Origin of the sequence: Streptomyces sp. NPDC097107, from assembly GCF_044762405.1 — a bacterium.
Classification (GTDB): domain Bacteria; phylum Actinomycetota; class Actinomycetes; order Streptomycetales; family Streptomycetaceae; genus Streptomyces; species Streptomyces thinghirensis.
In genome coordinates, this window is sequence record NZ_JBIWEF010000015.1 from 55,836 (window position 1) to 112,709 (window position 56,874).

The 56,874-nt window shown below is 71.2% G+C and carries 49 protein-coding genes and 1 pseudogene (2 of these 50 running past the window's edge); 12 read left to right on the forward strand and 38 right to left on the reverse strand.

Annotated features, from left to right (window positions below; all coding sequences use genetic code 11):
• Positions 1-73, reverse strand: partial view of an urease subunit gamma gene (gene ureA / locus ACIQ1J_RS30235; RefSeq protein WP_403561770.1) — the 5' portion only. The gene continues 611 nt to the left of window position 1, outside the view; only the first 73 of its 684 coding nucleotides appear in the window; its start codon is at positions 71-73; the stop codon falls past the left edge of the window.
• A gap of 147 nt (positions 74-220) precedes the next feature.
• Between ureA and ACIQ1J_RS30240 the strand changes: the two genes are divergently transcribed.
• A complete protein-coding gene (locus tag ACIQ1J_RS30240) occupies positions 221-1,675 on the forward strand; it encodes a cytosine permease (RefSeq protein WP_403561772.1) in 1,455 nt (484 codons plus the stop codon).
• A gap of 92 nt (positions 1,676-1,767) precedes the next feature.
• Here ACIQ1J_RS30240 and ACIQ1J_RS30245 read toward each other — a convergent pair whose 3' ends face one another.
• The 5 genes from ACIQ1J_RS30245 to ACIQ1J_RS30265 form a co-directional block, all read right to left on the reverse strand.
• Complete coding sequence (locus tag ACIQ1J_RS30245) at positions 1,768-2,856, reverse strand: branched-chain amino acid aminotransferase (RefSeq protein WP_403561774.1); 1,089 nt, start codon at positions 2,854-2,856, stop codon at positions 1,768-1,770.
• Positions 2,857-3,118: 262 nt separating this feature from the next.
• A complete protein-coding gene (locus ACIQ1J_RS30250) occupies positions 3,119-4,162 on the reverse strand; it encodes a 3-isopropylmalate dehydrogenase (protein WP_403561775.1) in 1,044 nt (347 codons plus the stop codon).
• Between the two features lie 73 nt (positions 4,163-4,235).
• Positions 4,236-4,367 carry a hypothetical protein gene (locus tag ACIQ1J_RS30255; RefSeq protein ID WP_007444772.1) on the reverse strand — a complete coding sequence of 44 codons (132 nt, stop codon included), beginning with the start codon at positions 4,365-4,367 and terminating at the stop codon, positions 4,236-4,238.
• Positions 4,368-4,673: 306 nt separating this feature from the next.
• Positions 4,674-6,314 (reverse strand): L-glutamate gamma-semialdehyde dehydrogenase, encoded by a 1,641-nt coding sequence (gene pruA, locus ACIQ1J_RS30260; RefSeq protein ID WP_403561776.1) that lies wholly within the window; start codon positions 6,312-6,314, stop codon positions 4,674-4,676.
• Between the two features lie 47 nt (positions 6,315-6,361).
• Positions 6,362-7,288, reverse strand: a complete 927-nt coding sequence (locus tag ACIQ1J_RS30265) for a proline dehydrogenase family protein (RefSeq protein ID WP_403561777.1) — start codon at positions 7,286-7,288, stop codon at positions 6,362-6,364.
• 164 nt (positions 7,289-7,452) lie between these two features.
• On the opposite strand from ACIQ1J_RS30265, the gene ACIQ1J_RS30270 reads away from it, so the two are divergent.
• On the forward strand, positions 7,453-8,658 hold the full coding sequence (locus tag ACIQ1J_RS30270; RefSeq protein ID WP_403561779.1) for a PucR family transcriptional regulator: 1,206 nt from the start codon (positions 7,453-7,455) through the stop codon (positions 8,656-8,658).
• A gap of 173 nt (positions 8,659-8,831) precedes the next feature.
• Here the strand turns inward: ACIQ1J_RS30270 and serA are convergent, their stop codons facing one another.
• The 6 genes from serA to ACIQ1J_RS30300 form a co-directional block, all read right to left on the reverse strand.
• On the reverse strand, positions 8,832-10,421 hold the full coding sequence (gene serA / locus ACIQ1J_RS30275; protein WP_403561780.1) for a phosphoglycerate dehydrogenase: 1,590 nt from the start codon (positions 10,419-10,421) through the stop codon (positions 8,832-8,834).
• A gap of 266 nt (positions 10,422-10,687) precedes the next feature.
• The gene (ilvC, locus tag ACIQ1J_RS30280) at positions 10,688-11,686 is read right to left on the reverse strand and encodes a ketol-acid reductoisomerase (RefSeq protein WP_403561782.1); all 999 of its coding nucleotides are present in this window, start codon (positions 11,684-11,686) and stop codon (positions 10,688-10,690) included.
• A gap of 118 nt (positions 11,687-11,804) precedes the next feature.
• Positions 11,805-12,329 (reverse strand): acetolactate synthase small subunit, encoded by a 525-nt coding sequence (gene ilvN / locus ACIQ1J_RS30285; RefSeq protein WP_210960244.1) that lies wholly within the window; start codon positions 12,327-12,329, stop codon positions 11,805-11,807.
• 20 nt (positions 12,330-12,349) lie between these two features.
• Entirely contained in the window at positions 12,350-14,200 is a 1,851-nt protein-coding gene (locus ACIQ1J_RS30290) for an acetolactate synthase large subunit (protein ID WP_403561783.1), read from the reverse strand.
• Positions 14,201-14,535: 335 nt separating this feature from the next.
• Positions 14,536-17,574 carry a putative bifunctional diguanylate cyclase/phosphodiesterase gene (locus tag ACIQ1J_RS30295; RefSeq protein ID WP_403561785.1) on the reverse strand — a complete coding sequence of 1,013 codons (3,039 nt, stop codon included), beginning with the start codon at positions 17,572-17,574 and terminating at the stop codon, positions 14,536-14,538.
• Between the two features lie 408 nt (positions 17,575-17,982).
• A complete protein-coding gene (locus ACIQ1J_RS30300) occupies positions 17,983-18,924 on the reverse strand; it encodes a 2-hydroxyacid dehydrogenase (protein WP_403561787.1) in 942 nt (313 codons plus the stop codon).
• A 75-nt stretch (positions 18,925-18,999) separates the two neighbouring features.
• On the opposite strand from ACIQ1J_RS30300, the gene ACIQ1J_RS30305 reads away from it, so the two are divergent.
• On the forward strand, positions 19,000-19,998 hold the full coding sequence (locus ACIQ1J_RS30305; protein WP_403561789.1) for an aldo/keto reductase: 999 nt from the start codon (positions 19,000-19,002) through the stop codon (positions 19,996-19,998).
• 62 nt (positions 19,999-20,060) lie between these two features.
• Complete coding sequence (locus ACIQ1J_RS30310) at positions 20,061-21,263, forward strand: PQQ-dependent sugar dehydrogenase (protein WP_403561791.1); 1,203 nt, start codon at positions 20,061-20,063, stop codon at positions 21,261-21,263.
• A gap of 9 nt (positions 21,264-21,272) precedes the next feature.
• Here ACIQ1J_RS30310 and ACIQ1J_RS30315 read toward each other — a convergent pair whose 3' ends face one another.
• The 10 genes from ACIQ1J_RS30315 to gatC all read right to left on the reverse strand — a co-directional run bounded on the left by ACIQ1J_RS30315 (position 21,273) and on the right by gatC (position 32,387).
• Positions 21,273-21,455 (reverse strand): DUF6191 domain-containing protein, encoded by a 183-nt coding sequence (locus ACIQ1J_RS30315; RefSeq protein WP_403561793.1) that lies wholly within the window; start codon positions 21,453-21,455, stop codon positions 21,273-21,275.
• 38 nt (positions 21,456-21,493) lie between these two features.
• Positions 21,494-24,589: an AAA family ATPase gene (locus ACIQ1J_RS30320; protein WP_403561931.1), complete on the reverse strand. Its 3,096-nt coding sequence runs from the start codon at positions 24,587-24,589 to the stop codon at positions 21,494-21,496.
• 113 nt (positions 24,590-24,702) lie between these two features.
• The gene (locus ACIQ1J_RS30325) at positions 24,703-24,888 is read right to left on the reverse strand and encodes a hypothetical protein (protein WP_210960237.1); all 186 of its coding nucleotides are present in this window, start codon (positions 24,886-24,888) and stop codon (positions 24,703-24,705) included.
• Between the two features lie 216 nt (positions 24,889-25,104).
• Positions 25,105-25,716: a hypothetical protein gene (locus ACIQ1J_RS30330; protein ID WP_403561795.1), complete on the reverse strand. Its 612-nt coding sequence runs from the start codon at positions 25,714-25,716 to the stop codon at positions 25,105-25,107.
• 35 nt (positions 25,717-25,751) lie between these two features.
• A complete protein-coding gene (locus ACIQ1J_RS30335; protein WP_210960235.1) occupies positions 25,752-26,327 on the reverse strand; it encodes a GNAT family N-acetyltransferase in 576 nt (191 codons plus the stop codon).
• A complete protein-coding gene (locus tag ACIQ1J_RS30340) occupies positions 26,305-28,551 on the reverse strand; it encodes an MMPL family transporter (RefSeq protein WP_403561797.1) in 2,247 nt (748 codons plus the stop codon). Before ACIQ1J_RS30340 ends, ACIQ1J_RS30335 begins: the two co-directional genes overlap by 23 nt.
• Positions 28,552-28,825: 274 nt before the next feature.
• Positions 28,826-30,340, reverse strand: coding sequence for an Asp-tRNA(Asn)/Glu-tRNA(Gln) amidotransferase subunit GatB (gene gatB, locus ACIQ1J_RS30345; RefSeq protein WP_403561799.1), 1,515 nt, complete (start codon positions 30,338-30,340; stop codon positions 28,826-28,828).
• 15 nt (positions 30,341-30,355) lie between these two features.
• Positions 30,356-30,595 (reverse strand): hypothetical protein, encoded by a 240-nt coding sequence (locus ACIQ1J_RS30350; protein ID WP_210960232.1) that lies wholly within the window; start codon positions 30,593-30,595, stop codon positions 30,356-30,358.
• The gene (gene gatA, locus ACIQ1J_RS30355; RefSeq protein WP_403561802.1) at positions 30,592-32,085 is read right to left on the reverse strand and encodes an Asp-tRNA(Asn)/Glu-tRNA(Gln) amidotransferase subunit GatA; all 1,494 of its coding nucleotides are present in this window, start codon (positions 32,083-32,085) and stop codon (positions 30,592-30,594) included. Before gatA ends, ACIQ1J_RS30350 begins: the two co-directional genes overlap by 4 nt.
• A 5-nt stretch (positions 32,086-32,090) precedes the next feature.
• Positions 32,091-32,387, reverse strand: a complete 297-nt coding sequence (gene gatC, locus ACIQ1J_RS30360) for an Asp-tRNA(Asn)/Glu-tRNA(Gln) amidotransferase subunit GatC (protein ID WP_003973500.1) — start codon at positions 32,385-32,387, stop codon at positions 32,091-32,093.
• Positions 32,388-32,596: 209 nt separating this feature from the next.
• Here gatC and ACIQ1J_RS30365 point away from each other — a divergent pair, with 209 nt between their 5' ends.
• Positions 32,597-33,133, forward strand: a complete 537-nt coding sequence (locus ACIQ1J_RS30365; RefSeq protein ID WP_403561804.1) for a TetR/AcrR family transcriptional regulator — start codon at positions 32,597-32,599, stop codon at positions 33,131-33,133.
• Positions 33,134-33,168: 35 nt separating this feature from the next.
• Here ACIQ1J_RS30365 and ACIQ1J_RS30370 read toward each other — a convergent pair whose 3' ends face one another.
• The 3 genes from ACIQ1J_RS30370 to ACIQ1J_RS30380 form a co-directional block, all read right to left on the reverse strand.
• Complete coding sequence (locus ACIQ1J_RS30370; protein ID WP_403561806.1) at positions 33,169-35,397, reverse strand: putative bifunctional diguanylate cyclase/phosphodiesterase; 2,229 nt, start codon at positions 35,395-35,397, stop codon at positions 33,169-33,171.
• 259 nt (positions 35,398-35,656) lie between these two features.
• Positions 35,657-37,852: an NAD-dependent DNA ligase LigA gene (gene ligA / locus ACIQ1J_RS30375; protein WP_403561808.1), complete on the reverse strand. Its 2,196-nt coding sequence runs from the start codon at positions 37,850-37,852 to the stop codon at positions 35,657-35,659.
• 15 nt (positions 37,853-37,867) lie between these two features.
• Complete coding sequence (locus tag ACIQ1J_RS30380) at positions 37,868-38,869, reverse strand: methionine synthase (RefSeq protein ID WP_403561810.1); 1,002 nt, start codon at positions 38,867-38,869, stop codon at positions 37,868-37,870.
• A 5-nt stretch (positions 38,870-38,874) separates the two neighbouring features.
• On the opposite strand from ACIQ1J_RS30380, the pseudogene ACIQ1J_RS30385 reads away from it, so the two are divergent.
• Positions 38,875-39,034: pseudogene (locus ACIQ1J_RS30385) on the forward strand (cobyrinic acid a,c-diamide synthase); the annotation flags it as partial.
• Between the two features lie 31 nt (positions 39,035-39,065).
• Here the strand turns inward: ACIQ1J_RS30385 and ACIQ1J_RS30390 are convergent.
• Both ACIQ1J_RS30390 and ACIQ1J_RS30395 read right to left on the reverse strand, forming a co-directional pair.
• Positions 39,066-39,764 (reverse strand): SDR family oxidoreductase, encoded by a 699-nt coding sequence (locus ACIQ1J_RS30390; RefSeq protein WP_210960227.1) that lies wholly within the window; start codon positions 39,762-39,764, stop codon positions 39,066-39,068.
• Between the two features lie 18 nt (positions 39,765-39,782).
• Entirely contained in the window at positions 39,783-40,322 is a 540-nt protein-coding gene (locus tag ACIQ1J_RS30395; protein WP_210960226.1) for a TIGR00730 family Rossman fold protein, read from the reverse strand.
• A gap of 102 nt (positions 40,323-40,424) precedes the next feature.
• Between ACIQ1J_RS30395 and ACIQ1J_RS30400 the strand changes: the two genes are divergently transcribed.
• Both ACIQ1J_RS30400 and ACIQ1J_RS30405 read left to right on the forward strand, forming a co-directional pair.
• Positions 40,425-40,757, forward strand: coding sequence for a DUF427 domain-containing protein (locus ACIQ1J_RS30400; RefSeq protein WP_403561813.1), 333 nt, complete (start codon positions 40,425-40,427; stop codon positions 40,755-40,757).
• A 67-nt stretch (positions 40,758-40,824) separates the two neighbouring features.
• On the forward strand, positions 40,825-41,604 hold the full coding sequence (locus ACIQ1J_RS30405; protein ID WP_403561815.1) for an alpha/beta fold hydrolase: 780 nt from the start codon (positions 40,825-40,827) through the stop codon (positions 41,602-41,604).
• An 85-nt stretch (positions 41,605-41,689) separates the two neighbouring features.
• Here the strand turns inward: ACIQ1J_RS30405 and ACIQ1J_RS30410 are convergent, their stop codons facing one another.
• The 3 genes from ACIQ1J_RS30410 to ACIQ1J_RS30420 all read right to left on the reverse strand — a co-directional run bounded on the left by ACIQ1J_RS30410 (position 41,690) and on the right by ACIQ1J_RS30420 (position 46,825).
• The gene (locus ACIQ1J_RS30410) at positions 41,690-42,442 is read right to left on the reverse strand and encodes a M48 family metallopeptidase (RefSeq protein ID WP_403561817.1); all 753 of its coding nucleotides are present in this window, start codon (positions 42,440-42,442) and stop codon (positions 41,690-41,692) included.
• 62 nt (positions 42,443-42,504) lie between these two features.
• Positions 42,505-46,161, reverse strand: coding sequence for a type I restriction endonuclease subunit R (locus ACIQ1J_RS30415; protein WP_403561819.1), 3,657 nt, complete (start codon positions 46,159-46,161; stop codon positions 42,505-42,507).
• A 106-nt stretch (positions 46,162-46,267) separates the two neighbouring features.
• On the reverse strand, positions 46,268-46,825 hold the full coding sequence (locus tag ACIQ1J_RS30420) for an ATP-binding protein (protein WP_403561821.1): 558 nt from the start codon (positions 46,823-46,825) through the stop codon (positions 46,268-46,270).
• Positions 46,826-47,095: 270 nt separating this feature from the next.
• Here ACIQ1J_RS30420 and ACIQ1J_RS30425 point away from each other — a divergent pair, with 270 nt between their 5' ends.
• Both ACIQ1J_RS30425 and ACIQ1J_RS30430 read left to right on the forward strand, forming a co-directional pair.
• Positions 47,096-47,947 (forward strand): helix-turn-helix domain-containing protein, encoded by an 852-nt coding sequence (locus ACIQ1J_RS30425; protein WP_403561823.1) that lies wholly within the window; start codon positions 47,096-47,098, stop codon positions 47,945-47,947.
• Positions 47,948-47,959: 12 nt separating this feature from the next.
• Positions 47,960-48,154, forward strand: coding sequence for a DUF397 domain-containing protein (locus ACIQ1J_RS30430; protein WP_403561825.1), 195 nt, complete (start codon positions 47,960-47,962; stop codon positions 48,152-48,154).
• Here the strand turns inward: ACIQ1J_RS30430 and ACIQ1J_RS30435 are convergent.
• From ACIQ1J_RS30435 to mnmA, 5 genes are all read right to left on the reverse strand, one after another.
• Positions 48,123-49,334, reverse strand: coding sequence for a hypothetical protein (locus ACIQ1J_RS30435; protein WP_403561827.1), 1,212 nt, complete (start codon positions 49,332-49,334; stop codon positions 48,123-48,125). The genes ACIQ1J_RS30430 and ACIQ1J_RS30435 overlap by 32 nt on opposite strands.
• Entirely contained in the window at positions 49,324-50,355 is a 1,032-nt protein-coding gene (locus ACIQ1J_RS30440) for a hypothetical protein (protein ID WP_403561829.1), read from the reverse strand. Before ACIQ1J_RS30440 ends, ACIQ1J_RS30435 begins: the two co-directional genes overlap by 11 nt.
• Positions 50,316-51,083 carry an RloB family protein gene (locus ACIQ1J_RS30445; RefSeq protein ID WP_403561831.1) on the reverse strand — a complete coding sequence of 256 codons (768 nt, stop codon included), beginning with the start codon at positions 51,081-51,083 and terminating at the stop codon, positions 50,316-50,318. The genes ACIQ1J_RS30440 and ACIQ1J_RS30445 overlap by 40 nt, the downstream gene beginning before the upstream one ends.
• A 22-nt stretch (positions 51,084-51,105) precedes the next feature.
• Positions 51,106-52,401, reverse strand: a complete 1,296-nt coding sequence (locus ACIQ1J_RS30450) for an ATP/GTP-binding protein (RefSeq protein WP_403561833.1) — start codon at positions 52,399-52,401, stop codon at positions 51,106-51,108.
• 120 nt (positions 52,402-52,521) lie between these two features.
• Positions 52,522-53,652, reverse strand: coding sequence for a tRNA 2-thiouridine(34) synthase MnmA (mnmA, locus tag ACIQ1J_RS30455; protein WP_403561835.1), 1,131 nt, complete (start codon positions 53,650-53,652; stop codon positions 52,522-52,524).
• Positions 53,653-53,712: 60 nt separating this feature from the next.
• Here mnmA and ACIQ1J_RS30460 point away from each other — a divergent pair, with 60 nt between their 5' ends.
• Positions 53,713-54,462, forward strand: a complete 750-nt coding sequence (locus ACIQ1J_RS30460) for an N-acetylmuramoyl-L-alanine amidase (RefSeq protein WP_403561837.1) — start codon at positions 53,713-53,715, stop codon at positions 54,460-54,462.
• Positions 54,463-54,465: 3 nt separating this feature from the next.
• Here the strand turns inward: ACIQ1J_RS30460 and ACIQ1J_RS30465 are convergent, their stop codons facing one another.
• The 3 genes from ACIQ1J_RS30465 to ACIQ1J_RS30475 all read right to left on the reverse strand — a co-directional run bounded on the left by ACIQ1J_RS30465 (position 54,466) and on the right by ACIQ1J_RS30475 (position 56,328).
• Positions 54,466-55,635 carry a cysteine desulfurase family protein gene (locus tag ACIQ1J_RS30465; RefSeq protein WP_403561839.1) on the reverse strand — a complete coding sequence of 390 codons (1,170 nt, stop codon included), beginning with the start codon at positions 55,633-55,635 and terminating at the stop codon, positions 54,466-54,468.
• Positions 55,636-55,834: 199 nt separating this feature from the next.
• Entirely contained in the window at positions 55,835-56,104 is a 270-nt protein-coding gene (locus ACIQ1J_RS30470) for a DUF4190 domain-containing protein (RefSeq protein WP_403561841.1), read from the reverse strand.
• A 59-nt stretch (positions 56,105-56,163) separates the two neighbouring features.
• A complete protein-coding gene (locus ACIQ1J_RS30475; protein WP_403561843.1) occupies positions 56,164-56,328 on the reverse strand; it encodes a hypothetical protein in 165 nt (54 codons plus the stop codon).
• A 115-nt stretch (positions 56,329-56,443) separates the two neighbouring features.
• Here ACIQ1J_RS30475 and ACIQ1J_RS30480 point away from each other — a divergent pair, with 115 nt between their 5' ends.
• On the forward strand, positions 56,444-56,874 hold the 5' portion of the coding sequence (locus tag ACIQ1J_RS30480) for a TetR family transcriptional regulator (protein ID WP_403561844.1). It continues 259 nt past the right edge of the window; 431 of the gene's 690 nt are visible here — the first part of the coding sequence; it begins with the start codon at positions 56,444-56,446; its stop codon lies beyond the right edge, outside the window.

Here is a 56,874-nt window from a genome sequence, read left to right on the forward strand (position 1 = left end):
CGCGGCGGGCGCGGGCCAGCTCGGCCGCCCCGAAGAGCAGCAGCCGGTCACGTTCCGTGGGAGTCAGTCTCACGACGCGGTACCTCCTTGCCGACATGACATTAGAGCGTCACTCTAAACCTGCGATTCATGCGACGGAAGGATTGACGGACCAACAGGACGGAGGTCACATTGAACGCCGCTCTAAAACTCATCAGGCGGCCGTCGAAGGAGACCAGCCATGCCGATAGAACAGCGCGGAGTCGACACCATCCCCGAAGAGGAACGCACCAGCGGGCCACGGGACCTGGTCTCGATCCTGCTGGGGTCCAACCTCTGCCTGGGAGTGATCGTCTTCGGCTGGCTGCCCCCGTCCTTCGGCCTCGGCTGGTGGGCGTCGGTCGGCTCGGTGGTGGCGGGTACGGTCGCCGGTACCGTCTTCACGGCCCCACTGGCGCTGGTCTCCCTGCGCACCGGCACCAACCTGTCCACGTCGTCCGGCGCCCAGTTCGGCGTGCGCGGACGGCTGGTCGGCTCGGTGGTCGGCCTGCTCCTCGCCCTCGGCTACACCGCGCTGACCGTGTGGATCGGCGGCGACGTGATGATGGGCGTGCTCGGCCGGCTCTTCGGTCTGCCGCAGGGCGGGGCCTCGTACGCCGCGGTCTACGGGCTGCTCGCCGCGGCGACCGTCGCGGGCGCGGTCCACGGCTACCGGGTGCTGCTCGCCATGTCCCGGGTGCTGGCCTTCGGCATGACCGCCCTGCTGGTCCTGGGCGTGATCGCCTACGCCCCCGACTTCACGACCGCCGCGCTGCCGGAGGCGGGCGGGTATCTGCTGGGCGGGTTCTGGCCGACGTGGCTGCTCGCGGCCGTGGCCGCCGGGCTGTCCGGGCCGGTCGCGTTCATCACGCTGCTCGGCGACTACACCCGGTACATCTCCCCGGCCCGCGTCTCCTCACGCCGGGTGCTGCACGCGACGTGGCTGGGTCTGATGCTGGGCCTGCTGGTGCCGCAGCTCTTCGGCACCTTCACGTCGTACGCCGCCCGCGCCGCCCTGGACTACGCCGGGCCGCTGGTCGACGCCGCCCCCAACTGGTACCTGGTCCCGCTGCTGCTCGCCGCCTCCGCCGGCTCGGTCGGCAACGCGGGGCTGATGCTCTACTCCATGGGCCTGGACCTGGACGCCATCCTGCCGCGCGCCTCCCGGGCCCGGGCCACCTGCGCCGTCGCCGTCGTCGCCACGGCCTGTGTCTTCGCCGGGCACTACGCCTGGGACGCGCAGTCGGCGATGACGTCGTTCGTGCTGCTGCTGACGGCGATCGGCACGCCGTGGGCGGTCATCACGATGACCGGCTTCGTCCGCTGCGGCGGGGTGTACGACGCCGACGCGCTCCAGGTCTTCAACCGCCGGGCCCGCGGCGGCGCTTACTGGTACCGGGCCGGCTGGAACCTTCCGGCCACGGTGGCCTGGGCGGTGGGCGCGGCCGTCGGCCTGCTGGCGGTGTCCCTGCCGTCGTACGAGGGTCCCCTGCTGGCGTTCACCGGCGGGGTGGACTGCAGCTTCCTGCTGTCGGGGCTGGTGGGCGGGGTGGTGTACCTGCTGTGCACGCCGGGTGCCGCCGTGGCGACGGCACCCGGCAAGGCGCTGGTCGAGCCCGCCTCCTGCCCGGCCGAGTCGAGGGGCGGGCGGGCATAGGCCGGGGGTCCGGGGGCGGGCGGGCATAGGCCAGGGGTCCGGGGCGGAGCCCGAGGAGCCCCCGGCAACGCTGGACCCGGCGCCGGGCTGCCTCACACCAGCCGGTGCATCCACCCGTGCTTGTCCTCGGCGGTACCGCGCTGGATGTCCAGCAGAGCGCCCCGCAGACGCTGCGTCACCTCGCCCGGCTCGCCCCCGCTCTGCTGCCACTGGGCACCGGCCCGCTTCACCGTGCCGACCGGGGTGATCACGGCCGCGGTACCGCAGGCGAAGACCTCGGTCAGGGTGCCGTTCTCCGAGTCGCGCTGCCACTGCTCGACCGAGACGCGGCCCTCCTCGGCCTCGTAGCCGAGGTCGCGGGCGACGGTGAGGAGGGAGTCGCGGGTGACGCCCTCCAGGATCGAGCCGGTGAGGGCCGGGGTGACGATCCTGTCACCGTAGACGAAGTACAGGTTCATGCCGCCGAGTTCCTCGACCCACCGGTGCTCGACCGCGTCGAGGTAGCAGACCTGGTCGCACCCCTTGGCCGCCGCCTCGGCCTGCGCGAGCAGGGAGGCCGCGTAGTTGCCGCCGGTCTTGGCGTCGCCCATGCCGCCGGGGACGGCGCGGACGCGGTCCTCGGAGACCCAGATGGAGACCGGCTTGACGCCGCCGGGGAAGTAGGCGCCGGCCGGGGAGGCGATGACGATGAAGAGGTACTCGTTGGCCGGCTTCACGCCCAGGCCGACCTCAGTCGCGATCATGAACGGGCGCAGGTAGAGGGACTCCTCGCCGCCGTGCGCCGGGACCCAGTTCTGGTCCTGCCGCACCAGCGCGTCGCACGCCTCGATGAACGTCTCCACCGGCAGCTCCGGCATCCCGAGCCGGCGCGAGGAGGCCTGGAAGCGCTGCGCGTTCTTCTCCGGACGGAAGGTGGCGACGGATCCGTCGGGGCGCCGGTAGGCCTTCAGCCCCTCGAAGATCTCCTGCGCGTAGTGCAGGACCATGGTGGCCGGGTCGAGGGAGAGCGGGGCGTACGGAACGAGCTGGCCGTCGTGCCAGCCACGGCCCTCGGTCCACTTGACCGTCACCATGTGATCGGTGAAGTGGCGGCCGAACCCGGGGTTGGCCAGGATCGCCTGGCGCTCCGTGTCGGAGAGCGGGTTGGCGGAGGGCTTGAGCTCGATCGTGGGCGTCGTCATGGATTGATGTCCTTCACCGGTTGTCGTGACGGGCCGCGGTCACGCCCGTACGGCCGGTGGCCGGTGCTAGGACGTCCGAGCATTCCCTCATGTCGCGGCTTCGCGTTCGATTATCGCGCGCGGGTGGCGACGGCTGAAAACGGGGTGAATGCGGCCCAGGGTTCGATGGTCGCACCTGGCGGACGCAGGAGAAAGCCGCCGGGTGCCTTGTTTTGGGACCCGGCGGCTTCGAAACGGATTCGATCGAGTGGCGCGGCGGGTGTCAGCCGGCTACTCGTACGGCGAGTGCGTCGCCGATCTCGGACGTGCTCCGGGCGGGCAGGTCGCCGCGCTCGCCGAGGTCGGCGGAGACGGCGTCCTCGATCCGGCTGGCCTCGGCCTCGTGACCGAGGTGGCGCAGCAGCAGGGCGACGGACAGCACCGTGGCGGTGGGGTCGGCCTTGCCCTGGCCGGCGATGTCGGGCGCGGATCCGTGCACCGGCTCGAACATGGAGGGGAAGTCGCCGGTGGGGTTGATGTTCCCGCTCGCGGCGACGCCGATGCCGCCGGAGACGGCCGCGGCGAGGTCGGTGATGATGTCGCCGAAGAGGTTGTCGGTGACGATCACGTCGAAGCGCTCGGGCTGGGTGACGAGGTAGATCGTCGCCGCGTCGACGTGCATGTACTCGGTGGTGACCTCGGGGAACTCCTCGGCCACCTTGTTGAAGACGTTCGTCCACAGGTGACCGGCGAAGGTCAGCACGTTGTTCTTGTGGATCAGCGCGAGCTTCTTGCGCGGGCGGGCCTGCGCGCGGGCGAAGGCGTCGCGGACGACGCGCTCGACACCGTAGGCCGTGTTGACGGAGACCTCGGTGGCGACCTCGTGCTCGGTGCCCTTGCGGATGGTGCCGCCGTTGCCGGTGTACGGGCCCTCGGTGCCCTCGCGGACGACGACGAAGTCGATCTCCGGCTGCCCGGCGAGCGGGGTGGCGACACCCGGCAGCAGCTTGGACGGCCGCAGGTTGACGTGGTGGTCGAAGGCGAAGCGGAGCTTGAGCAGGAAGCCGCGCTCCAGGACACCGGACGGCACCGACGGGTCACCGATCGCGCCGAGCAGGATGGCGTCGTGCGACTTGAGGGCGTCGAGGTCGGCGTCGGTGAGGGTCTCACCGGTGGCGTGGTAGCGCCGGGCGCCGAAGTCGAACTCCTTGGTCTCCAGCTTCACATCCTGCGGAAGGACGGCGGAGAGGACCTTGAGACCTTCGGCCACGACCTCCTGGCCGATGCCGTCACCGGGAATCACTGCGAGATTGAGGCTGCGAGACATGACGGCACCCTACCCCTCGTCCCACGGGATGACATGCGGCGTCCGGCATGCGGACGCCGCAGTCACCTCCGGCTCAGTGGCCGGTGGCGCCGCCGTTGTCCCGGCGGTCGAGGGCGCGCTGGAGGGCGGCCGCGGCGTTCTTGCGGTCGGAGTCACTGGTGCGGGAGAGGTGGCGGACTCGGCGGCGGACGGTCGTCTCGGCCATGGGAATCGACTCCTTCGGCACGCGGGCAGCGCGGAAAGCGAGTGGAAGGGGAGACGCCGGAAGGGGCGGGAAGCACGGTGCCGCAGGGGTTGCCTGCACGGGGCCCGGCTCACGACCGCCATTCGCTCGATCGAGCGGGACGTTCGGCTCCTACAAAGCTAAGGGAGCGCGGAGCATCTGTCTCCACAATTACTCGGACTTCCTACTATCTGAGACGGTGCACTCGGTCACACTGCCCCGGCCTGCGAAAACGCCCGGCGGGCCAGGTCGTGTGACCTGGCCCGCCGGGCGTCGCGCCACGGGGCGTCAGCCCATGTGCGGGTACGTGTAGTCGGTCGGCGCGACCAGCGTCTCCTTGATGGCGCGGGTCAGCGTCCAGCGCATCAGGTTCTGCGGGGCGCCGGCCTTGTCGTTGGTGCCGGAGGCACGGCCGCCGCCGAAGGGCTGCTGGCCGACCACGGCGCCGGTCGACTTGTCGTTGATGTAGAAGTTGCCCGCCGCGTAGCGCAGCTTCTCCATCGTGTACGCCGCCGCCGCGCGGTCGCCCGAGATGACCGAGCCGGTGAGGGCGTAGTCGGAGACGGACTCCATCTGGGTCAGCATCTCGTCGTACGCGTCGGCCTTGCTGTCGTCGTAGACGTGCACGGCGAGGAACGGGCCGAAGTACTCGGTGCGGAACACCTCGTTCTCCGGGTCGGAGCACTCGACGACGGTCGGGCGGACGAAGTAGCCGACCGAGTCGTCGTAGGAGCCGCCCGCGACGATCGTGCAGGTGTCGTCCGCCTTGGCGCGGTCGATGGCGGCCTTGTTCTTGGCGAAGGAGCGCTCGTCGATGACGGCGCCCATGAAGTTCGACAGGTCGGTGACGTCACCCATGGTGAGGTAGTCGACCTCGGCGGCGAACTCCTCCTTGAAGCCGTCGTTCCAGATGGACGCCGGGATGTACGCGCGGGAGGTGGCGCTGCACTTCTGGCCCTGGTACTCGAAGGCACCGCGGGTCAGGGCGGTCTTCAGCACGGCGCGGTCGGCGCTCGGGTGAGCGACCAGGAAGTCCTTGCCGCCGGTCTCGCCGACCAGGCGCGGGTACGTGCGGTACTTCGCGATGTTGTTGCCGACCGTCTTCCACAGGTGCTGGAAGGTCGGGGTCGAACCGGTGAAGTGGATGCCCGCGAGGTCGCGGTGCTCAAGGGCGACCTCGGAGACCGCGATGCCGTCGCCGGTGACCAGGTTGATGACGCCCTTGGGCAGCCCGGCCTCCTCCAGCAGCTGCATCAGCAGCACGGCGGCGTGGGTCTGGGTCGGGGACGGCTTCCAGACCACCACGTTGCCCATCAGGGCCGGGGCGGTGGGCAGGTTGGCCGCGATCGCGCTGAAGTTGAACGGCGTGATCGCGTAGACGAAGCCCTCCAGCGGGCGGTGGTCCATGCGGTTCCACACGCCCGGGGAGTTGGCCGGGGGCTGCTCGGCCAGGATGTTGCGGGCGTAGTGGACGTTGAAGCGCCAGAAGTCGATCAGCTCGCAGGGGCTGTCGATCTCGGCCTGCTGGGCCGTCTTGGACTGGCCGAGCATGGTGGAGGCGGCGATGGTCTCGCGCCACGGGCCGGACAGCAGCTCGGCGGCGCGCAGGATGATCGCCGCGCGGTCGTCGAAGGACATCGCGCGCCACGCGGGGGCGGCGGCCAGGGCGGCGTCGATCGCGTCCTGGGCGTCCTGCTGGGTGGCGTTCGCGTACGTGCCCAGGCGGGACTTGTGGTTGTGCGGCTGCACGACGTCGAAGCGCTCGCCGCCGCCCATCCGCTTGACGCCACCGATGGTGCAGGGCAGGTCTGCCGGGTTGTCGGCCAGCTCCTTGAGCTTGGCCTCCAGACGGGCACGCTCGGGCGAACCGGGAGCGTAGCCGTGCACCGGCTCGTTGACGGGGGTGGGGACCTGGGTCACAGCGTCCATGGGTTCCGTAACTCCTTACTGAGCGGGTCTTGCGAGCGGGTGCGGGCTCAGCCCTTGCTGACCATCGAGCGGGCGAAGAACCGGAGGTTCGCCGGCTTCTCCGCCAGACGGCGCATGAAGTAGCCGTACCAGTCGGTGCCGTAGGCGGTGTAGACGCGCATGCGGTGGCCCTCGGCGGCCAGCCGCAGGTGCTCGTCGCCGCGGATGCCGTACAGCATCTGGAACTCGTACTCGTCGAGCTTGCGCCCGGCGGACCGGGCCAGCTCCTGTGCGATGGAGATCAGACGCGGGTCGTGGGACCCGATCATCGGGTAGCCCTCGCCCTCCATCAGCGTCCGCAGGATGCGCACGTACGCCTTGTCGATCTCGTGGCGCTGCTGGTACGCGACCTCGGCGGGCTCCTTGTAGGCGCCCTTCACCAACCGTACGCGACTGCCGTTCTCGGCGAGCCGGCGTGCGTCGGCCTCGGTGCGGAAGAGGTAGGCCTGGATGACGCAGCCGGTCTGCGGGACGTCCTTCCGCAGCTCCTCGTGGATGGCGAACATCGAGTCGAGGGTGGTGTGGTCCTCTGCGTCGAGGGTGACCGTGGTGCCGATCTCGGCGGCGGCCTCGACGACCGGGCGGACGTTCTTCAGGGCCAGCTCGTGGCCGCCGTCCAGTGCCTGGCCGAACATGGACAGCTTCACCGACATCTCGGCGCGGGCGCCGAGGCCGAGCGGCTTGAGCCGGTCGACCAGCTCCAGGTAGGCGTCGCGGGCGGCCTCGGCCTGCGCGGGGTTGGTGATGTCCTCGCCGACGACGTCCATCGTCAGCTCCAGGCCCTGGTCGGTGAGGTCCTGGATGATCGGCAGCACCTCGTCGACCGTCTCGCCGGGGATGAACCGGTCGACGACCGGCCTGGTCACGGGCGCGGCCGAGACCAGCCGGCGCATCCGGTCGCTGCGCGACGCGGCGAGAATCACGGGACCCAGCACGGGGCACCTCCACTTACCAACCAACACGAGGCCGTAGCCCGACGAACGGGGGACGGCACGGAGAACCACCGTGAAATCTAAGGATCCACCCGATCGTCGGCCATCGACAGCTGTCACGCATCCGTGCCGCAGATCTCAGACAGATGTATGAAGGGCGCGCGTAAATGCGGCAGAATGCCCGGGTGATGTCGGATTCCAAGGATGACTACCAGGAGCTGGTCGACGAGATCTCCGAGCTGCTGGGCGCGCCCGCGACCCTGGAGAACCGCGACTTCGAGCTGATCGCCTTCGGCGCCTACGACAGCGAGGGCGACCTCGATCCGTCCGCCCTCGACCCGGTGCGCACCCGCTCGATCCTGACCCGGCGCTCCACCGCCGCCGTCCGGGCCTGGTTCGAGGGCTTCGGCATCACCCGCGCGACCGGCCCGGTCCGCATCCCGCCGACCCCGGACGCGGGGGTGTACCGGGGCCGCACGTGCCTGCCGGTACGCCACCGGGGTGTCGTCCTCGGCTACGTGTGGCTGCTGGACACCGACCCCGGCCCGACCGATCGGCAGCTGGCTGCGGCCATGGAGGTCACCGCCCGGATCGGCGCGCTGCTCGCGGACGAGGCGCAGCACGGCGCCGACCTGAGCCGGGAGCTGCGGGCCGTGCTGACCGCCGAGCGCGACTGGCAGCGGGACATGGCCGTGGCGGAACTGCGCACCGCCCTCGGCGCCCGCGCGGACACCCCGCACGCGGTGGTCTGCGTCGCCCCCTGGCCGTCGGCCGGTCCCGACGACGCCCCCTCGGTCCGTACGGTGCCGGGGGCGACGGCGCTGTGCACGGTGCCGTGGGGGCCGGCGGGCCAGTCACTGGCGTTGCTGGTCCGGCTGCGCTCGGCGGACGTACTGACCCCGGCGACGTCGGCGGCGGGCCGGCTGCTCGAGCGGGTGCGGGGCGCGAGCGGGGCCGCGGGCACCCCGGCGGCCGGGCTCTCCGCGCCGCGCACCGGGTTGGCGGAGCTGGGGGCGGCCTGGTGGGAGGCGTCGGCGGCGGCCCGGGCGGCGCGTGCCGAGACCCGGTTCGGGCCGGTCGCCGAGTGGACGTCCATCGGGCCGTTCCGCCTGCTGACCGCGCTGCCCCCGCAGTCCGCCCACGACCCCGCCGTACGGGTGCTGCTCTCCCCCGCCCACCGGGAACTTGCCCGCACCGCCGAGGTCTACCTCGACTGCGCGGGCCAGGCCGGCCGCGTCGCCGCCGAGCTGGGCATCCACCGCCAGACGCTGTACTACCGCCTCTCCCGCGTCGAACAGCTCACGGGCCTGGACCTGGACGACGGCGAGGACCGGCTGCTGCTCCACATGGCACTCAAGGCGTACCGCCTGTAGCGGCCTCCACCACCTGACGCAGGCCGTCCGTGAGCTGGGGCACCTCAGGGTGCGCCCGGAGACGCCCACGGAAAACGCCGAACAGGCTGATCGAGTCAGCCCGTCCGGCGTTTGCGGACGAGCCCGTTCAGGGCGAACGGGGGTCGGGGGCGACAGCCCCCGGGCACGGCACGTCAGACGAGGTTCACCGACCGGGCCGACGTGGCCCCGATCTCCGCCGCGACCTCCGCCAGCACCCCGGAGGGCACCGTGTCGTCGACGGTCAGCACGGCCAGCGCCTCGCCGCCCACCGTCGCGCGGGCGACCTGCATGCCGGCGATGTTGACGCCGGCCTCGCCGATGACGCGGCCGACGGTGCCGACGACGCCGGGACGGTCCTCGTAGCGCAGGACGACCATGTGGTCGGCGAGGGCGAGGTCCACGTCGTACTCGCCGACGGCGACGATCTTCTGGAGGTGCTTCGGGCCGGCCAGCGTGCCGGAGACCGACACCTCCTCGCCGTCCGAGAGGGTGCCGCGCACGGTGACGACGTTGCGGTGCTCCGGGGACTCCGAGCTGGTGGTCAGCCGGACCTCGACGCCGCGCTCCTGGGCGAACAGCGGGGCGTTGACGTAGGACACGGTCTCGTCGACGACGTCCTCGAAGACGCCCTTGAGCGCGGAGAGCTCCAGCACCTTCACGTCGTGCTGGGTGATCTCGCCGTACACCTCGACGTCGAGGCGGACGGCGACCTCGCCGGCCAGCGCGGTGAAGATGCGGCCGAGGCGCTCGGCGAGCGGCAGGCCCGGCTTGACGTCCTCGGCGATGACACCGCCCTGGACGTTGACCGCGTCGGGGACCAGTTCACCGGCGAGGGCGAGGCGGACGGACTTGGCGACGGCGATGCCGGCCTTCTCCTGGGCCTCGTCGGTGGAGGCGCCGAGGTGCGGGGTGCAGACCACCTGGTCGAACTCGAACAGCGGCGAGTCGGTGCAGGGCTCCTTGGCGTACACGTCCAGACCGGCGCCCGCGACGCGGCCCTCCTTCAGCGCCGAGTACAGCGCCTCCTCGTCGACGATGCCGCCGCGCGCGGCATTGACGATGCGGACGCTCGGCTTGACCTTGCGCAGCGCCTCGTCGCCGATCAGACCGAGGGTCTCGGGGGTCTTCGGCAGGTGGACGGTGATGAAGTCGGAGACCTCGAGCAGCTCGTCCAGCGACAGGACCTTGACGCCCATCTGTGCGGCCCGCGCGGGCTGTACGTAGGGGTCGTAGGCGACGACCTTCATGCCGAAGGCCGACATGCGCTGTGCGACGAGGGCGCCGATGCGGCCGAGGCCCACGACGCCGAGGGTCTTCTCGGCCAGCTCGACGCCGGTGTACTTGCTGCGCTTCCACTCGCCGTTCTTGAGCGCGGCGTTGGCCTGCGGGATGTTGCGGGCGGTGGCGACGATCAGGCCGCAGGCCAGCTCGGCGGCGGTCACGATGTTGGAGGTCGGGGCGTTGACCACCATCACGCCTGCCTTGGTGGCGGCGGAGACGTCCACGTTGTCCAGGCCGACACCGGCACGGGCGACGACCTTGAGCTTCTTCGCGGCGGCGATGGCCTCGGCGTCGACCTTGGTCGCGGAGCGGACCAGGATCGCGTCCACGTCGGCGATGGCGGGGAGCAGTTCGGCCCGGTCCGCGCCGTTGCACTGGCGGATCTCGAAGTCGGGGCCAAGCGCGTCCACGGTCGCGGGCGACAGCTCTTCAGCGATGAGTACGACAGGTTTCGAGCTCACGTGAGTCCTCACAAGTCCAATGCGGACGGCCGTCCCGACGGCCGCAGGCGGTGGAGGGTTGGTGGCCGCGTGGAAGACGCACGACGCTGTGGGCCTGACGCGTATGTTGTGCAGCAGTCTAGTGGCGCGGCGGCGGGCGTCCTGCGCCTCTGCGGAAGGATCACCCGTCCGTGGCTGGACGGGTTGGACAACGCCGCACACACGACGTTACCCGCGGTTCGCCGAGAGGCCGGAGCGGCTTCGCCCCGGCCCCTCGGGCGTGAGGCCTACGCCTCCTCGTCGACCCAGCTCATGAGCTTGCGCAGCTCCTTGCCGGTGGTCTCCAGCAGGTGCTCGGAGTCCTGCTGCTTGTACTCGTTGTACTTCTTCAGACCGCCGTGGTACTCGTCCATCCAGTTCTTGGCGAACGTGCCGTCCTGGATCTCGGCGAGGACCTTCTTCATCTCGGCCTTGGTGGCGTCGGTGATGATCCGCGGGCCGGTGACGTAGTCGCCCCACTCGGCGGTCTCGGAGATCGACCAGCGCATCTTCTCCAGGCCGCCCTCGTACATGAGGTCCACGATCAGCTTCAGCTCGTGCAGGCACTCGAAGTAGGCGATCTCCGGCTGGTAACCGGCCTCGGTCAGGGTCTCGAAGCCCGCCTTGACCAGCGCGGCCGTGCCACCGCAGAGGACGGCCTGCTCGCCGAAGAGGTCGGTCTCGGTCTCCTCGGTGAAGGTCGTCTTGATGACGCCGGCACGGGTGCCGCCGATGCCCTTCGCGTACGACAGGGCGAGCTCGAAGCCGCTGCCCGTGGCGTCCTGCTCGACGGCCGCGATGCAGGGAACGCCGCGGCCCTCCTCGTACTGACGGCGCACCAGGTGGCCCGGGCCCTTCGGGGCGACCATGCAGACGTCCACGCCGGCCGGCGGCTTGATGAAGCCGTAGCGGATGTTCAGGCCGTGGCCGAAGAACAGGGCGTCGCCGTCCTTCAGGTTGTCCTTGATGTGCTCCTCGTAGACCTGGGCCTGGATCGGGTCCGGGACGAGGATCATGATGACGTCGGCCTCGGCGGCGGCCTCGGCCGGGCTCACCACGCGCAGGCCCTGCTCCTCGGCCTTGGCCTTGGACTTGGAGCCCTCGTGCAGACCGACGCGCACGTCGACACCCGAGTCACGGAGCGACAGCGCGTGGGCGTGGCCCTGGCTGCCGTACCCGATGACCGCGACCTTGCGGCCCTGGATGATGGACAGGTCGGCGTCGGCGTCGTAGAACAGCTCGGCCACTGGGTTCTCTCCTTGTGTGCAGGTGTTGCGTCCCACCGTATGCCGGTGAGGGGAAGGGAAGTCTCGGGGTCTCGGAATGCGGGCGGTCGGTGGTGTGCGCGACCGCCCGTTTCCGTCGTTATGCGGACCGGTCGAGTGCGCGAAGCGAGCGGTCCGTGATCGAACGGGCGCCGCGGCCGATGGCGATCGTGCCGGACTGGACGAGTTCCTTGATGCCGTACGGTTCCAGCATCTTGAGCATCGCGGACAGCTTGTCGCTGCTGCCGGTGGCCTCGATGGTGACGGCCTCCGGGGAGACGTCGACGGTCTTGGCGCGGAACAGCTGGACGATCTCGACGACCTGGGAGCGCGTCTCGTTGTCGGCGCGCACCTTCACCAGGACGAGTTCGCGCTGGACTGCCTGGGTGGGCTCCAGCTCGACGATCTTGAGCACGTTGACCAGCTTGTTGAGCTGCTTGGTGACCTGCTCCAGCGGGAACTCCTCGACGCTCACCACGATGGTGATGCGGGAGATGTCGGGGTGCTCGGTGACGCCGACGGCGAGCGAGTCGATGTTGAAGCCGCGGCGGGAGAACAGGGCGGCGATCCGGGCGAGGATGCCGGGCGTGTTCTCCACCAGGACGGAGAGCGTGTGCTTGGACATGATCTCTGGGTCTCTCTCGCTCAGTCGTCTTCGTTGTCGCCGAAGTCGGGGCGGACGTCCCGGGCGGCCATGATCTCGTCGTTGGAGGTGCCGGCGGCGACCATCGGCCAGACCATCGCGTCCTCGTGGACGATGAAGTCGACGACGACGGGGCGGTCGTTGATCGAGTTCGCCTCTTCGATGACCTTGTCGAGGTCGGCGGGGTCCTCGCAGCGGATGGCGTAGCAGCCCATGGCCTCCGACAGCTTCACGAAGTCGGGGACCCGGGTGCCGCGGGCGTCCGGGTTGACGTCCTCGGGGCCGGAGTGCAGCACCGTGTTGGAGTAGCGCTGGTTGTAGAACAGGGTCTGCCACTGGCGGACCATCCCGAGGGCGCCGTTGTTGATGACGGCGACCTTGATCGGGATGTTGTTCAGGGCGCAGGTGGCGAGTTCCTGGTTGGTCATCTGGAAGCAGCCGTCGCCGTCGATCGCCCAGACGGTCTGCTCGGGCGCGCCGGCCTTGGCGCCCATGGCGGCCGGAACGGCGTACCCCATGGTTCCGGCGCCGCCGGAGTTCAGCCAGCTGGCGGGCCGCTCGTACTGGACGAAGTGCGCGGCCCACATCTGGTGCTGGCCGACGCCGGCCGCGAAGATCGTGCCCTCGGGCGCGAGCTGCCCGATGCGCTCGATGACCTGCTGCGGGGAGAGCGAACCGTCCTCGGGCTGGTCGTAGCCGAGGGGGTAGGTGTCGCGCCAGCGGTTCAGGTCCTTCCACCAGGCGCTGTAGTCGCCGGTGTTGCCCTCGCTGTGCTCCTTCTGGACGGCCTGCACGAGGTCGGCGATGACCTCCCGGGCGTCGCCGACGATCGGCACGTCGGCGGCGCGGTTCTTGCCGATCTCGGCCGGGTCGATGTCGGCGTGGACGATCTTGGCGAACGGGGCGAAGCTGTCCAGCTTGCCGGTGACGCGGTCGTCGAAGCGGGCTCCGAGGGCGACGATCAGGTCGGCCTTCTGCAGCGCGGTGACGGCGGTGACCGCACCGTGCATGCCCGGCATTCCCACGTGCAGCGGGTGGCTGTCGGGGAACGCGCCGAGCGCCATCAGGGTGGTGGTGACGGGCGCTCCGGTGAGTTCGGCGAGGACCTTCAGCTCGGCGGTGGCCCGCGCCTTGAGGACGCCGCCGCCGACGTAGAGCACGGGGCGCTTCGCGGCGGTGATGAGCTTGGCGGCCTCGCGGATCTGCTTGGCGTGCGGCTTGGTGACCGGGCGGTAGCCGGGCAGGTCCATGACCGGCGGCCAGGAGAAGGTGGTCTTCTTCTGGAGGGCGTCCTTGGCGATGTCGACCAGGACCGGGCCCGGGCGGCCGGTGGAGGCGATGTGGAACGCCTGCGCGATCACCCGGGGGATGTCCTCGGCCTTGGTGACGAGGAAGTTGTGCTTGGTGATCGGCATGCTGATGCCGACGATGTCGGCCTCCTGGAAGGCGTCCGTGCCGATCGCCTTGGAGGCGACCTGGCCGGTGATCGCGACCATCGGCACCGAGTCCATGTGCGCGTCGGCGAGCGGCGTGACCAGGTTGGTGGCGCCGGGTCCCGAGGTCGCCATGCAGACGCCCACCTTTCCGGTGGCCTGCGCGTAGCCCTCGGCCGCGTGGCCGGCGCCCTGCTCGTGGCGGACCAGGACGTGACGCACCTTGGCCGAGTCCATCAGCGGGTCGTACGCCGGAAGGATGCACCCGCCGGGAATGCCGAATACCGTGTCGGCGCCGACCTCCTCGAGAGAGCGGATGAGGGCCTGCGCACCCGTGACGTGCTCGGGGGCGGACTGTCCTCCGGATCGGGGCCGCGGCTGCGGGTGATGGGCCCCGGTGGCCTGCTCGGTCATCGGCATTCTCTTCTCGATGCTGAGGGTTTTGATGCTGAGGGTCTGATGCTTCGGTGCTTCGGTGCTTCGGTGCTTCGGTGCTTCGGTGCTTCGGTGCTTCGGTGCTTCGGTGCTTCGGTGCTGAGGTTTTGCGAGGTTTCGGGCGGTGTGTGACTGTTGCCCAGCGGCGCTGGTGCAACAAAAAACCCCTCGTGCCAAAAGGCAAGCGAGGGGAGCGCGTCGGGTGTGGGTCGCCGGGAGTCCGGGGCGGTCCGGACGTCACCAGCTCAGCCGACGCGCTTTCCAAGTACGAGAATTCGGGTGCGCATGGCACTGACCCTCTCCCCGGCACGCACCCACTGTCAAGTGGGTGGGACGGGAGTCTCATCATGTGAGCGCAGGGCCGTGCCACCTCCCAGGACGGCGGGCATTCCGGGAGTACCACCGCCCGCGCCGACGCCCTTGGAGTACACCCCCGCGCCGCCGCCCACGAAGGCCGGTTCGGCCGGTCCGTGCGGCACCGGGTAGTGGCCGGTTTCGAGCGCTCTGCGCAGCCGGTACTCGTCCAGCGGCCCGGAGAAGGCCATGCCCTGCCCATGCGTACAGCCCATCGCGCGCAGGGCGACGATCTGCTCGGGCAGGTCCACCCCGTCGGCCACGGACTTCAGCCCGAGGTCGGTGGCGATGCGCAGCAGACCACTGGTGATCTTGTGCAGCCGCGCCGACTCCACGACGCCCTCGATCAGGCCGCGGTCGAGCTTGAGGACATCGACGGGGAGGCGCCGGAGCGCGGTGATCGCCGCGTAGCCGCTTCCGAAGCCGTCCAGGGCGATGCGGACGCCGACCCTTCGCAGGGCGTTCAATCGGCGGTCGAGCTCGTCCAGGCCGACCCGTGGGTCGATGTCCGACAGTTCGATCACAAGGGAGCCGGGTGGCAGTCCGTGCCGGGTCAGCAGGGCCTCCACCGATCCCAGCGGCATGGAGCGGTCCAGCAGCCGACGGGCGCCGATGCGCATGGCGACGGCCGCCGACAGCCCGGCCGCCGCGCGTTCGGCGGCCTGCTCGACGGCCTCCTGGAGCATCCAGCGGTCCAGTTCGGCGGTCTTGTCGCCGTCCTCGGTAACGCGCAGGAACTCGGCGGGGGTGAACAGCACGCCCTGGGAGGAGCGCCAGCGCGGCTGGGCGCAGACCGACGTGATCCGGCCGTCCGTCAGGGAGACCACCGGCTGGTGCAGCAGCGCGAACTCGCCGTCGTGCAGCGCGGCCCGCAGGCGCGTGGCCAGCTCGGCCTTGCGCACGACGTCCTGCTGCATCTGAGGTCGGTACAGCTCGACGCGACCCTTGCCGCCCGCCTTGGCGCGGTACATCGCGAGGTCGGCGTTGCGCAGCAGTTCGCCCGCGCCGAGGCCCGGTTCGGCGAAGGCGACCCCGATGGAGGCGTTGACACGGACGTCGTTGCCGTCGATGAGGTAGGGCTGCGAGAGCGTCATCCTGAGACGGTCGGCGAGTTCCAGGATGTGACCCTCGCGGGCGGCCCGGTCCCGGGCGCCGTCCCCGACGATCAGGGCCGCGAACTCGTCGCCGCCCAGCCGGGAGGCGGTGTCCCCCTTGCGGACGGCCTCGTGGAGTCTGCGAGCGGCCTGTACGAGCAACTCGTCGCCGGCCTGGTGCCCGATGGTGTCGTTGACGGCCTTGAAGCCGTCGAGGTCGATGAAGAGCACCGCCGTACCGCGCAGGGCGGCGCCGCGGTCGGAGGCACGGCGGCCGGACAGGGCCTGCTGGACGCGCCGGGTGAACAGGGCGCGGTTGGGCAGGTCGGTCAGCGGGTCGTGTTCGGCGTTGTGCTGGAGCTGCGCCTGGAGGCGCACTCTCTCCGTCACGTCCCGGCTGTTGAAGATCAGGCCCCCGTGGTGGCGGTTGACGGTGGACTCGACGTTGAGCCAGCCGCCGTCCCCGGAGCGGAAACGGCACTCGATGCGTGTGGTGGGTTCCTCGACCGGGCTCGCGGCGAGGAACCGGCGTACCTCGTGCACCACGCAGCCGAGGTCCTCCGGGTGGATGAGACCGGCCAGTTCGCTGCCCACGAGCTCCTCGGCGGGACTTCCGTAGACCCCGGCGGCGGCCGGGGAGACGTAGCGGAGGATGCCGTTGGGCGCGGCGATCATGATGACGTCGCTGGAGCCCTGGACCAGGGAGCGGAAGTGGTTCTCCTTCTGGGCCAGTTCCTGGGTCAGGGTGATGTTGTCGAGCAGCATGATGCCCTGTCGCACGACCAGCGCGAGCACCACGGTGCCGCCGGTCAGCAGCACCACGCGGTCGACGCTGCGGCCGTTGAGCACGTTGTAGAGGATGCCGAGGGTGCAGACCGCGGCGGCGAGGTACGGCGTGAGCGCGGCCAGCGACCCGGCGATGGGCCGGGAGGCCGGAAAGCGGCCGCGCTCGCTCCCGGGCGCCGCCGCGGGTGCGGGCCGGTGACCGGTGCCGCGCTGCCCGGGCAGGTGTTCGCGCACCACGCGCGTGTGCCCGCCGGATCCTTCCTCGGCCGACGGCCGCCCGTGCCGGGACGCGGCCCAAGGGGCGTACGCGAGCAGCAGGGAACCGGCGAACCAGCCCGCGTCGAGCAACTGTCCGGAGCGGTAGCTGTTGTGCAGCAGCGGTGAGGTGAACAGGGCGTCGCAGACCACCGTCAGGGCGAGCGCGCCGACGGCGGTGTTGACCGCGGACCTGCAGACGGGCGACCGCCGGAAGTGCAGGGCGAGCACCATGCTGACGAGGGCGATGTCGAGCAGCGGGTAGGCCACCGAGAGCGCGGAGTGGGCCACGCTGGAACCGCCCTCGGCCTTCGCCGCCTGGGCGAGCGCCAGGCTCCACGCCAGGGTCAGCAGCGAACCGCCGATCAGCCAGGCGTCCAGGCCCAGGCAGATCCAGCCGGCCTTCGTCACCGGCCGCTTGGCCAGCACCAGCAGCCCCACGATGGCGGGCGGCGCGAAGCACAGGAAGAACAGGTCCGCGTAGCTGGGACTGGGCACCGGCTGCCGCAGGACGACCTCGTACCACCCCCAGACCAGGTTGCCCAGGGACGCCATCGCCGAGGAGAGGGCGAACAGCAGCCAGGCCGGCCGGAACCGGACCCGGGGCCCACGGGCGTAGAGGAGGCAGGAGACGGCGGCGGCGGCCGCGGCGGCGCTCAGCCCGAAGTCGCCCATGATCTTGGCGACGCGGTCCGAACCCCAGCCGAGCGCGGAACCGACGGCGTATGCCGCGCAGACCAGGGCCAGCACGAACTGACGGACGAAGGTCGGTCCGCCGGCGGCGGCCGACGGCCGGGGCAGCAGCGGTCGGGGCGGGGGCTGCGTCCGCAGCGCTCCGTCCAGAGTCGGCACGGGGGTCGGCGGACTCACCGGGGCCTCCCGGTCCGCGCCGCCCCCGTGTCCCGCGGGCCCCGGTGCGGCGGCTGGGTCTGCCTCATGCGGCAGCTCGGCCGGCGCCGGTGAGGGCCGCACCGGCCGGGGTGGCCGCCGGGCCGGGCGTACCGGCCCCGTCTGCGCGCGGTCGTGGTCGTGCGCCAGGGTCGCCGGCGGCGGCTTCGCCGCGTCGGGTTGTTCGTCCATAGGCCGTGCATCGCCCGTCGCCCCCCTCACAGGTCTGAGATGTCCATCCCCGGCGCCGAACCGTGCGCGGCGCATCCCCTGTCGGACGATACACCAGTCTCGTCACTCAGGGACATAGCTTCTCTACGCTCCGTGACGACCAGCGGATATGCGCGTACCCACCGCATCCGGGGAGTTGCGGAGGGTACCTGAAACGGATTACGCGCCCGTCGTCAGGATCACGTTGCGCAACGGCTCCTGGTTCACGAAACGGCTCAACTGGTCCACCATCAGCCGCTTGGCGCGTGGCAGGAACGCGGAGGTCGGCCCGCCCGCGTGCGGGCTGATGACTATGCCGGGAGCATGCCACAAGGGGTGGCCCGGCGGCAGCGGTTCGGGGTCGGTCACGTCGAGGGCGGCGGTGAGGCGCCCGCTCTCCAGTTCGGCCAGCAACGCCTTCGTGTGGACGACGGGGCCGCGCGCGACGTTGACGAGCAGGGCGCCGTCCTTCATCCGGGCGAGGAAGTCCGCGTTGACCAGGCCGCGGGTGGCCTCGGTGAGCGGCGTGGAGATGACGACGACGTCCGCCTCCGGGAGCAGGGCGGGGAGCTCGGTGAGCGGATGCACCGGACCGCGCTCCGTGGTGCGGGCGGAGCGCGCGACGCGCACGACCGGCGCGACCTCGAAGGGCACGAGCCGGTCCTCGATCGCGGCGCCGATCGAGCCGTACCCGACGATCAGCACCTTCCGGTCGGCGAGCGCCGGCCGGAACCCGCCGAGCCACTCGCCCCGGTCCTGCGCCCGGACGAAGTCGGGAACGCCGCGCAGCGAGGCCAGGATCAGGGCCAGGGTGAGTTCCGCGGTGCTCGCCTCGTGCACGCCGCGCGCGTTGCACAGCCGTACGCCCGCGGGCAGGTGCCTCAGCCCGGGCTCCACGTGGTCGATGCCGGCGGAGAGCGTCTGGACGACCTGGACGGAGCGCATCTGCGGCAGCGGGCGTATGCCGACCCCGCTGGGCTTCATGTAGGGGACGACGTAGAACGCGCAGTCGGCCGGGTCGGCGGGGAAGTCCTCCTCGCCGTTCCAGCAGCGGTAGGCGGGGCCCTCGGGGAGGCCCTCGATCTCGTCCGGCGGGATGGGCAGCCACACGTCAGGAGTCATGGTCAGGAGGCTATGTCAGGGGCCCGGAAGGGCAGAGGTTAGGTTGGGTGGCCTGACGAGGGAGGGTCACGACCGGTGGAGCGCAGGACGATCGGCGCGACGGCGCTCGCGGTGGGGGCCGTCGGACTGGGTTGCATGCCGATGAACTGGGCGTACAGCGCGTCGCGGCAGCGTGGGGAAGAGTCGGTCAGGGCGGTGCACCGGGCCCTCGACCTGGGTGTGTCGCTGCTGGACACGGCGGACATGTACGGCCCGTTCACCAACGAGCTGCTGCTGGGACGGGTGCTGAAGGAGCGGCGGTCCGACGCCTTCGTGTCGACCAAGGCCGGCCTGTTGGTGGGTGATCAGCACATCGTGGCCAACGGCCGCCCCGGCTATGTGAAACGTGCCTGCGACGCCTCACTGCGCCGGCTGCAGACGGACGTCATCGACCTCTACCAGCTGCACCGTGCCGATCCCGAGATACCCGTCGAGGAGACCTGGGGAGCGATGGCGGAGCTGGTCCGGGCCGGGAAGGTACGGGCCCTCGGGCTCTGCGCGGTGGGCGCGCGGTCGGCCCGGCGTCCGGGTGCCCGGCTGCACGACGCGACGATCAGGCAACTGGAGAGGGTGCAGCAGGTCTTCCCGGTGAGCGCCGTGGAGGCGGAGCTGTCGGTGTGGTCGCCGGAGGCGCTGCGGACGCTGCTGCCGTGGTGCGTGACGCGCGGTGTCGGATTCCTCGCCGCGATGCCGCTCGGCAACGGCTTCCTGACCGGCACGCTCACCCCCGGGCAGGGCTTCGAGCCGGAGGACCTGCGCGCCCGGCACCCCCGCTTCACCGCCGAGATGATGGCGGCCAACCAGCCGATCGTGGCCGGCCTGCGCCGGATCGCGGCCCGGCACGGCGACGAGGTCACACCGGCGCAGGTGGCGCTGGCCTGGGTGCTGGCGCAGGGCAGGCACGTGGTGCCGGTGCCGGGGACCAAGCAGGAACGCTGGGTGGCCGAGAACGCGGGGGCGGCACGGCTGCGGCTGACCGAGCGGGATCTGGCCGAGGTGCGTGGGCTGCCGGCGGCGCAGGGGTCGTGGGAGTGACGTGCGCGCGATTGCCGGGTTCGGGATGCGGCGATCGGGAACTTGGAGGGCGCGTGCGGTGTATGACAAGGAGAACCCGCCGCGTCGAAGGGACCATGATCGTGCAACGTCGAGCCGTGACGGCCGTGTTGGCCACCGCTGCCCTGCTGCTGACGGCGGGCTGCTCCGCCGGCGACGGGGACCCGTCGGCCGCGGACGCGAGCGCCTCCCCGAGCAGCACGGCGGCGCAGTCGCCGCCCTCCGGCCGGGCCGCCGAGGAGACGCCGCCCGCGAAGGGCTCCGTGAAGGTGGTCCGTACGGTCACCACGGGGCTGATGAGCCCCTGGGGTCTGGCTCCGCTGCCGGGCGGTGACCTGCTGGTCTCCTCCCGTGACGAGGCCACGGTCACGCGGGTCGACGAGAAGACGGGCAGGAAGACGGAGCTGGGCGAGGTGCCCGGGGTGTCTCCGGCCGGCGAGGGCGGCCTGCTCGGCATCGCCCTCTCCCCCGACTACGCCTCGGACCGGATGGTCTACGCGTACTTCACCTCGGCCTCCGACAACCGCATCGTGCGCATGCGGTACGACGAGAAGAGGCCGCCCGGTGAGCAGCTGGGCGCGCCGGACACGGTCTTCCGGAGCATCCCCAAGGGCGTCGTCCACAACGGCGGCAGGATCGCCTTCGGCCCCGACAAGATGCTCTACGCGGGCACGGGCGAGAGCGGTGACACGGGCCTGTCCCAGGACAAGGATTCCCTCGGCGGGAAGATCCTGCGGATGACGTCGGACGGCGACCCGGCGCCCGGCAACCCCTTCCCCGACTCCACGGTGTACTCGTACGGCCACCGGAACGTCCAGGGGCTGGCCTGGGACGGCGAGCAGCGGCTGTTCGCCGCGGAGTTCGGCCAGGACACCTGGGACGAGCTGAACGCGATCAAGCCGGGCGACAATTACGGCTGGCCGGAGGCGGAGGGCGAGTCCGGCGGCTCGGAGTTCCACGACCCGCTCGCCCAGTGGAGCACCGACGAGGCCTCCCCCAGCGGCATCGCCCACGCCGAGGGCTCCGTGTGGATGGCGGGTCTGCGCGGCGAGCGGCTGTGGCGCGTCCCGCTGAAGGGCACGGAGGCCGCGGCCGATCCGCAGGCGTTCCTGGAGGGCGAGTACGGGCGGTTGCGCACGGTGGTCCCGGCGGGCGGCGACAAGCTGTGGCTCATGACCAGCGACACGGACGGCCGGGGCGACGCCAAGGAGGGCGACGACCGGATCCTGGAGCTGCGGGTGACGTAGCCAGCGCCGTCACTCCTCCGCCGCCGCCGCGGGGCGCGGGAGGTGGACGACGACCTTGCCCGAGGTGAGGTCTATCGGGCCGTGGCCGGGGTCGCCGTCGCCGACGTCCTCGCGGGTCAGCTCCAGACGGTTCTGCTCGTCGCTGGTGTGCTTGCGTCCGGGGGAGAAGAGTTCCTCGAATGCGTTGAACACGGAGCCTCCGTCGGTCGGCGTCCCTCACAGCGTATGCCTCACTCCGCGGAACGGGACGTGAGCCGTCCGGCCGGGAACAGCGCCAGCCGGTGGGCCACCGCCGCCGCCTCGCCCCGGCCGGAGACGCCGAGCTTGGCCAGGATGTTGGAGACGTGGACGCTGGCCGTCTTCGGGGAGATGAAGAGCTCCTCGGCTATCTGCCGGTTGGTGCGGCCGTCGGAGACCAGGCGCAGGACGTCGCGTTCCCGGCTGGTGAGGCCGAGGGCCTCGGCACGGTCGGCGGGGGGCGCCGGTCCGGTGGCCGGCTCGGCGGCGCGGCCGAGCGTGAGGCGGGCGCGCTGGGCGAGCCGGCCGACCGCGTCGGCCAGCGGGCGGGCACCGAGGTGGTCGGCGACCGTGCGGGCCAGGCGGAGCAGTTCCGTGGCGCGGGCGCGCCCGTCCTCGCCGCCGGTCTCCAGGAGGGCGCCGGCCAGCCGGTGCCGGACGCGGGCGAGTTCGTAGGGCCGCTCCAGGCGTTCGAAGGCGGTGACCGCCTCCGACCAGGTCCCCGGAGTGTCGCGGCCCTCGGCGCGGTGCAGTTCGGCGCGGACCCACCTCTCGTGGGCGAGCCAGACCGGGGCGCCGGTGGTCAGGGACTTGGCGGTCTTGGCAAGGCGTTCGAGCGCCTCGGTGCGGCCCTCCTTCGCCGCCGGCAGAGCGCGGGCGTCGGCCTCGGCCTCCGCGGAGGACAGCAGCAGGGGCCAGCCGTAGCGCTGGGTGCCGGGCGGGAGGCCCGCGTCCAGGGCCTTGCCGAGCTCCGCGCGGGCGTCGAGAATGCGGCCCTCGGCGGCGGCGAGGCCGACGGTGAGGCTGGCCAGCGGCAGCCTGTTCTGCGGCATGGGGTTGAGGACTCCGTAGGCGGAGCTCGCCTCGGCGAGCAGCCGGGCGGCCTCGGCCGTCTCCCCGCGGGCGAGCGCGACGACGGCCTGCTTGAGGGCGGCACCGGCCCGTGGTGCGGCGCTGCGGCCCGGTGCTCCGGCCATCGCCGCGGCGTCGAGCGCCTCGTCCCAGCGGCCCAGGGAGATGAGCGACTCGGCGAGGTTGCCCCAGACCCAGGCCTCCGACTCCAGCAGGCCCATCCGGCGGATCAGTTCGACGCCCTCGCGCAGGATGACGACGGCTTCCTCGGAGCGGCCGACGCTTTCCAGGACGGAGGGCAGGTTGATGTGGCTGCGGGCCGCCACGGCGGGCCGTCGCTGCGCCACCGCCAGGTCCCTGACCTGGTGCATCTCCGCCAGTCCGGCGTCGATGTGCCCGGCGTCGGCCATCAGGCCGCCGAGGGTGAGCCGTGCGTTGAGCTCGATGTCGTCGGCACCGACCATGCGCGCGTACTCCACGGCCCGTTCGGCGGCGGTCACCGCTTCGGGGCCGGGATTGTGGAGCATCGACCAGTTGGCCGCCATGGCCAGCACCTCGGCGTGCACCGCGGAGGGCGGCAGGCCGCGGACCAGTTCCTGGGCGATGCCGAGCTCACGCCAGCCGTCGCCGCGGCCCTGTGCCCGGACCAGCAGCGAGCGCTGCGCCCAGAACCATGCGGCGCGCTGCGGGTCCCGGCCGTTCGTGCTCGTCCCGGCCCCCGCTTCCTGCTCCTCCTCCAGCAGGCGCAGCGCCCGCTTGGTGATCTTCATGGCGCGCTCCCGCTCCCCGCACAGCCGCCCGGCGACGGCGGCCTCGGCCATCAGGTCCAGGTAGCGCAGGGGCTTGGTGGCCGGGTCGCAGCCGCAGGGAGGGTAGACCTCGGTGTGGTCGACGGGGCGCAGGGTGGCGCGTACGTCGTCGGGCACGGAGTCCCACAGCTCCATCGCGCGCTCGAGGAGCCGGAGTTGCTCGGAGTAGGCGTGGCGGCGACGGGCCTCCACGGAGGCGTCCAGGACGGCGGGCAGCGCCTTGGCCGCGTCGTGGGCGTGGTACCAGTAGCTGGCCAGGCGCATCACCCGCTCGGCGGCGGGCACCAGCGTCGGATCGGCGTCGAGGGCTTCGGCGTAGCGGCGGTTGAGGCGGGAGCGCTCGCCGGGGAGCAGGTCGTCGCCGACTGCCTCGCGGACCAGGGAGTGGCGGAAGCGGTAGCCGTCGCCGTCGGGCGCGGGGAGCAGGATGTTGGCGTTCACGGCGGCCCGCAGTGCCTCGATGAGGTCGTCCTCGGCGAGCCGGGCGACGGCGGCGAGCAGCCGGTACTCGACGGTGGAGCCGCCCTCGGCGACGATCCGGGCGACCCGCTGCGCGCTCTCGGGCAGGGCTTCGACGCGGACCAGGAGCAGGTCGCGCAGGGAGTCCGTGAGGCCGGTGCAGCAGCCTTCGTGGGCGGAGACGGCGAGTTCCTCGACGAAGAAGGCGTTGCCGTCGGAGCGTTCGAAGATCTCGTCGACCTGGAGCGGGTCGGGTTCGTGGGCGAGGATGCCGGCGATCTGGCGGCCCACCTCGTCCCGGGTGAAGCGGCCGAGTTCGAGGCGGCGGACGGTGCGCAGCCGGTCGAGTTCGGCGAGCAGGGGGCGCAGCGGGTGGCGGCGGTGGATGTCGTCGGAGCGGTAGGTGGCCAGGACGACCAGGCGGCCGGTGCGCAGGGTGCGGACGAGATAGGCGATCAGGTGGCGGGTGGAGGCGTCGGCCCAGTGCAGGTCCTCCAGGACGAGGACGACGGTGTGCCGGGCGGCGACGCGTTCCAGCAGGCGGGCGGTGAGTTCGAAGAGGCGGGCCATGCTCTCCTCGTCGTGCCGGCCGCCACCGCCCGGGGCGCTCTCGCCCAGTTCGGGCAGCAGCCGGGCCAGTTCCTCCTCCTGTCCGGCGGCAGCGGTGGCCAGTTCCCCGGGCAGTTGGCGGCGCAGGGCGCGCAGTGCGGTGGAGAAGGGCGCGAAGGGCAGGCCGTCGGCACCTATCTCGACGCAGCCGCCCAGCGCGACGACTGCGTCCTGACCGCGCGCGGCGGTGGCGAACTCCTCGACGAGGCGGGTCTTGCCGACCCCTGCCTCGCCGCCCAGCAGCAGTGCCTGCGGCTCGGCGGCGTCGGCGCGCACGAGCGCGTCCTTCAACGTGTCCAGTTCGCGGGCACGGCCGACGAACACGGGACTGACGGACCTGGTCTCCACGGAAGCGAGCATCGCACGCGGGTCCGACAGCGGGGCATCGGTTTTCGGGAGGTGGACGGCGGTGGCGACGGCGGCGGGGAGGACGGCCGTGCGGCCGTCCTCCCCGCTCCCCCCGCTCCCCCCGCTCACGCGGCCCTGGTGAACCGGTGCCGCCGGAAGCGGAAGCTATGGCTCTCGGCCTCGGCGGTGTTCCGGGCCGCGTCCCGGCGGGCGGCGCGACGGGCCCGAACGGCCTCGCGGGCCAGCCGGGCCTGGTCGGCGCGGCGGATCAGTTCGGCGGAACGGGCCTGCTGGATCTCGTACTCGAACATGGTGTGTCCCCTCGTGTCCCTCGGTGAGCGCCGGTTTCGGCTTCGGTTTCGGCTTCGCTTGCTTGCGATGCCTCAACCTTCGTCTCCCAGGGGGGTCAGCCACATCGGGTAAGTTCCGCATCTTCGGCACCGGGCGGGGCCTTGGACATGCGTGAGGGGTCTTAGGGCGTGCGCCGGGGGCGCGCTTGATGCCCTAGGACCCCTCTAAGGACTTGGTCAGCCGGTGGAAGGCAGCCCGAGCAGGACGTCCGTGTACTTCAGGACGGCGAGGAGCAGGCCGATCACGCCGAGGGCGGCGCCCGCCCAGGCGACCGACTTGATCCACGGGGCCTGCGGACGGCCGGGCGCACCGAACGCGGGACGGGCCAGCACCACGACGCCGACGATCAGCGCGACCAGGGCGAAGAGTCCGCCCCACAGCGCGGTGGCGTGCCAGGCGTTGCCGTAGCCCCTCTCGATCAGCATGCCGACGTCGGAGGACGAGGACGTCTCCAGCTGGCCGATCAGCGACTCGCGGGCCGAGGCCACGGTGCCGACCCAGCTGCCGGTCAGCGAGACGATGCCGAGCCCGGCGGAGACGACGGCGCCCGCGCCCTGGCCGACGCCCGTGGGGCCCTCGTTCCCGGCGGCACCGGTCACGTCGTCCTCGGCCGCGGTGTCCTCGGCCGCGGTGTCCTCGGCCGCGGCGTCGTCCGTACCGGCCTCGTCGCCGGCCGGGGTCTCGGCGTCGGCGGTCTCGGTTCCTGCCTTCTCAGGAGCCTTGGCCGCCTCGTCCGTCTTGTCCTCGTCGGTCTTCACGCCGGTCTCGTCCACTGTCTTCGTTCCCATGTCTCGCACCGTACGGACGCTGTCTGAGAGGTCCCTTAATGATCCTTGTGAGCGGCACGCGCGCGTGCCGCACGCCACTCGGGCGCCAGCACCGCCCACACCTCCGTGTCCTGGCGGACACCCCGGTAGGGGAATGTCTCGCGCAGCACGCCCTCACGCATCATGCCGAGTCGCCGGGCGGCGTTGACACTCGGGGTGTTCGCGGACGACGCGCGCCACTCCACGCGGTGCATGCCGCGCTCGTCGAAAGCCCAGTCGATCAGGACCCGGGCGCCGCGTGCGACGAGGCCGCGACCCGTGCCGGCGGGCTCCAGCCAGCAGCCGATCTCGCAGACGCCGGTGGCCGCGTCGAAGACCCGGAAGAGCAGGCCGCCGACGAGCTTGCCGTCCAGCCACAGCCCGTGCAGGAAGCCGCTGCCGGCGGCGCGCCGGTCGGCGTAGGACTGGATCAGCTCCCGCGCGGAGTCCACGTCGGTGGCCTTGGTCCCGAAGGGGATGTGCTGTGTGATGAACTCCCTGCCACGGTCCAGGTGAGCGAGGAACTCCTCGGCGTGCCAGGTCTCCAGGGGGCGCAGTTCGGCTCCGTCGTCACCCAGTGATATCGCGTACATCCCGCTGCCGCTCCTCCTCCGCGAGGACGTCCGCCACCTCCGCGTCCGTCGCCGCGGCCAGCCTCTCATGGGCGACGCGGCACTCGGGCGGCTCGATGCTGATGCGCGGCAGGAGCCTGTCCAGCCGGCGCGGCAGCCACCAGTTGGCGCTGCCGAGCATGTGCATCAGGGCGGGCACCAGGAGGGTGCGCAGGACGAAGGCGTCCAGGGCGACGGCGGCGGCGAGCGCGATGCCGAACATGGCGATGACGCGGTCGCCGCTGAGGACGAAGGCGAGGAAGACCGAGATCATGATGACCGCGGCGGAGTTGATCACCCGGCTGGTCTCGGCGAGGCCGACGCGCACGGCACGGCGGTTGTCGCGGGTCTCCAGCCACTCCTCGTACATCCGGCTGACCAGGAAGACCTGGTAGTCCATGGAGAGCCCGAAGAGGACCGACACCATGATCACGGGCAGGAAGGGTTCGATCGGGCCGGCGCTGCCGAGACCGAGCAGTTCGCTCCCCCAGCCCCATTGGAAGATCGCCACGACGACGCCGAAGGAGGCGGCCACGGCGGCGACGTTCATCGCGGCCGCCTTGAGGGGGATGCCGGCGGAACGGAAGGCCAGCAGGAGCAGCAGGCAGCCCAGGCCGATGACGACGCCGACGAAGAGGGGCAGCTTGCCGACGATGACGTCGGCGAAGTCGTCGTAGCCGGCCGTGACGCCGCCGACGTGCACGTCGAGCGCGGTGCCGGCCTCGGCACGCGGCAGCACCTCGGAGCGCAGCCGCTCGACGAGGTCGCTGGTGTTCCGGGACTGCGGGGCCGACTCGGGTACGACGACGAGGTACGCGGTGTCGCCGCCGGAGTTGTACGTCGCCGGTGACACCGAGGAGACGCCCTCGGTGGTGCGCAGGGAGGCGTCGAGGTTGTCCAGGGCGAGCCGGTCCTCGGCCCCGCCGACCTCGGTGACCAGGGTGAGGGGGCCGTTGACGCCGGGTCCGAAGCCCTCGGCGAGGAGGTCGTAGGCCTGGCGGGTGGTGCTGCCCTCGGGGTCGTTGCCCTGGTCGGAGGTGCCGAGGCGAAGTCCGAGGGTGGGCAGCGCGAGGACGGTGATGACGAGCAGGGCGACGGCGCCCAGCAGCTTGGGGTGGCGTTCCACGAACGCCGACCAGCGGGCGGCGAACCCGGTGGGCAGTTCCGGTTCGGGCCCGTGCTCCGCCAGCCGGCGCCGCTCGCGCCGGCTCAGGGCGCGCGGGCCGATGTACGACAGCAGCGCGGGCAGCAGGGTCACGGACGCCGCGACGGTGAGGACGACGGTCAGCGAGGCGGCGATGGCCACGCCGTTGAGGAAGCTCAGCCGGAGGATCAGCATGCCCAGCAGGGCGATGCAAACGGTGGCACCCGCGAAGACGACCGCGCGTCCCGTGGTCGCGACGGCGTTCTCGGCGGCCTCGGCGACGGTGAGCCCGCGTTTCAGGCCGCGCCGGTGCCTGGTGACGATGAACAGCGCGTAGTCGATGCCGACGCCGAGCCCGATGAGGGTGCCCAGCATGGGCGCGAAGTCGGCGACGGTCATGGCGTGCCCGAGCAGGGTGATGCCGGCGTAGGCGGTGCCGACGGAGACCAGCGCGGTGGCGATGGGCAGCACGGCGGCGGCGAGGGAGCCGAAGGCGAGGAAGAGGACGACCGCGGCCACGGCCACGCCGAGGGCCTCGGCGAGATGACCGTCCGGCGCCTCGGTGAGCGCGACGGCGCCGCCGCCCATTTCGACCCGGAGCCCGTCGCTCTCGGCCGCCTCGGCCGCGTCGACCACGGCCCGCGCCTCGGCCGCGCCGATGTCCCGGGAGGCGTCCTCGAAGGTGACCGAGGCGTACGCGGTGTGGGCGTTCTCGCTGATCAGGGGCGAGTCGGGGTCGTCGTAGGGGCTGGTCACCGAGGCCACCCCGGGCAGGTCCGCGATGCGGTCCAGGGTGCGGGTCATGGCCTGTTCGACGTCGGTGGCACGGACGGTGTCGGTCGTCGTGTGCCAGACGATCGTGTCGCCGTCGCCGCCGAGGCCGGGGAAGCCGGAGGCGAGCAGCCGGGAGGCACGGTCGGAGTCGGTGCCGGGGACTCCGTAGTCGTTGGAGTACGCGGAGCCGGTGACCGCGGCGGCCGTGGCGACTCCGCCGAAGGCGAGGAGCCAGAGCAGGACGGCGACGAGGCGGCGTCGGACACACCAGCGTGCAAGGGCTGCCACGAACGTGCTCCCAGGGTGTCTGATTGTGGATCTTTGACCGGGAACAGTTGTTCATGGAGTGAACGGCCCGCAAAGAACGCATGAGTAATGCGAAGCCACTCTTTCAGCCAGAAGTGATCATTTGCGGATTTAGTGGGCTTCTTCACAGAGGCGAAGGCCGTTCGCAGGACGATCGGACGAACGTGTCGTTCCCTACGGGTGATTCGCAGCCGAACGCCCGAGGGGTTGCACCCGGCCGGGTGCAACCCCTCAGAACACGCGATGCCGGACCGGCTCAGCCCTCGCTGACGCCCAGCTTCTCCAGGATCAGCTCCTTGACGCGGGCCGCGTCCGCCTGACCCCGGGTCGCCTTCATGACCGCGCCGACCAGGGCGCCTACCGCGGCCACCTTGCCGCCGCGGATCTTGTCCACGACGCCCTGGTTGCCGGCGATGGCCTCGTCGACGGCGGCGGTCAGCGCGCCCTCGTCGGAGACGACCTTCAGGCCGCGCCTGTCGACGACCTCGTCCGGCGTGCCCTCGCCGGCGAGGACGCCCAGGATGACCTGGCGGGCCAGCTTGTCGTTCAGGTCGCCCTTCGTGACCAGCTCGGCGACCCGCGCGACCTGCTGCGGCGTGATCGCCAGCTCGTCGAGCGACTTGCCCGACTCGTTGGCACTGCGGGCCAGCTCGCCCATCCACCACTTGCGGGCGGAGGAAGCGTCGGCACCGGCGTCGATCGTGGCGACGATCGGGTCCAGCGCGCCGGCGTTGAGGATCGACTGCATGTCGTTGCCGGAGATGCCCCACTCCTCGCGGAGCCGGTTGCGGCGCACCAGCGGCAGCTCGGGCAGGGTGGCTCGGATCTCCTCGACCCACTCGCGCGAGGGGGCGACCGGCACCAGGTCGGGCTCCGGGAAGTACCGGTAGTCCTCGGCCTCCTCCTTCACGCGGCCCGAGGTCGTGGACCCCGTGTCCTCGTGGAAGTGGCGGGTCTCCTGGATGATCGTGCCGCCGTCGTTCAGCACGGCGGCGTGCCGCTGGATCTCGAAGCGGGCGGCACGCTCCACGGAGCGCAGCGAGTTGACGTTCTTGGTCTCGCTGCGGGTGCCGAACTTCTCCCGGCCGTGCGGGCGCAGCGACAGGTTCACGTCGCAGCGCATCTGGCCCATCTCCATGCGGGCCTCGGACACGCCGAGGGCACGGATGAGTTCGCGCAGCTCGCGGACGTAGGCCCGCGCGACCTCGGGGGCGCGTCCACCCGCTCCCTCGATCGGCTTGGTGACGATCTCGATGAGCGGGATGCCGGCGCGGTTGTAGTCGAGGAGGGAGTGCGAGGCGCCGTGGATACGGCCCGTCGCGCCACCGACGTGCATCGACTTGCCGGTGTCCTCCTCCATGTGGGCGCGCTCGATCTCCACGCGGAAGGTCTCGCCGTCCTCCAGCTGCACGTCGAGGTAGCCGTTGAAGGCGATCGGCTCGTCGTACTGGGAGGTCTGGAAGTTCTTCGGCATGTCCGGATAGAAGTAGTTCTTCCGGGCGAAGCGGCACCACTCGGCGATCTCGCAGTTCAGCGCGAGACCGATCCTGATCGCCGACTCGACGCCGGTCGCGTTGACGACCGGGAGTGCACCGGGCATGCCGAGGCAGACGGGGCAGGTCTGGGTGTTGGGGTCGGCGCCCAGTGCGGTCGAACAGCCGCAGAACATCTTGGTGTGGGTGCCGAGTTCGACATGGACCTCGAGGCCCATGACGGGGTCGTACGACGCCAGCGCGTCCTCGTACGACACCAGGTCGGTCGTGGTGGTCACGGTGAAACTTCCCTCTCAGCCCAGCAGGACGTCGTCGTCGCCCAGGCGCTTCAGCTCGCGATAGAGGATGGCGAGGTTGGTGACGACCGCTGCTCCGGTCACGACGGCGTCGAGCAGCCGCAGCGTGTCGTGGTCGCCGCGGGCCTTCTTGATCTGCTTGTACACCCCGACGGCGCCGAACGCCGACGTGGCCATCGAGACGTACAGGCCGGACTTGGAGCTCTTGAAGCCCTTGGCCTTGGACAGTGCGCTCACAGCGACGGTGCCTCCTCGATCAGCGGGTGGCCCCACTTTTCCACGAAGGCGGCCTCGACCGCGGCGCCGACCTTGTACAGCCGGTCGTCCTTCATGGCGGGGGCGATGATCTGCAGACCCACCGGCAGGTTGTCCTCGGGTGCGAGGCCGCAGGGCAGCGACATGGCCGCGTTGCCCGCCAGGTTGGTGGGGATGGTGCACAGGTCGGCCAGGTACATCGCCATCGGGTCGTCGGCGCGCTCGCCGATCGCGAAGGCGGTGGTCGGGGTCGTCGGGGAGACGATCACGTCGACCTGCTCGAAGGCCTTCGCGAAGTCCCGCGTGATGAGGGTGCGGACCTTCTGGGCGCTGCCGTAGTACGCGTCGTAGTAGCCGGAGCTGAGGGCGTACGTGCCGAGCATGATGCGGCGCTTGACCTCGGGGCCGAAGCCGGCCTCGCGGGTCAGGGAGGTGACCTCCTCGGCGGAGTGCGTGCCGTCGTCGCCGGTACGCAGGCCGTAGCGCAGGCCGTCGAAGCGGGCGAGGTTGGAGGAGCACTCGGAGGGCGCGATCAGGTAGTACGCCGACAGCGCGAGGTCGAAGGACGGGCAGTCCAGCTCGACGATCTCCGCGCCCAGCTCCTTCAGCAGCTCGACGGACTCGTCGAAGCGCTGGATGACGCCGGCCTGGTAGCCCTCGCCGCGGAACTGCTTGACGACGCCGACGCGCATGCCGGCGACCGAGCCGTTGCGGGCGGCCTCGACGACCGCGGGGACCGGGGCGTCGATGGAGGTGGAGTCCATCGGGTCGTGCCCGGCGATCACCTCGTGCAGCAGGGCCGCGTCCAGGACCGTGCGGGCGCAGGGGCCGCCCTGGTCGAGGGAGGAGGAGAAGGCCACCATGCCGTAGCGGGAGACGCCGCCGTACGTCGGCTTGACGCCGACCGTGCCGGTGACGGCCGCGGGCTGGCGGATGGAGCCGCCGGTGTCGGTGCCGATGGCGAGCGGCGCCTGGAAGGCCGCGAGGGCGGCGGAGGAGCCGCCGCCGGAACCGCCGGGGATCTTGGTGAGGTCCCAGGGGTTGCCGGTCGGACCGTACGCGCTGTTCTCGGTGGAGGACCCCATGGCGAACTCGTCCATGTTGGTCTTGCCGAGGATGACGACGTCGGCGGCCTTCAGCCGCTGGGTGACGGTCGCGTCGTACGGCGGGATCCAGCCCTCGAGGATCTTCGAGCCGACGGTCGTGGGGATGCCCTCGGTGGTGAAGATGTCCTTGAGCGCGAGCGGGACGCCGGCCAGCGGGCCGAGCTTCTCGCCGCGCTCGCGCTTCTCGTCGACGGCGCGGGCCTGGGCGAGGGCGCCCTCGCGGTCGACGTGCAGGAAGGCGTGCACCTTCTCGTCGACGGCCTCGATGCGGGCCAGGTGGGCCTCGGTGACCTGGACGGCCGTCAGCTCGCCGGAGGCGATCTTCGCGGCGATCTCGGCCGCGGTGAGCTTGATGATGTCGCTCATGGCGGTTACTCCTCCCCCAGGATCTGCGGCACCTTGAAACGCTGCTGCTCCTGGGCCGGGGCGCCGGAGAGCGCCTGCTCGGGCGTGAGCGACGGACGGACCTCGTCCGGCCGCATGACGTTCGTCAGCGGGAGCGGGTGCGAGGTCGGCGGTACGTCTTGGTCGGCGACCTCGCTGACGCGGGCGACCGCGCCGATGATGTCGTCCAGCTGTCCCGCGAAGTGCTCGAGCTCTTCGGGCTTCAGCTCCAGACGCGCCAGCCGGGCGAGGTGGGCGACCTCCTCGCGCGTGATGCCAGGCATGCAGCGTTCCTCTGGGGTGAGTGTGTGTGGTGTGGGCAAATCGGCTTTGGCAAGTCGGTTCGGGCCAATCCTATGGGGCCGGGCGCCGTGGCCGTTAAACGGTTTCCCCCGGGGCCGACTCGCGGCACCGCCCGGTTCCGGGTCGCGGGAGGACGGCGACAGGGCCGCGGTCAGACGAGGAAGAGCAGACCGGCGCTGATCAGCTGATCGTGACGGCCGCTCGGGACCTGGCCGAGGCGGAGGGCTGGGACGCGGTCACCACCCGCCGGCTGGCCGCCGAGATCGAGTACAGCCAGCCGGTCCTGTACAGCCACTTCAAGGGCAAGGACGCGATCATGGCGGCGGTCGCGGTGCGGGGCTGTGAGGAACTCGCGGTGGAACTACGGGCGGCGGCCGCGGCGGCCGAGGACGCACGCGAGAGGCTGGCGGCGGTCGGAAGGGCGTACACCGATTTCGGGCGGCTACGGCCCGCGCTCTACGACGTGATGTTCACGCACCGGGTCGATCTGCCGTTCGCCACGCCCGAGGCTCCACCCGCCCTCCAGGAGGCGTTCGGTGAGCTGCTGAGCGCCATCGAGCCCCTCGCCGCCGAGGGGGAGGACCCGGCGCTGCTCACGGAGACGTACTGGGCGGGCCTGCACGGGCTGGTGACCCTCATGCGCAGCGGCCGGCTACCGGAGCAGGCCCACGGCCGGCGGCTGGCCCTGCTGATCGGGCGCTTCGCGCCGCGGTACACCGCACGCTGAGCGGAACGGCCGGGGAACGCCGGCCGGCGGTCGGGTCACTCGTCGGTCGCCGCCGCGGGCAGTGCGGCGGCGGCCCGCACCCAGCCCCGGGATCCCCGGGCGAGCAGCCAGGCGGTGGTCTCCTCGGGCGGCATCGCGGCCGCGACCAGCCAGCCCTGTACGGCGTCGCAGCCGAGGTCGCGCAGCCGCTCCCAGGTCTCGTCGTCCTCCACACCCTCGGCGACGACGAGCAGGCCGAGGGAGTGTGCGAGGTCCACGGTGCAGCGCACGATCTCGGCGTCCTCGGTGTCGACGGCGAGCCGGGCCACGAAGGAGCGGTCGATCTTGAGTTCGCTGACCGGGAGCCGGCGCAGGTGAACGAGGGAGGAGTAGCCGGTGCCGAAGTCGTCCAGGGACATCTTCACGCCGTGGCCGGTCAGCGCGTTGAGGGTGTCGGCGGCACGCTGCGGGTCCTCCAGGAGGACGTGTTCCGTGATCTCCAGCTGGAGCGCTCCCGCGGGGACACCGTGCCGGGCCAGCCGGGCGGCCACCGCGCCCGCGAAGCCGGGGGTGTGGACGTCGCGCGGGGAGACGTTGACCGCGACCGGCACGAACAGGCCCTGGGAGCGCCAGCGGGCGACCTGTCCGAGCGCCGTCTCCAGCACGTACTCGGTGAGGTGGGGCATCAGCCCGGAGGACTCGGCGATCGCTATGAACTCGTCCGGCGGCACCCTGCCGCGCTCGGGGTGCACCCAGCGGACCAGGGCCTCGAGGCCCGCGACCTGCCCGTCGAAGCGGACCTTGGGCTGGTAGTGCAGCTCGACCTCGTGGGCGTCCAGGGCCCGGCGCAGGTCGCCCAGGAGCCCGAGCCGGTCCGGGGTGTTGGAGTCCCGCTTGGACTCGTAGACCTCGACGCCGGTGCGGTCCCGCTTCGCCTGGTACATCGCCACGTCCGCGCGGCGCAGCAGCCCTTCGGCGTCCAGCGCGTGGTCGGGGAAGACGGCGACTCCGGCGCTGGCCTCCAGGACGAGGCTGAGTCCGTCGAGGTCCATCGGGGAGCTGAGCGCGGCGACCAGGCCACGGGCGATCCGGGTCGCCGACGTGGTGGAGTCGGCGACGGGCAGTAAGACGGCGAACTCGTCGCCACCGAGTCGCGCGGCCTCCGCCCCGCGCGGCAGGGCCTGCCGCAGCCGGTCGGCGGTCTGCAGCAGCAGCCGGTCGCCGGCGAGGTGACCGAGCGTGTCGTTGACCGACCGGAAACGGTCGAGGTCGATCAGCATCAAAGCGGCGCGGGCACCGATGCGCTCGGCGTCGTCCAGCGCGGCCCAGGTCCGCTCGCGGAGCCACTGCCGGTTGGGCAGTCCGGTGAGCGGGTCGCGCAGCTGCTCCTCGGCCCGGGCGCGGGCGATCCACAGGGTGGAGTCGAGGGCGATCAGCGGGATGGAGAACAGCGGCAGCAGCAGCGGCTTGGCGACGGCGACCACGCAGACCAGCGGGGCGATGCCGAGCAGGGCGACGGCGACCAGGCCCTGTCTGACCAGGGCGGTGCGGGCGACGGTGGGCAGGCCGACGCGCGGTGTCTGCAGGTACCACAACAGGGCGCGGGTGACGGCGAGGTAGGCGATCGCGACGAGCACCACCTTGGGCGCCGCGTACACCCCCCAGGTGTTGGGGTCCCAGGGGTCCTCGACGGAGGGTACGGAGCCGCAGACACCCAGCAGCACGGCGCCCGCGGCGATGCCGAGGATGTCCACCGCGCCGTGCAGGACGCCCTGCCGCCAGCGGCCCCGGCGGGCTATGCCGACCAGGACGACGACGGTGAGGCTGACCATGCCGGCCGGAACCCAGCCGTACAGCAGCAGGACGGCGAGGGTGAGGGCGGCGCCGGAGCCGGTGCCGCCCCACCAGCGGGAGCGGCCGAGCATGACCAGGTGCCCGACGACGATGCCGGTCAGCACGGCCAGGGACCAGCCGGCGGTGCCGGACGGGAAGAGGGCGTGGCCGTCGGTGAACGCCCGGTGGAAACCGGCGCCCAGCACGAGGGCGGCGGCCGCGACGACCGCCGAGGGCAACGCCGGCCAGTTCGGGTGCCGTTCGCCGTCCGTGCCGTTGCCGGACAGGACGGAGGGGTGGCGGTCGGCCGGCGGCGCGGAGCCGCGGGCGGCCGCCGAGGGATGCGGTGCGCCGGCACCGCGCTGCCCGAGCCACCGGCTCACGTGCCACGCGCCCACCATGCGACGCAGGCGCAGCCGTGAGCCCGCGGCGGCGCTCTCGGTCGGTTCCATTCCCGTCCCTCTCACAGCCGGCGGTGCCCACGCCACGCGGCCCGACGCCCGACATCCATCAACGGCTCCGCGTTGGAGAACCCTTCCCCCTGCCCCTCGGGGCAGAGGGATGCCCCCGACCGCAGCTGGGCACGGCAGGCGCACACCTCAACAGTAGGCCGCGGAAGGCTTCCAGGGGCACCGGTCGTCGACGGTTGCCCGAATGCGACCCGGCCACCCGTATGCATCTGGTATGCGCCGATCGGGTGGCCTTCAACCGCTATTCCTCAGCCGAAAGTGCGACGTCGGCCGCCGCTTCGGGTCCTTGTTCGAGCAGGACGGTGAATCCGTCCTCGTTCAGAACCGGCACCTTCAGTTGCATCGCCTTGTCGTACTTCGTCCCGGGGTTGTCACCGACCACGACGAAGGACGTCTTCTTGGAGACCGATCCGGTCACTTTCGCGCCCCTGCTCTGGAGGGCGTCCTTGGCCCCGTCCCGGGTGAAGTTCTCCAGGGTGCCGGTGACGACGACGGTGAGCCCCTCAAGCGGGCGCGGCCCCTCGTCCTCCCCCGTCGACCGGTCCTCCAGCGGGACTCCGGCCGCCTTCCACTTGCGGACGATCTCGCGGTGCCACTCCTCGGCGAACCACTCCTTGACCGCGGCGGCGATGGTGTCGCCCACCCCGTCCGCGAGCGCCAACTCCTCCTCGGTGGCCTGCTCGATGCGGTCGAGGGAGCGGAACTCCCGGGCGAGGGCCTGGGCGGCCACGGGTCCCACGTACCGGATGGAGAGCCCGTTGAGGAAGCGGGCCAGCGGGCGGGTCTTGGCCTCCTCGATGTGCTTGAGCAGCGCGAGGGTGTTCTTCTTCGGCTCGCCCTCCTTGTTGGCGAAGACCGTGACGATCTTCTCCTCGCCGGTCCTGGGGTCGCGCTTGGGCAGCCCGCTGTCCGGGTCGAGGACGTAGGCCTTGATGGGCAGCAGCTTCTCGACGGTGAGGTCGAAGAGGTCGCCCTCGTCCACCAGCGGCGGCTGGGGCGGCTCCAGCGGCCCGGTCAGCGCGGCCGCCACGACGCCACCGAAGTGCTCGATGTCCAGGCACTCCCGGCCGGCGAGGTAGGAGACGCGCTCACGCAACTGGGCGGGGCAGGTGCGGGCGTTGGGACACCGCCGGTCGATGTCGCCCTCCTTCATCGCCTTCAGCGGCGTCCCGCACTCGGGGCACTCGGCCGGCATGACGAACTCGCGCTCGCTGCCGTCCCGCAGGTCGGCGACCGGGCCGAGGATCTCCGGGATCACGTCACCGGCCTTGCGCAGCACCACGGTGTCACCGATGAGCACGCCCTTGGCCTTGACGACCTCCTGGTTGTGCAGGGTGGCGAACTCGACCTCGCTGCCCGCCACGGTGACCGGCTCGACCTGCGCGTACGGAGTGACACGGCCGGTGCGGCCGACGCCCACCTTGATGTCGACGAGCTTGGTGTTGACCTCCTCCGGCGCGTACTTGTACGCGATGGCCCAGCGCGGCGCCCGGGCCGTGGAGCCGAGTCGTCCCTGGAGGCGGATCTCGTCGAGCTTGACGACGACACCGTCGATCTCGTGCGCCACGGAGTGCCGGTTCTCGCCGTAGTACGCGATGAAGTCCCGTACGCCGTCGAGCCCGTCGACCACCCTGTTGTGCGGGGAGGTGGGCAGGCCCCAGGTCTTCAGGAGGTCGTAGGCCTGGGAGAGGCGGGTCATGCCCTTGAGGCCCTCCAGGACGCCGATGCCGTGGACCACCATGTGCAGCGGGCGGCCGGCGGTGACGCGCGGGTCCTTCTGGCGCAGCGAACCGGCCGCCGCGTTGCGCGGGTTGGCGAAGGGCTTGTCACCGGCCGCGTTCAACCGGGCGTTGAGCTCCTGGAACTTCTCCATCGGAAAGTAGACCTCGCCGCGGATCTCCACGAGGTCGGGGACCCCGTCCCCCTTGAGACGCTCCGGGATGCCGGCGATGGTGCGGACGTTGGGCGTGATGTCCTCGCCGGTGCGGCCGTCGCCGCGGGTGGCCGCGCGGACGAGGCGGCCTCGCTCGTAGGTGAGATTGACGGCGAGTCCGTCGACCTTCAGCTCGCACAGGAAGTGGTACTCCTGCTCGCCCAGCTCCTTGGCGATCCGCTCGGTCCAGGCGGCCAGCTCCTCGTCGTTGAAGGTGTTGTCGAGGGAGAGCATGCGTGAACGGTGTTCCACGGCCGTGAACTCGGTCTCGTAGGAGCCGGCGACCTTCTGGGTCGGGGAGTCCGGGGTGCGCAGCTCCGGATACTCCTCCTCCAGCTCCTCCAGGGAACGCAGCAGCCGGTCGAACTCCGCGTCGCTGACGACGGGGGCGTCCTTCACGTAGTACCGGAAGCGGTGCTCCTCGATCTGCTCAGCGAGCTGCACGTGCTTCTCGCGCGCCTCGGCGGGCACGCTCGTCGTCTCCGCTTGCTTGTCGCCGGCCACCGTGTGGTCCTCCCGTTACTCTGGGTTGTCCGCGAGGGATCTCGCCGCCCGAACGCAGTGGGCGAGCGCCCGGCGGGCGTACTCGGGGGACGCTCCCGCGAGTCCACACGCCGGCGTGACGGTGACCGCCTCCGCGAGAAGCCCCGGATGCAGCCCCAGCCTGCGCCACAGCGTTCTGACACCCATGACGCTACCGGCAGGGTCTGACAACGCGGCGTCCGTGCCCGGGACGACACCGGCGAACAGCCGGGTGCCGCCCTCGACCGCTTCGCCGATCGCGTCGTCGTCACGCTCGGTGAGGAGCGAGAAGTCGAAGGAGACACCTGCGACGCCCGCGCGGCGCAGCAGGGCGAACGGCACGTCCGGTGCGCAGGAGTGGACCACGACCGGATCGCCGCCGTGCACCCCGGCGACGTCGCGGAGGGCGGCCTCGACGACCTGGCGGTCGATCGCCCGGTGGGTGCGGTAGCCGCTGGCGCTCCGTACCCGGCCGCGCAGTACGGCGGTGAGGGACGGCTCGTCGAGCTGGAGCGTGATCCGGGCGCCGGGCACGCGGCGCCGGACCTCGGCGAGGTGCAGGCGCAGACCCTCGGCGAGCGAGGCGGCGAGGTCGCGGGACGCGCCGGCATCGGAGAGGACCGCCTCGCCGTTGCGCAGTTCGAGGGCGGCGGCGAGCGTCCAGGGGCCGACGGCCTGGACCTTCAGCGGTCCCTGGTGGCCCTGGGTGAACTCCTCCAGGGCGTCGAGGTCCTCCCTCAGCCAGGCACGGGCCCGCTTGGTGTCCCGTCCCGGCCGGTCGCCGAGCCGCCAGCCACTGGGCTCCACGCGCGCGTACAGCTCGACGAGCATCCCGGCGGTGCGGCCGATCATGTCGGCGCCGGGGCCACGGGCGGGCAGTTCGGGGAGGAAGGGGAAGTCCTCGAAGGTACCGGTGCTTGTCTTCGCGGCCTCGCGGGCGTCGGTTCCCGGCAGGGAGCCGATGCCCGTGGCGGGGCCGAGGCGGGGGTTGTCGTTCACGGGGGGAAGCGTACGCAGGTCTCCGACGGTGGGGTGGGGGTGGTTGGCGGTCGGGACGGGCTGGTCTCGCCCCCGCCGCCCTTCCCGTCCCGTCCCCGGGGGCTGCGCCCCCCGGACCTCCGCTTTCGGCCTTGGCGGCCTCGTCCTCAAGCGCCGGACGGGCTGAGTGCACCCCACCGGCGTCCGAGCGGAGGACTCACCGTCCCGGGCGGACCGTCAGGTCGTTGACCTCCGCGTCCCCGGGCAGGTCCAGGGCCATCAGGATCGTCGTGGCGACCGACTCGGGGTCGATCCACTTCGCGGGGTCGTACTCCTTGCCCTCCTGCCGGTGGACCTTGGCCTGCATGGGGCTGGCGGTGCGGCCGGGGTAGACCGAGGTGACGCGGACGCCGTTCGCGTGCTCCTCCTGGCGCAGGGCGTCGGCCAGGGCCTTCAGGCCGTGCTTGGAGGCGGCGTACGCGGACCAGTCGGCGTGGGCGTTGAGACCGGAGCCGGAGTTGACGAAGAGCACGTGGCCCTGGGCGACGCGGAGCTGGGGCAGGAAGAGGCGGGTCAGCTCGGCGGGCGCGACCAGGTTGACGTTGAGCTGGTTGCGCCAGGCCTTGGGGGTGAGGTCGCCGACCGGACCGAGGTCGACCACCCCGGCGATGTGCAGCAGCGAGTCCACGCGGCCGGGCAGGGTCTGGTGCGAGAAGGCCCAGGAGAGCTTGTCCGGGTCCGCCAGGTCGCCGACCAGCGTCTTCGCACCGGGGAACGCGGCCGCCAGTTCCTTCGCCCGGCCGGCGTCGCGCGCGTGCAGCACGACCTCGTCGCCGCGTTCGTGCAGGCGGCGGGTCACGGCCGCGCCGATGCCGGAGCCCGCTCCGGTGATCACATGTGTAGCCATGCCCGCCATGCTCGCATCACCGGCGGGTCACTCGATGCCCTGGCTCTCCTCCAGGTAGGCGAGCGCCCCGACCGGCTCCTCGGCGAAGAACACCAGCTCGGTGAGGGGGCGGGGCAGGAAGCCCTCGTCCTCCATACGGCGGAACTGCTCCTTGAGGCCGTCGTAGAAGCCCGCCGTGTTGAGCAGGACGACGGGCTTGTCGGTGTGCCCGTGCTTCTTCAGCTCCAGGATCTCCGTCGCCTCGTCCAGCGTGCCGGTGCCGCCCACCATGATCACCACGGCGTCCGCCCTCTCCAGGAGGAGCCGCTTGCGCTCGGCGAGGTCCCCCGCGATCACCATCTCGTCGGCGCCCTCGCGCGCCTTGGCCGCCAGGAAGCCGACCGAGACGCCGAGCAGCCGCCCGCCGGACTCCTGCACGCCGTCGGCGACCACCTTCATCAGCCCGACGTCGGAGCCACCCCACACGAGGGTGTGACCGCCCTTTCCCAGCAGCTCGGCGAACTCCTTCGCGGGGCGCGTGTAGCGCTCGTCGAGGTCGGCGGCGGAGAGGAAGACGCAGATGTTCATGGGGCAACGGTACGTTCGGCGCGCCACGGGGAAGAACCCGGCTTCCGGCCACGCTGTCATCAGGAGAAGCGTCAGGAGAGCCGGCCACCGAGGAGGACGATCGTGACCAAGGGACTCAAGGGACACCGCATCACCGTCGAGCCGAGCGAGCGGCATGTCCGCGTCGCACAGGGCGGGCAGGTGATCGCGGAGAGCGACAAGGCACTGGTGCTGCGGGAGACGGGCCTTCCGGAGCGGTACTACATCCCGCCCCAGGATGTACGCCTCGACCTGCTGACCCCGTCCGACACGCACACGCACTGCCCCTTCAAGGGCGACGCGTCCTACTGGTCGCTGCCGGACACGGCGGACGTCGTCTGGGCGTACCCGGACCCGAAGCCGGAGGTGGCGGAGATCAAGGACCACCTCTGCTTCTACGAAGTCGAGGTGTCCTGACCGCTTCGCGACCTGAGCTTCGTGTCCTGAGCGGTGAATCGCGTGCCGTAGGGCAGTCTGCACAGGCATGGAGATGAAGACCCTTTCGCGCGACGGCACGCGCATCGCCTACGAACGCACCGGGCAGGGGCCCGCGGTCGTCCTCGTCAGCGGCGCCATGTCGACGGGTGCCACGGTCGCGCCGCTGGCCGCTGAGCTGTCGGCGCGTCTCGACGTCACCGTGTACGACCGCCGGGGCCGCGGCGCGAGCGGCGACACGGAGCCCTACGCGGTGGAACGCGAGGTCGAGGACCTTGCCGCGCTGATCGAGGCGGTGGGCGGCGAGGTGTCCCTGTACGGCGTGTCGTCGGGCGGCGCGCTGGCGCTCCGGGCGGCGGCGAGCGGGCTGCCGGTACGCCGGGTGGCCGTGTACGAGGTGCCGTACGCGATGGACGACACCTCCGCGCGGGCCGCCGCGGAGTACACCGAGCGGCTGGCCGAGGCGCTGGGGCAGGGGCGGCGCGGGGACGCGGTGGAGCTGTTCCTGCGGTTCACCGGCCTGGGCGAGGAGATGATCGGGGGCGCCCGACAGTCCCCGATGTGGGCCGGCCTGGAGTCGGTCGCGCCGAGTCTGGCGTACGACGACGCGGTGATGGGCGACAGCCGGGTGCCCCGGTCCGGGCTCGCCTCGGTCACCGCTCCCCTGCTGGCCCTGGCGGGCGGCGCGAGCGACGCGTGGTGGCACGAGGCCGCCCGCGCGATCGCGGAGGCGGCCCCAGGCGGCACGTACGGCACCGTGGCGGGCCAGACCCACATGGTGGAGCCGGGTGTACTGGCGCCGGTGCTGGTGGAGTTCTTCGCGGAGTAGGCCGCCCGCGCGGCGGCAGCGGCCTGCGCGCTGTCCGCGGGATCGGGCACTTCCCATGCAGACCGCATCGAAGCCCGAGCGCCGGCTAGTGCCTTGATGAGGAGACAGCTCCGCGCCACAGTCGGGGCTCCTCCTGCGCGAACTGTCGTTCGCGCGCCTCGGCGTCGGGCAGCGCGAGCCGGACGGCTCCTCGGAAGGCCGCTCCGTGGCCGGGGTGCTTGAGGTGACAGAGCTCATGGATCAGGACGAGGTCCACCAGGGCGACCGGCAGCTGTATCACCGCCCAGTGCACGGTGATCGCGCCCTCAGGGGAACAAACACCCCAGCGACGGCCGAGGTCCCGCACCTCGATGCCGTCCGGATCACGCACTCCGGCCAGTGAGGCCAGCGGCGGCAGCCGGGCAGCGAGCCAGCGCTCCCCGCGGCTGCTGTACCACTCGACAAGGGGCCTGGCATCGGCGGCGGCCGACCGCGATCGGGGCAGTTCCAGCCATCCCTGTCGCAGTCGTACATGAGTGCCGGCGCCGACGGGAGTGAGCTTGAGCCGGTACCGGCGGCCCAGGTAGGCGAAGCCTTCGCCGCCGATCAGGTCTTTGACCGGTTCGACTGCCCTCAGGTCCTGACGGCGGCGGACCTCGGCGGCGAGACGCGGCATGCGGCTTCGCACCGCATCGGCGATCTCGTCAGGATCCGCGTCTGCGGGGATCGCGAAGAGCAAGCGGCCGTCCTCGGCGATCTCGATGCCGAGGGTGCGGCGCCGGGCCCGCACGACGACATCCCACTGCCACGCCCCGGGCACGGGGAGATCGGCGATGGCCTGTTCGACGACGGTACTCACCCGCTCTTCCTACCATCCGGCAACGACATCACCCTGCCTGGCAGCCACTGGCGGTCACCGAGTCAGGTGTCCCCACCGTCCGCCTCGTCGCGCGGCTGGTGTCCGAGGAAGTACTCGTGCCTCTCCACGGCCAGCTCCGTCAGATGGCTCGCGAGGTCGCCGATGTCGTCCCAATCCATGGCGAGCCAGGTTTCCAGGTGCTCACACAGTTCGTTGCGCATGCGGTTGCGGGCGGCGATCTGCGTGTGTATCTGCGGCCGCCGGACGAGCACCGACATCTCCATGGTGAGGCCGCGGGCCGCCCGGATCAGATCGGTGCCCGGCGGCCACGGTTCCCGCACGGCGTCTTCGGCGTGCTGCTGGAGCAGTCCGAGGACCAGCCGTTCGGTCCGGGAGTCGAGGCCGTCGTCGTTCTCCGGCTCCCGCTCCGCCGCGGCCACGTCCCCGACCAGACGCGCCAGGTCGGCCGCGGCCTGCTCGAAGTCGTCCCGCATCCGCGCGATGATCTCTTCGAGCCGAAGACTGAACCGCTGGTAGCCCGCCCGGTCGCCGCCGATCTTCGCGGTGATGCGCAGCTTCAGCGAGCCTGTCATGTACGAGCACCGCGCCCGGGGGTCGGCATTCGCGTCGACCCGTTTCATGAACTCCGGATCGGTGAGTTCGACGGGTGGGATCCGCTGCCGGATCCCAACGGTCTCGATGTGCTGCGAGATGAGCCGGCGCACCTTGGCCCCGTAGCGGCGCGGGCTGAACCGATCGCGGCCGTCGAGGTAGCGGCGTCTGGCCATGTACTGCAGTGTGCCCAACTGGCCGGCCAGAGTCCGGTACTTCAGGGCCTCCGGGTCCGGCAGGACCGCGTTGAGCGCCGTCAGGAAATCACGGACGCGTTCGTCGAACTCACCCCGCAGCAACGGATCGTCGAGGCGTTCATCGAGGAAGTCCTCCCACTGGGACTCGTCGCCGGGGTCGGTGACGTTCTGCCCGGCCAGGAAGCGGGTGACCTTCGTCCCGAGGTCTTCAAGGAGGGCCTTGGCGGCGGCGTCGGACCGCAGCAGCAGTCCGTCCCGGTCCGGGCCGCGGCCGTCGGGCTGCGGTCCCTCGTAGTCCGGCTGGAGGTGGTCCACGGATACGTTCCGGTAGCCGAGGACGTGCCGCAGGTGCTCCTGGTCGTAGGAGGCGAGCGAGCGGGCCAGTTCGGGACCGATGCCGACGTAGTCGACGACCTGTCCCCACTTCTTGGCCGGGTAGGGCCGGTTGGTGCGGGCCACGGCCTGCAGCAGCCCCGCGCCGGACAGCTTGCAGTCCAGGTAGAGGACCTGCTCGACGGGTGCGTCGAAGCCGGTGAGCAGCATCGACTGGACCACCAGGAAGGCCATGGTCTCCGGTGGCGCACCGCCCTCCGTGTCCGGCGGCGCGGGCGGTCCGCTGTCGGCGGGCAGGTCGAGATCGACGTTCCACACCTGGCCGCCGCTCGCCGGGGTGCCGGCGCCGGACGGCTGCGACCCGTGCGTCCTGACGTTCCATGCCGGGTCGGCCGTGATGTCGCGCGGAGGCAGCCCCTTCTTGAAGCGTTCGATGTGCGCGTCCTGGTGGCTCTTGGTGATCCACGGCCGCCATGCCTTCGGGTCGCTGACGCCGTGCCTGGCCGGGGAGATGACGACGGCCGCGTCCAGCGTTCTCAGTACTTCGCGATCCGGCAGGAGCATGAGGAGCGCCCGCTCCTCGTCGTCGGCTTCGAGCGCGGCCATGGGGTCGGCGATCAGGGCCGGGTCGAGCGCGTCGAGGCGGGCGACGAGCCGGTCGCGGGCGGCGAGCAGCGCGGTGTGGTAGCGGACGGCGGCGAGCCGGGAGACGGTGGCGATCTGCGCCCCGAAGCGGTCGGGCAGGGCGGTGCGGGCCCAGTGGCCGAGCATGTGCTCGGCCTTGGCCTCGATCACCGTAGGGGCTTCCAGGATATCCTTGCGGCGGCCGAACGTGCGCAGCACCTTCGCCCGCAGCTCCGGATCGGACGGCACCTTCTCGTCGAACCGGGCGTCGAGGGCGGCCTGTTCGACGACATCGAGCGGTACGGCGTACGCCTCGTAGCGGACAGGCACGACGGACCGGTCGAGCTCGGCGTCGCGCAGGGTGTACGTGTCGGCGTACGGGCCGAAGATCTCCTCGCTGCGTCTGCGGTTGCTGCTGATCACCGGGGTGCCGGTGAAGCCGACGAAGGCGGCGCGCGGCAGCATGGCCCGCCAGCGGGCGTGCTGCCACTTGTCGTTGCCCCGGTGGGCCTCGTCGATCAGGACGACGACGTGGTGGTGGGGGTTGGCCACCCGGTTCTGTACGTACCCCTCGCCCTCGGCGTCGTCCTCGTCATCGTCGGCCGGGGCGGCGTCGGGCAGTGACTCCTCGCGGCCGTCGTACGCCGTGTCGTCGCGCTGCGCCTTCTGCAAGGTGACAAGGACGACGTCCCCGACGTCCACCTCCAGGTACTTCCTGGCCCGCTTGACGCTCGGCGCGCGGTGCACCTTCTCCTCGGTGGCGGCGAGGCTCGCCCGGATCTGCTTCTCCAGGTCGATGCGGTCGGTGACCACGACCACCTTGTGCGACTTCAGGGCGGGACGGCTGCGTAGGTGCCGGACCAGGAACGCCATGGTCAGGCTCTTGCCGGAGCCCTGGGTGTGCCAGACGACACCACCCCGGTGGCTGACGGCCACGCCGGCCGCCGCCTTCCGGTCCCGCTCCTCCAGCTTCCGCGTGAGCGCCTTCACCGCCTTGAACTGCTGGTGGCGGCCGACCAGTTTGACCGTACGGTGTCCGCTGCCGAGCCGGGTGGTGAAGTCCCGTACCAGGTCCAGGAGATGGGCAGGGCGCAGCATCCCGGCGACCAGGATCTCCTGGTCGGTGAGGGCTGCCGACGCGGACTTGCGCACCTCCTCGCGCACGCGGTCCTCGCTCACGGGCGCGACCGTGCGCCAGGGGGCGAAGTGCCGGGGTTCGGCGGTGACCGTGCCGGTCTCGGCGTGGTCGCGGTCGGTGCCGACCAGGACCTGCGCGAAGCGGACGAACTCGGGTACGGCGGCAGCGGAGTTGACGCCCGCGTACCGAAGGACCTGGTCGACGGCGTCGTCCAGGGCGGCCCGCACGTCTCCCTGAGGGCCGGACACCACGGGCGCCTTGCACTCGATCACCACCCACGGCAGCCCGTTGACGAACAGCACGAGGTCGGGCGTGACAGGAGCGGCGTCCTTGCGCTCGACCCGGAACTGGGAGACGACGAGCAGGTCGTTGCCGCCGCCGGGCGTGTCCGGTTGCTCCCCGAACTCGCCGTCCCAGTCGACGAGCCGTACGTGTTCGGGGTCGCCCTTCGTCCAGCCCGGCAGGGTGCGGGCGTTGCGGCCCTTGCGCAGGAGGTCGGTCACCTCCAGGTTCCCGGCGACACCGCGTTCCCTCGGGCCCTGCCCCGGCGCGGTGCCGTGAAGCAGGGCGAGGAGGTGATCGAGCTGCGCGTCGCTCAGCCAGGGTTCCCCGTCCGACGGCCTCGGGTTGATCCTGGCCACGGCGGCCTTGAACCGGTCCGCGTACACGACGGTCTCGAAGCTCGTACGGTCCGAGGCGCCCGGCACGGTGGCGGGTCCGGCGGTCGGGCCGCCCCGGAGATGGGTCCAGCCCATCGCCGTGAGCTGCTCGATCAGCGGCCGCTCGGTCCTGACGTACTCCGGCTGCTCCGCCACACGCCTGCCCTCCCCGGCCACCGGTCTCGATCCCCGCCCTCCGGTACAGGAGAGGGGATCGAAACTCTATCGGCGGCCCGGAGGCGTGGCGCGGGGTGCGCGCGGATCAGGCCGCGAGCACGGGTGAGGGTGGCTGGAAACCATCCCCGAGGGCGAGTTCGAACCAGATGGTCTTGCCGCCCGGCCCGCCGTTCGGCCCGTCGACGGACCCGCAGCCGCCCCACCGGTCGGCGAGACTCTCGATGATCGGCAGCCCGCGTCCGGAGGGAGCGGCGGGATCGGGCATGGCCGCGCCCGGCGCGAACGGAGGCAGATCCGGACTCGCGTCCCACACGCTCACGCGCAGCGCGGGGCACAGCCACTGCATCCGGACGATGACCGGGCCCTTGGTGTGCCGCACCGAGTTGGTGGCGAGTTCGCAGGTCAGCAGCTCGGCAAGGTCGGCGAGTTCATCGATCCCGTGCGCGTGGAGCACGGCACGGAGGGTGCCCCGGACGATCCGGGGGCCGCGTGGGTCACAGGGGAAGTGGATCTCGTACACCCAGGGGGCGGTGAACGGGAGGGGGGCGGGGTGGTCGCCGTAGCCGACGTCGTAGTTGACGCCGTAACTGACGGGGTGGGTCGATTCGTTGCTCGGTTCGGTGCTCTGTTCGTTGCTGCTCACGAGGGTGTGCCTCCGTGGTGCGGAACGGGTTCTTTGGGGCGCCGGTCGCAAACTGCCGGACGGCGGTGGCAATGCCGGGGTCCTGCCTTCCGGAGGGCAGGGGGGCCGGTGCGCTTCCGCGGGGCGGCAGGAACTTGAAGGCGCGCTACACAATGTAGAAGGATTCACTTAACCCGTGCCATGCTTTGAACTGGAACGAGTGAATAATCGGATTTGGTTGGACCCGACCTACCAGCGTCGGCACACTGTGCGCGAGCAAGGAGGCTGTAAATGGCACCGAAGCACCAGCCCACGATCCGTCAGCGCCGACTCGGCGCCGAGTTGCGACGGCTCCGAGAGTCTGCAGGCATGCCCGCTCCCAAGGCAGCTGAGCTGCTGGGCACCGACCGCACCAACATCTCCAACATCGAGGCTGGTCGGTACGGCATCAGCGAGGATCGTCTGCGTCGACTCGTGAGCATCTACGAGTGCGACGACGAGGAACTCATCGACGCCCTGGCATCCATGACCGGAGGCCGCCGGAGCGGCTGGTGGGAGGAGTACCGGGGCAAGATCCCGCCCGATTTCCTCGACACATCGGAACTGGAGCACTACGCCACGAGCCTGCGCTCAGTCCAGACAGCCCATCTTCCCGGCATCTTCCAGACCGAAGACCACGCGCGCGCCCTTTTCGACTTGTTCATCCCGACCCTGCCCCGCCTTGAGGTGGAACTCCGCATTGCTCATCGGCTGGCGCGGCATGCACGGATCACAGACGAGCCCGGCATCCCATACATCGGACTCATCCACGAATCCGCGCTGCGTATGCAGGTGGGCGGGCGCAAGGTAGCCAAAGCCCAGCTCACTCGCCTCCTGGAAGAAGGCGAGCGTGACAACGTCACTCTCCGGGTCATCCCGTTCTCGGCGGGCGGCTTCCCCATGGCCGGCGACTCCGTGCTGTACGCGGTGGGCCCCAGCCCTCACCTGGACACAGTCCTGGTCGACTCTCCGCTCGGCGCCGCCTTCTTCCACTCCTCCACTCAACTCGCCAACTTCCGTCGGCGACTGGACGCGATCGAACAGGTGGCGTTGAATTCGAAGCAGTCATCAGATGCCATCGCCGAAATCGCCAAAGACCTGTAAGAGGTGCCCGTCGTGTCCGCCCTGAAGTGGATTAAGTCCTCCTACTCCGAGGCCAGTGGCAACAACTGCGTTGAGGTCGCCCGGATGCAGACAGGAGTCGCCCTGCGGGACAGCAAACGCCCGGCGGATGTGATCGTCGTGGGCCGGGCGTCGCTTAGTGCGCTGATAGGAAGCCTCAGGTCCGGTTCACTCGGGACCGGCCGCTGAGCAGGTCTTCGATCACGCCCTGCTGGATCGTGCGGAGCTTTGCGATCAGGCCATGCAGAGAATCGACTGCGCGGATTCCTGTACGCCAGGTCTCCACGATCTTCCGCTGCTCCTCGATGGGCACCACCGGGAACGGGGCATCCGCCAGCAGTTTTGAGTTGATCGTGTAGAGGCCGGAACTCGTAGCACACCGGCTGATCCAGTACGAGCGAACAGCCTCCGAGTTCAGCCACAGCATCGCGAACTCCGGTACGACCTCGTCGCGGTCGAACCTGAGCCGGAAGAGGTGGTTCTGGTAGAGCAGTCCCTCTTCGACAGGGCCGACCAGCGCAGCACGACCGATTTGCTCCGGGTTTGCATGCCCTTCGACTACCAGAACGTCACCGGCCTCCAGCTCGTACCTGGGTCGGTCGCTACTGGTCGACTCCAGGGAAGCGACGTCCGAAGTGTCGATCCATCCCATCCGCACGTTGGCCACACGCAGGTACCCAGTGGCCCGCTTCTGTGGGGCGCGATGCGCCCCCAGCGTGATGCCTGGGTCACAGGAGACCATCATCGTCTCCAGCGTCGTACCTGAGCTGTCCTGGCCCCGAAGCAGTGCAGACACTGCGGCCGAGAGCAGGGTGCTCCGCTTTTGCGCGACGCGTTCGAGGTCCCCGATCCGCCGCTCGAACGCCTCGTGCGCGGCGACGATGTCGCGTTGCTCGGGCAGCGGGAACAAAGGAACCTGGAGCTTCTTCACCTCAGCCTGAGGTAGCTGGAACTGGCCACTTGTCCCACGCATTCCACGCCGGATCTGCCGCCTCACCCTGTCGCTCGCCAGCATCAGGCCCAAGAAATCGGCATTGAGCCGCTCCGGGTCCGGCACCAGCCGGTACATCAGGTCGGACAGTACCAGCCGAGGCCGAACATGCTGCGCAATGCATGACGCCCCTACAAGGGCTTGCGCTCCGTTCACGCGCACCATCAGCACATCGCCAGCGCGCACTTCGAGTCGCGGGTAGGCCGGATCCCACGTCATCAACCGCTTGGCCTGCGAGGCAGTGAAATCTCCGGACGTCAGGGCCCCCAGCCGAAGCAAGCCCCACTCATCGTCTGCCGGTGGTTCAACCTTCGCGCCCTTGGCCACACCAACCCCGACGTCCAGCAGTAGCTCGTGGAGCGGAACCTCAACGCCCATATCCCAGCACCCCCAGCCACTCCCCAAGCGCCTTCGCCGCGTCCCCGCTCTCGTCCTCCAGGTCCGTCAGCGACACCTCGTACTTCTCGGCCCAGCGTCGGAACGAAGCGACGATCTCACGGCGGCCCCCTGCCAACGCCGCGTTCAGACGGTCGGACAGGTCACGGCGCAGGACGGCGAGGACGACACCCTCAGGGCCGCCCGCCTCGGACAGCTTCCACTTGGCCGCCTGCTTCAACTCCGGCAGGAAGCTGTCGTCCAGCGCCTTGCGCTTCTTGCGCGCCGCCGTCAGGGACTTCTTGGCCGCCGTCAACGCCTTGTCCAGGGCGGCGAGCTCCTCCGGAGCGACCGGCTCCGCCGGTTCACCGGACGCGGCGTCGGACTCGTCGTCCGTGTCCGTACCCGCGTCCGCTACCGCCGCCCTCGCCTCAGCCGCCGTCTTCGCCGCGGCCTCCGCTTCCGCGACGGCCTTGTCGGCTGCCTTGACCGCCTCCAGGAACTCCGGGATCAGCTCCCGTACGACCGGCTGGTCGAGGGCCCTGCGGCGCTCGGCCGGGGAGACCGACGAGCGCTTCGCGTCATCCGCGCCGCCACCCGGGACCGCCGGGTCGACGATCGCCTCGACGGAATCAACCCAGCCTTCCAGGACACGCTCGAAGCCGCCCGCCGCGAGGGCCTTCATGTCGTAGCGGTTCTCCGTCCACCACGCGGCGATGATGCCGGCGGTCGTGAACTCGTCGAGGACCCCGGCTCCGCCGACCGCGGCCGTGAACCCATCGAGGAGTCCCCTGCGCAGACCCATCAGCTTCCGGTCCGCCGCGAGCTGGGCGAAGAGACCGGAGCTCTTCGACCACCACTCGTCGTACGTCTCGCGCAGCTCCGACTCCCGCGCGTACGTCAGTCGCGGAATACGGGCGGCCGTCGCCTCCGCGCGCGGAACCCGGACATCCGCCGCCGTACGGCGAGGGGCGCGGCCGTCGCTCAGACCTTGACGATGCCCAGGCTGACCAGGAGTCGCCACACGTCGGTGGACGGGTCGCGGTTCAGCGGCTCGCAGTTCTTGGCGTGCCCCGAGCGGGCGGCCCGTTCCTTCGCCGAGCGGCCGTACTGCGGCTCCTCGAACGTGGCGTTGGCGGGCTTGCACGAACCGTGCTCGCACTGACCGACCAGGGCTCGCGCGTGCTGCACCGCCGTCTTTTCCTTGGCCTTCAGCGCCTTGGTACGGGCATCGCCCAGACTCTTGTCGGGCTTGTCGAACCGCTTGTAGGCGGGGTCGGCCTTGCGCAGCTTCTCCAGGACGTGCGTGTTCTTCGCCGCGCCCTGGGCGCCGCCGAACGGCTGGAAGTGCAGCAGCAGCCACAGTTCGAAGGAGGGGTGGGAGAAGCAGACCTCGGTGTCCGAGGCCGCTGCGGCCTCGAAGGCCTCGGGGATGTCGTGGTGGCTGTCCCGGTCGAAGAGCACCCAGGTCTCGTCCTCCCCCTGGGCCGCGTCGACGACCGCCTTGACGGCACGGGACGGGATCAGGCCGTCGGCCTTGCGGACCGGCTTGATGGTGAAGGCCGGTCGGCCGGTCTCGCTGTCCCCGCTCCCGTACTCTTTGTTGAGGTAGCGCAGGTAGTCGTACTCGGTCGCCTCGCCCTCGCATCCCACGTACAGCACCCGCTCGCGACGTGAGTACTGCGGCGGAGGCGCCTGCGGCGGCATCACCGTGCTCGCCGCGTCCTTCCTCGACCTGCGTCTACTGCTCATGCTCCGTGCCCACCCCGCTCGCTCACGCCGTCGCTGCCGCCTTCTCCTCCAGCTGGGACACCTCACGGGCGATCTCGCCCGGGGTCACCCGGGGAACCCCTCCGTACCGGCCCCGCAGATAGCCGCGCTCCAGGTCCTCGCCCGCCTCCGGATGGGCTGCGACCAGCGGATACAGCTCGGTCGCGCCGGACTTCGTCTTCGCGGTGAGCCATACCTGGTCGCGGCCGAGCGGACGGTCCAGCACGGCATTGCCGAGCAGCGTGGCGTCATGCGTGGTGAAAATCAGCTGGGCACCCTTGGCATTGGCCTTACGGTCCTGGAAGAGGCGGACGACCTCGGCGGCCAGCGTGGGGTGGAGACTGGAGTCGAGCTCGTCGACCAGCAGCGTCGTCCCGTTGTCGAGGACGGTGAGCATCGGGCCGAGGAAGGCGAACCACGCGTGTGTACCAAAGCTTTCCTCGGTGAGGAAGTCGAGCGGCACCGCTTCCGCCCCCTCCGTCCGGTGCCGAAGGGAGACCGCACCGGTGTCCGGATCGAGATCGAAGCCGGTGACGCCCAGGTCGGCGGCGGCCAGGAGCTGGACCAGCCGTTCGCGGTAGCCGGCGTCGTCGTGGAGTTCGGTGAGGCGGCGCTTGGTCCAGTCGGCACGGTGTGTGATGTCCTCACCCGGGGTCATCAGCCACAGGTTGTTCAGGAACCAGCGGTGCAGGGCGGACAGCTGAGGGTCGTTGAGGGTGGCCGCGGTGGAGAGGAAGAGGGCGTTCGGCCGGGTGAGCGCGACCAGGTCGTCGCGGCGTCCGGTGAAGGCCGGGCTCTCGAAGAGGTACTCGTCGCCGTCCTCCGCCGGGCGGTCCGCCTCCCTGTCGAACCACACCTCCCGGATGCCGCCCGGGTAGGCGTGCAGCCATTCGGCCTCCACCCGGTCGTCGGAGAGTTCGAAGCCGTAGGTGTAGCGGACGGGGGTGCGGGCGCCGAGGACCAGGTCGACCTCGAAGAGGGTGGTCTCCTCGGCGCCGGCGGCGTCCAGCTTGAAGGGCTGCCGGTGAGGTACCCCGGGATACTTGGCCCAGTCCGCGAAGGAGGTACGTACCGCCTCCCGCATGGCGTGGAACGCGCTGAGCATGTTGCTCTTGCCGGAAGCGTTCGCACCGAAGATCCCGGCCACGGGCAGCACCTGCACGTGCCCGCCGTCGCCCTGAGCGATGCCGGTGTCCCGCGCGATGCTGTCGGAACTGTCAGCATTGCTCGCAGCCACGAGTGTCAGCTCGGCCTCGTCCCGGATCGAGCGGTGATTCGCCACTCGAAAGCGCAGAAGCACCGTCCACCTCCCGAAGGGGCGGGGAGGCCCCGCCGCCGGCTCACACTGCGCGGACCTTCCGCGACGGCCAGCCTATGCCGGGGTGGTCGGGCCGTGCCAGCTCCTGCGTACCCTCGGTGATCAGACCGTGGCAGCTCCCCGGCGAGCCGTGGTGGCGATGGTCGCCGAGCCCACCACGCGGGTGCCGTCGTACAGCACGATCGCCTGGCCGGGTGCGACGCCGCGCACCGGCTCCCGGAACGACACCTCAAGGGCGCCGTCGACCACTTCGGCCCGTACCTCGGTCTCGCCGCCGTGGGCGCGGAGCTGGGCCGTGTAGGTGCCGGGGCCGGTCGGGGCGGCGCCGCACCAGCGGGGCTTGATCGCCCGCAGTCCGCTGACGTCGAGGGCGTCCGCGGGGCCGACGGTGACGGTGTTGTCGACCGGGGAGATGTCCAGGACGTAGCGGGGCTTGCCGTCGGGGGCCGGGGTGCCGATGCGGAGGCCCTTGCGCTGGCCGATGGTGTAGCCGTACGCGCCCTCGTGGGTGCCGAGGCGGTTGCCCGCCTCGTCGACGATGTCGCCCTCGGCCTTGCCCAGGCGGTCGGCGAGGAAGCCCTGGGTGTCGCCGTCGGCGATGAAGCAGATGTCGTGCGAGTCGGGCTTCTTGGCGACCGCCAGATTCCGGCGCTCGGCCTCCGCGCGGATCTCGTCCTTGGTGGTGAGGGTGTCGCCGAGCGGGAACATGGCGTGCGCGAGCTGCCGGTCGTCGAGCACGCCGAGGACGTAGCTCTGGTCCTTGGCCATGTCGGAGGCGCGGTGCAGCTCACGTGTGCCGTCGTCCCGCCGGATCACCTGGGCGTAGTGGCCGGTGCAGACGGCGTCGAAGCCGAGGGCGAGCGCCTTGTCGAGCAGCGCGGCGAACTTGATCTTCTCGTTGCAGCGCAGGCAGGGGTTCGGGGTGCGGCCGGCCTCGTACTCGGCGACGAAGTCCTCGACCACGTCCTCCCGGAAGCGGTCGGCCAGGTCCCACACGTAGAACGGGATGCCGATGACGTCCGCGGCGCGGCGGGCGTCCCGGGAGTCCTCGATGGTGCAACAGCCCCGCGCGCCCGTGCGGAAGGACTGCGGGTTCGCGGAGAGAGCGAGGTGGACGCCGGTCACGTCGTGCCCCGCCTCGGCCGCGCGGGCGGCGGCGACGGCGGAGTCGACTCCGCCCGACATGGCGGCGAGGACACGGAGGGGACGGGTGCGCTGCGGAGTCTCAGTCATAACGCTTCCAGGGTACGGGGAGGCGGGAACCGGAGCGCGCGAGTATGCGTTGAAGATCGCATGGGGGCGAAGCACGAGTCCAGAAGCGCATCCACCGGTGGCTCCGGCAAAGGACCCGCCGGCGGGCCCACCGGCGGGTCCAAGGACGCGGACCGGCGCATCGGCCGTCGGGCGCTGATCGTCGGCGGCACGGCGGCGGCCGTGGGCACGGCGGCGCTGGCACGCGACGAGCTGGCCCGCCTGTGGTGGCGCGTCCCGGGAGTCGAGCGGCCCCGCGAGGCGGGCGCGGTCGACTACGGCGGCGCACGGTGGGTGGCCGCGTCGGACGGGAACTGGCGGCGTGCCGACCGGCCCGACGACTTCGGCGTCGACATGGTGATCGTCCACGTCACGCAGGGCAGCTTCGCGAGCGCGGTCAGGGCGTTCCAGGACCCGGGGCACAAGGCGGCCACGCATTACATCGTCGGGCAGGACGGGCGCGTCACCCAGATGATCCGCGAGCTGGACGTCGCCTACCACGCGGGCAACCGCGACTACAACGAGCGCAGTGTCGGCATCGAGCACGAGGGCTTCGTGGACCGTCCGCAGGACTTCACCGACGAGATGTACGCCGCCTCCGCGCGTCTGACTGCGGAGATCTGCGCGCGGTACGAGATACCCCTGGACCGCGAGCACATCATCGGCCACGTGGAGGTGCCGGGCACCGACCACACCGATCCGGGGCCCCACTGGGACTGGGACCGGTACCTGAAGCTGGTGCGGCGGGCGGCCACGAGTGCCCCCTCCCCCAGCGCCTCCGAGAGCGCCTGACCCCTACGTCAGCCCCGCCGCCCTGGCCCGTTCCACCGCAGGGCCGATGGCCTTGGCGAGCGCCTCGACGTCCGCCTCCGTGGAGGTGTGACCGAGGGAGAAGCGCAGCGTGCCGCGGGCCAGGCCGGGGTCGCTGCCGGTGGCCAGCAGGACGTGGCTGGGCTGGGCGACGCCCGCGGTGCAGGCGGAGCCGGTGGAGCACTCGATGCCCTGGGCGTCGAGCAGGAGGAGCAGGGAGTCGCCCTCGCAGCCGGGGAAGGTGAAGTGGGCGTTGGCCGGGAGGCGGCCCTCCGGTGCCGGGTCGCCGCCGAGGATCGCGTCCGGCACCGCCGTACGGACCGCGTCGACCAGGTCGTCGCGCAGGGTGCCGATCTCGCGGGCGAACCACTCGCGCTGCTCGGCGGCCAGGCGGCCGGCGACCGCGAAGGAGGCCACGGCGGGGACGTCGAGGGTGCCGGAGCGGACGTGGCGTTCCTGGCCGCCGCCGTGCAGGACCGGTACGGGGCTGTACTCGCGGCCCAGGAGCAGCGCGCCGATGCCGTAGGGACCGCCGATCTTGTGACCGGAAACCGTCATCGCGGCGAGCCCGGAGGCGGCGAAGTCGACCGGGAGCTGACCGATCGCCTGGACCGCGTCGGCATGCAGCGGCACATCGAACTCGGCGGCCACGTCGGCGAGTTCACGGACCGGCATGACCGTGCCGATCTCGTTGTTGGCCCACATCACGGTGGTGAGGGCCACGTCGGCGGGGTCGCGGGCGATGGCCTCGCGCAGCGCCTCCGGGTGGACGCGGCCGTGGGCGTCGACCGGCAGGTACTCGACCGTGGCGCCCTCGTGCTCGCCGAGCCAGTGGACGGCGTCGAGGACCGCGTGGTGCTCGACGGGGCTGGCCAGGACCCGGGTGCGGGCCGGGTCGGCGTCGCGGCGGGCCCAGTACAGGCCCTTGACGGCGAGGTTGTCGGCCTCGGTGCCGCCGGCGGTGAGGACCACCTCGCTGGGGCGTGCGCCGAGGGCTTCGGCGAGCGTCTCGCGGGCCTCCTCGACGGTGCGCCGTGCGCGGCGGCCGGACGCGTGGAGGGAGGAGGCGTTGCCGGTGACGCTCAGGTGCGCGGTGAGCGCCTCGACTGCCTCGGGAAGCATCGGGGTGGTCGCGGCGTGGTCGAGGTAAGCCATGGTGCGGCCGATTCTACGGGGCGGTGCCGCCCGGCCTCAGATCAAGGTTGGCCTCTTCGCGGCCGGCCCTCTTCTCGGCCGGCCACTATGCGGTCGGCCACTATGTTGGTCGGCCACTATGTTGGTCGGCCGCTATGCGGTCGGCCTCTCCGTGCGGCCGGGCGGAGGCTGCGGCGGCTCACACGGTCCGCGGCGCGACTCAGAGACTCCACGACATCGTGTTGTCGGCGGCCATGAACGCCACCAGGACCAACAGGTCGGCGACGCCCAGACCGAGGCCGAGGAGGGCCCGGCCGCGGCGGGCGGTGCCGCGCCACAGGGCGACGCCCGCCAGGGCGATGGCCATCGGACCGAGGAACACGTTGAGGACGAGCAGACCGAGCAGGCCGAGGACGAAGGAGGCGACGGCCATGCCGTCGGTGTCCCGGATGCCGGTCCGGCGGGTGGTGGCCGGTGCGGTGAGCTGCATGGTGTTCTCCCTGCCGTGCGTCGGTGACTTGCATCAGTGCCGTGCGTCGGCGCCGTGCGTCAGTGGACGGAGGTGCCCCGTCGGCCGTGCCGCTCGCGGAGCGCGAAGATGCCGAGCCAGACGGCGATGACCAGGCCGGCGGCGACGGAGAAGGAGAGCGGTGCGTGGGCGACGGTGCCCAGCATCACACCGAGGAGCAGGAGTGCGGCGACGAGAAACAGCATGGTGCGGATCCCCCAACCTTGGGTGAACGACTGTAGTTACACTTGTTCACTGACTTTCCAGTCTAGCGCGCCGCACGGCTTTTCAATTCCAGAGAACAGTTGTTAACTGCATGGTATGAGTCACATTCCCGGGGTTCGGCAGGCCCAGAAGCAGAAGACCCGGCAGGCGCTCATGGACGCGGCCCTCGGGCTACTGGAGGAGCAGAGCCTGAGCAGCCTGGGCCTGCGCGAGGTCACCCGCGCCGTGGGCGTCGCCCCGACCGCCTTCTACCGGCACTTCCCCTCCGTCGCCGACCTCGGCGTGGCGCTGGTCGAGGAGGCGCTGGGCAGCCTGCATCCGATGATCCGGACCACGGTGTCGCCGGCCGAGGACAGTGCCGAACGCATCGCCCGCGCCGTCGAGTTGATTGCCGGCCATGTGGCCGCCCATCCCGCCCACGTCCGGTTCATCGCCCGCGAACGGCACGGCGGGGTCCAGCCGGTGCGGGACGCCATACGGAAGCAACTGGCCCGGTTCGCCCAGGAGGTGAAGACCGAGCTGGCCAA

Excerpts from the sequence above, each read along its gene's own strand:
- ACIQ1J_RS30240 (WP_403561772.1), top strand. The coding sequence starts at position 221 with ATGCCGATAGAACAGCGCGGAGTCGACACCATCCCCGAAGAGGAACGC.
- ACIQ1J_RS30405 (WP_403561815.1), top strand. The coding sequence starts at position 40,825 with ATGGAGATGAAGACCCTTTCGCGCGACGGCACGCGCATCGCCTACGAA.
- ACIQ1J_RS30310 (WP_403561791.1), top strand. The coding sequence starts at position 20,061 with ATGACAAGGAGAACCCGCCGCGTCGAAGGGACCATGATCGTGCAACGT.
- ACIQ1J_RS30470 (WP_403561841.1), bottom strand. The coding sequence starts at position 56,104 with ATGCAGCTCACCGCACCGGCCACCACCCGCCGGACCGGCATCCGGGAC.
- mnmA (WP_403561835.1), bottom strand. The coding sequence starts at position 53,652 with ATGACTGAGACTCCGCAGCGCACCCGTCCCCTCCGTGTCCTCGCCGCC.
- ACIQ1J_RS30330 (WP_403561795.1), bottom strand. The coding sequence starts at position 25,716 with ATGGGAACGAAGACAGTGGACGAGACCGGCGTGAAGACCGACGAGGAC.
- ACIQ1J_RS30475 (WP_403561843.1), bottom strand. The coding sequence starts at position 56,328 with ATGCTGTTTCTCGTCGCCGCACTCCTGCTCCTCGGTGTGATGCTGGGC.
- ACIQ1J_RS30395 (WP_210960226.1), bottom strand. The coding sequence starts at position 40,322 with ATGAACATCTGCGTCTTCCTCTCCGCCGCCGACCTCGACGAGCGCTAC.
- ACIQ1J_RS30320 (WP_403561931.1), bottom strand. The coding sequence starts at position 24,589 with ATGCTCGCTTCCGTGGAGACCAGGTCCGTCAGTCCCGTGTTCGTCGGC.
- ACIQ1J_RS30255 (WP_007444772.1), bottom strand. The coding sequence starts at position 4,367 with ATGGCCGAGACGACCGTCCGCCGCCGAGTCCGCCACCTCTCCCGCACC.
- ACIQ1J_RS30465 (WP_403561839.1), bottom strand. The coding sequence starts at position 55,635 with ATGGCTTACCTCGACCACGCCGCGACCACCCCGATGCTTCCCGAGGCA.
- ACIQ1J_RS30325 (WP_210960237.1), bottom strand. The coding sequence starts at position 24,888 with ATGTTCGAGTACGAGATCCAGCAGGCCCGTTCCGCCGAACTGATCCGC.
- ACIQ1J_RS30370 (WP_403561806.1), bottom strand. The coding sequence starts at position 35,397 with ATGGAACCGACCGAGAGCGCCGCCGCGGGCTCACGGCTGCGCCTGCGT.
- ACIQ1J_RS30425 (WP_403561823.1), top strand. The coding sequence starts at position 47,096 with ATGGCACCGAAGCACCAGCCCACGATCCGTCAGCGCCGACTCGGCGCC.
- ACIQ1J_RS30290 (WP_403561783.1), bottom strand. The coding sequence starts at position 14,200 with ATGCCGATGACCGAGCAGGCCACCGGGGCCCATCACCCGCAGCCGCGG.
- ACIQ1J_RS30250 (WP_403561775.1), bottom strand. The coding sequence starts at position 4,162 with ATGTCTCGCAGCCTCAATCTCGCAGTGATTCCCGGTGACGGCATCGGC.
- ACIQ1J_RS30460 (WP_403561837.1), top strand. The coding sequence starts at position 53,713 with ATGGGGGCGAAGCACGAGTCCAGAAGCGCATCCACCGGTGGCTCCGGC.
- ACIQ1J_RS30270 (WP_403561779.1), top strand. The coding sequence starts at position 7,453 with ATGCGGCAGAATGCCCGGGTGATGTCGGATTCCAAGGATGACTACCAG.
- ACIQ1J_RS30300 (WP_403561787.1), bottom strand. The coding sequence starts at position 18,924 with ATGACTCCTGACGTGTGGCTGCCCATCCCGCCGGACGAGATCGAGGGC.
- ACIQ1J_RS30435 (WP_403561827.1), bottom strand. The coding sequence starts at position 49,334 with ATGGGCGTTGAGGTTCCGCTCCACGAGCTACTGCTGGACGTCGGGGTT.
- ACIQ1J_RS30445 (WP_403561831.1), bottom strand. The coding sequence starts at position 51,083 with ATGAGCAGTAGACGCAGGTCGAGGAAGGACGCGGCGAGCACGGTGATG.
- ACIQ1J_RS30335 (WP_210960235.1), bottom strand. The coding sequence starts at position 26,327 with ATGTACGCGATATCACTGGGTGACGACGGAGCCGAACTGCGCCCCCTG.
- ilvN (WP_210960244.1), bottom strand. The coding sequence starts at position 12,329 with ATGTCCAAGCACACGCTCTCCGTCCTGGTGGAGAACACGCCCGGCATC.
- ACIQ1J_RS30245 (WP_403561774.1), bottom strand. The coding sequence starts at position 2,856 with ATGACGACGCCCACGATCGAGCTCAAGCCCTCCGCCAACCCGCTCTCC.
- gatA (WP_403561802.1), bottom strand. The coding sequence starts at position 32,085 with ATGAGCGACATCATCAAGCTCACCGCGGCCGAGATCGCCGCGAAGATC.
- ACIQ1J_RS30390 (WP_210960227.1), bottom strand. The coding sequence starts at position 39,764 with ATGGCGGGCATGGCTACACATGTGATCACCGGAGCGGGCTCCGGCATC.
- pruA (WP_403561776.1), bottom strand. The coding sequence starts at position 6,314 with ATGGACGCTGTGACCCAGGTCCCCACCCCCGTCAACGAGCCGGTGCAC.
- gatC (WP_003973500.1), bottom strand. The coding sequence starts at position 32,387 with ATGCCTGGCATCACGCGCGAGGAGGTCGCCCACCTCGCCCGGCTGGCG.